The 54058-nt window shown below is 69.9% G+C and carries 55 protein-coding genes, 1 tRNA gene and 1 pseudogene (1 of these 57 cut by a window edge); 33 read left to right on the forward strand and 24 right to left on the reverse strand.

Features of this window, described 5'->3' with window-relative positions:
- From ACWD68_RS32400 to ACWD68_RS32420, 5 genes are all read left to right on the forward strand, one after another.
- The coding region (locus ACWD68_RS32400) for an acetyl-CoA carboxylase biotin carboxyl carrier protein subunit (protein WP_451810069.1) at window positions 1–160 on the forward strand (160 nt) is incomplete at its 5' end.
- Between the two features lie 66 nt (window positions 161–226).
- Complete coding sequence (locus tag ACWD68_RS32405) at window positions 227–1225, forward strand: DMT family transporter (protein ID WP_451810015.1); 999 nt, start codon at window positions 227–229, stop codon at window positions 1223–1225.
- Window positions 1195–1779 carry an NADPH-dependent FMN reductase gene (locus tag ACWD68_RS32410; RefSeq protein ID WP_451810016.1) on the forward strand — a complete coding sequence of 195 codons (585 nt, stop codon included), beginning with the start codon at window positions 1195–1197 and terminating at the stop codon, window positions 1777–1779. The genes ACWD68_RS32405 and ACWD68_RS32410 overlap by 31 nt, the downstream gene beginning before the upstream one ends.
- A gap of 41 nt (window positions 1780–1820) precedes the next feature.
- Entirely contained in the window at window positions 1821–2702 is an 882-nt protein-coding gene (locus tag ACWD68_RS32415; RefSeq protein WP_451810070.1) for an alpha/beta hydrolase, read from the forward strand.
- Window positions 2699–4063 carry an MFS transporter gene (locus ACWD68_RS32420; protein ID WP_451810017.1) on the forward strand — a complete coding sequence of 455 codons (1365 nt, stop codon included), beginning with the start codon at window positions 2699–2701 and terminating at the stop codon, window positions 4061–4063. The genes ACWD68_RS32415 and ACWD68_RS32420 overlap by 4 nt, the downstream gene beginning before the upstream one ends.
- 248 nt (window positions 4064–4311) lie before the next feature.
- Here the strand turns inward: ACWD68_RS32420 and ACWD68_RS32425 are convergent, their stop codons facing one another.
- Window positions 4312–4770: a nuclear transport factor 2 family protein gene (locus ACWD68_RS32425; RefSeq protein ID WP_451810018.1), complete on the reverse strand. Its 459-nt coding sequence runs from the start codon at window positions 4768–4770 to the stop codon at window positions 4312–4314.
- A gap of 248 nt (window positions 4771–5018) precedes the next feature.
- On the opposite strand from ACWD68_RS32425, the gene ACWD68_RS32430 reads away from it, so the two are divergent.
- From ACWD68_RS32430 to ACWD68_RS32440, 3 genes are all read left to right on the forward strand, one after another.
- Window positions 5019–5468, forward strand: a complete 450-nt coding sequence (locus ACWD68_RS32430) for a Clp protease N-terminal domain-containing protein (protein ID WP_451810019.1) — start codon at window positions 5019–5021, stop codon at window positions 5466–5468.
- 438 nt (window positions 5469–5906) lie between these two features.
- Window positions 5907–7520 carry an alpha/beta hydrolase gene (locus ACWD68_RS32435; RefSeq protein ID WP_451810020.1) on the forward strand — a complete coding sequence of 538 codons (1614 nt, stop codon included), beginning with the start codon at window positions 5907–5909 and terminating at the stop codon, window positions 7518–7520.
- Between the two features lie 460 nt (window positions 7521–7980).
- Window positions 7981–9903, forward strand: coding sequence for a glycoside hydrolase family 5 protein (locus ACWD68_RS32440; RefSeq protein ID WP_451810021.1), 1923 nt, complete (start codon window positions 7981–7983; stop codon window positions 9901–9903).
- 617 nt (window positions 9904–10520) lie between these two features.
- On the opposite strand, the gene ACWD68_RS32445 is transcribed toward ACWD68_RS32440, so the two are convergent.
- The 3 genes from ACWD68_RS32445 to ACWD68_RS32455 all read right to left on the reverse strand — a co-directional run bounded on the left by ACWD68_RS32445 (window position 10521) and on the right by ACWD68_RS32455 (window position 13618).
- The gene (locus ACWD68_RS32445; protein WP_451810022.1) at window positions 10521–11240 is read right to left on the reverse strand and encodes a DinB family protein; all 720 of its coding nucleotides are present in this window, start codon (window positions 11238–11240) and stop codon (window positions 10521–10523) included.
- Between the two features lie 438 nt (window positions 11241–11678).
- Window positions 11679–12359, reverse strand: coding sequence for an alpha/beta fold hydrolase (locus ACWD68_RS32450; protein ID WP_451810023.1), 681 nt, complete (start codon window positions 12357–12359; stop codon window positions 11679–11681).
- Between the two features lie 125 nt (window positions 12360–12484).
- Window positions 12485–13618: a hypothetical protein gene (locus tag ACWD68_RS32455; RefSeq protein WP_451810024.1), complete on the reverse strand. Its 1134-nt coding sequence runs from the start codon at window positions 13616–13618 to the stop codon at window positions 12485–12487.
- Between the two features lie 397 nt (window positions 13619–14015).
- Between ACWD68_RS32455 and ACWD68_RS32460 the strand changes: the two genes are divergently transcribed.
- Entirely contained in the window at window positions 14016–14708 is a 693-nt protein-coding gene (locus ACWD68_RS32460) for a hypothetical protein (protein ID WP_451810025.1), read from the forward strand.
- Window positions 14709–14977: 269 nt separating this feature from the next.
- Here ACWD68_RS32460 and ACWD68_RS32465 read toward each other — a convergent pair whose 3' ends face one another.
- Complete coding sequence (locus ACWD68_RS32465; RefSeq protein ID WP_451810026.1) at window positions 14978–15295, reverse strand: winged helix-turn-helix transcriptional regulator; 318 nt, start codon at window positions 15293–15295, stop codon at window positions 14978–14980.
- Window positions 15296–15393: 98 nt separating this feature from the next.
- Between ACWD68_RS32465 and ACWD68_RS32470 the strand changes: the two genes are divergently transcribed.
- From ACWD68_RS32470 to ACWD68_RS32485, 4 genes are all read left to right on the forward strand, one after another.
- Window positions 15394–16047: an NADPH-dependent F420 reductase gene (locus ACWD68_RS32470; protein ID WP_451810027.1), complete on the forward strand. Its 654-nt coding sequence runs from the start codon at window positions 15394–15396 to the stop codon at window positions 16045–16047.
- Window positions 16048–16097: 50 nt separating this feature from the next.
- Complete coding sequence (locus tag ACWD68_RS32475; protein ID WP_451810028.1) at window positions 16098–16856, forward strand: TetR/AcrR family transcriptional regulator; 759 nt, start codon at window positions 16098–16100, stop codon at window positions 16854–16856.
- Between the two features lie 125 nt (window positions 16857–16981).
- Window positions 16982–17236: a hypothetical protein gene (locus ACWD68_RS32480; protein WP_451810029.1), complete on the forward strand. Its 255-nt coding sequence runs from the start codon at window positions 16982–16984 to the stop codon at window positions 17234–17236.
- A gap of 37 nt (window positions 17237–17273) precedes the next feature.
- Window positions 17274–18254 carry a patatin-like phospholipase family protein gene (locus ACWD68_RS32485; RefSeq protein ID WP_451810030.1) on the forward strand — a complete coding sequence of 327 codons (981 nt, stop codon included), beginning with the start codon at window positions 17274–17276 and terminating at the stop codon, window positions 18252–18254.
- Between the two features lie 89 nt (window positions 18255–18343).
- Here the strand turns inward: ACWD68_RS32485 and ACWD68_RS32490 are convergent, their stop codons facing one another.
- Entirely contained in the window at window positions 18344–19012 is a 669-nt protein-coding gene (locus ACWD68_RS32490) for a DNA alkylation repair protein (RefSeq protein WP_451810031.1), read from the reverse strand.
- Window positions 19013–19197: 185 nt separating this feature from the next.
- On the opposite strand from ACWD68_RS32490, the gene ACWD68_RS32495 reads away from it, so the two are divergent.
- The gene (locus tag ACWD68_RS32495; protein WP_451810032.1) at window positions 19198–19650 is read left to right on the forward strand and encodes an FG-GAP-like repeat-containing protein; all 453 of its coding nucleotides are present in this window, start codon (window positions 19198–19200) and stop codon (window positions 19648–19650) included.
- Here the strand turns inward: ACWD68_RS32495 and ACWD68_RS32500 are convergent.
- Window positions 19631–20059, reverse strand: coding sequence for an organic hydroperoxide resistance protein (locus tag ACWD68_RS32500; protein ID WP_451810033.1), 429 nt, complete (start codon window positions 20057–20059; stop codon window positions 19631–19633). The two genes, ACWD68_RS32495 and ACWD68_RS32500, sit on opposite strands and share 20 nt — an antisense overlap.
- A 99-nt stretch (window positions 20060–20158) precedes the next feature.
- On the opposite strand from ACWD68_RS32500, the gene ACWD68_RS32505 reads away from it, so the two are divergent.
- From ACWD68_RS32505 to ACWD68_RS32520, 4 genes are all read left to right on the forward strand, one after another.
- The gene (locus ACWD68_RS32505; RefSeq protein WP_451810034.1) at window positions 20159–21118 is read left to right on the forward strand and encodes an LLM class flavin-dependent oxidoreductase; all 960 of its coding nucleotides are present in this window, start codon (window positions 20159–20161) and stop codon (window positions 21116–21118) included.
- Window positions 21115–21807 carry an alpha/beta fold hydrolase gene (locus ACWD68_RS32510; protein WP_451810035.1) on the forward strand — a complete coding sequence of 231 codons (693 nt, stop codon included), beginning with the start codon at window positions 21115–21117 and terminating at the stop codon, window positions 21805–21807. Before ACWD68_RS32505 ends, ACWD68_RS32510 begins: the two co-directional genes overlap by 4 nt.
- A 16-nt stretch (window positions 21808–21823) precedes the next feature.
- The gene (locus tag ACWD68_RS32515; protein WP_451810036.1) at window positions 21824–22510 is read left to right on the forward strand and encodes a winged helix-turn-helix transcriptional regulator; all 687 of its coding nucleotides are present in this window, start codon (window positions 21824–21826) and stop codon (window positions 22508–22510) included.
- 156 nt (window positions 22511–22666) lie between these two features.
- On the forward strand, window positions 22667–23374 hold the full coding sequence (locus tag ACWD68_RS32520) for a hypothetical protein (protein WP_451810037.1): 708 nt from the start codon (window positions 22667–22669) through the stop codon (window positions 23372–23374).
- Window positions 23375–23740: 366 nt separating this feature from the next.
- On the opposite strand, the gene ACWD68_RS32525 is transcribed toward ACWD68_RS32520, so the two are convergent.
- Complete coding sequence (locus tag ACWD68_RS32525) at window positions 23741–27058, reverse strand: NACHT domain-containing protein (protein WP_451810038.1); 3318 nt, start codon at window positions 27056–27058, stop codon at window positions 23741–23743.
- A gap of 414 nt (window positions 27059–27472) precedes the next feature.
- Between ACWD68_RS32525 and ACWD68_RS32530 the strand changes: the two genes are divergently transcribed.
- Window positions 27473–27548, forward strand: a tRNA-Trp gene (locus tag ACWD68_RS32530).
- Between the two features lie 132 nt (window positions 27549–27680).
- Here the strand turns inward: ACWD68_RS32530 and ACWD68_RS32535 are convergent.
- Both ACWD68_RS32535 and ACWD68_RS32540 read right to left on the reverse strand, forming a co-directional pair.
- The gene (locus tag ACWD68_RS32535; RefSeq protein WP_451810039.1) at window positions 27681–29558 is read right to left on the reverse strand and encodes a sensor histidine kinase; all 1878 of its coding nucleotides are present in this window, start codon (window positions 29556–29558) and stop codon (window positions 27681–27683) included.
- Window positions 29555–30226, reverse strand: a complete 672-nt coding sequence (locus tag ACWD68_RS32540) for a response regulator transcription factor (protein WP_451810040.1) — start codon at window positions 30224–30226, stop codon at window positions 29555–29557. Before ACWD68_RS32540 ends, ACWD68_RS32535 begins: the two co-directional genes overlap by 4 nt.
- A 176-nt stretch (window positions 30227–30402) precedes the next feature.
- Between ACWD68_RS32540 and ACWD68_RS32545 the strand changes: the two genes are divergently transcribed.
- Together ACWD68_RS32545 and ACWD68_RS32550 are read left to right on the forward strand one after the other, a co-directional pair.
- Window positions 30403–30804, forward strand: a complete 402-nt coding sequence (locus tag ACWD68_RS32545; RefSeq protein WP_451810041.1) for a hypothetical protein — start codon at window positions 30403–30405, stop codon at window positions 30802–30804.
- 128 nt (window positions 30805–30932) lie between these two features.
- Complete coding sequence (locus tag ACWD68_RS32550) at window positions 30933–32057, forward strand: DUF6777 domain-containing protein (RefSeq protein WP_451810042.1); 1125 nt, start codon at window positions 30933–30935, stop codon at window positions 32055–32057.
- Window positions 32058–32189: 132 nt separating this feature from the next.
- Here the strand turns inward: ACWD68_RS32550 and ACWD68_RS32555 are convergent, their stop codons facing one another.
- Window positions 32190–33473 carry a phosphatase PAP2 family protein gene (locus ACWD68_RS32555; RefSeq protein WP_451810071.1) on the reverse strand — a complete coding sequence of 428 codons (1284 nt, stop codon included), beginning with the start codon at window positions 33471–33473 and terminating at the stop codon, window positions 32190–32192.
- Window positions 33474–34059: 586 nt separating this feature from the next.
- Here ACWD68_RS32555 and ACWD68_RS32560 point away from each other — a divergent pair.
- A complete protein-coding gene (locus ACWD68_RS32560) occupies window positions 34060–34275 on the forward strand; it encodes a hypothetical protein (RefSeq protein WP_451810043.1) in 216 nt (71 codons plus the stop codon).
- A 296-nt stretch (window positions 34276–34571) separates the two neighbouring features.
- On the opposite strand, the gene ACWD68_RS32565 is transcribed toward ACWD68_RS32560, so the two are convergent.
- From ACWD68_RS32565 to ACWD68_RS32575, 3 genes are all read right to left on the reverse strand, one after another.
- Window positions 34572–35606 (reverse strand): alcohol dehydrogenase catalytic domain-containing protein, encoded by a 1035-nt coding sequence (locus tag ACWD68_RS32565; RefSeq protein WP_451810044.1) that lies wholly within the window; start codon window positions 35604–35606, stop codon window positions 34572–34574.
- A 95-nt stretch (window positions 35607–35701) separates the two neighbouring features.
- Window positions 35702–36073, reverse strand: a complete 372-nt coding sequence (locus ACWD68_RS32570) for a DUF2255 family protein (protein WP_451810045.1) — start codon at window positions 36071–36073, stop codon at window positions 35702–35704.
- Window positions 36074–36507: 434 nt separating this feature from the next.
- Complete coding sequence (locus ACWD68_RS32575) at window positions 36508–37266, reverse strand: DeoR/GlpR family DNA-binding transcription regulator (RefSeq protein ID WP_451810046.1); 759 nt, start codon at window positions 37264–37266, stop codon at window positions 36508–36510.
- A 73-nt stretch (window positions 37267–37339) separates the two neighbouring features.
- On the opposite strand from ACWD68_RS32575, the gene ACWD68_RS32580 reads away from it, so the two are divergent.
- A complete protein-coding gene (locus ACWD68_RS32580) occupies window positions 37340–38521 on the forward strand; it encodes an MFS transporter (protein ID WP_451810047.1) in 1182 nt (393 codons plus the stop codon).
- 39 nt (window positions 38522–38560) lie between these two features.
- Here ACWD68_RS32580 and ACWD68_RS32585 read toward each other — a convergent pair.
- The 6 genes and pseudogenes from ACWD68_RS32585 to ACWD68_RS32610 form a co-directional block, all read right to left on the reverse strand.
- Window positions 38561–38767, reverse strand: a pseudogene (locus ACWD68_RS32585) (alpha/beta hydrolase family protein); the annotation flags it as partial.
- A gap of 189 nt (window positions 38768–38956) precedes the next feature.
- A complete protein-coding gene (locus ACWD68_RS32590) occupies window positions 38957–39847 on the reverse strand; it encodes an STM4011 family radical SAM protein (RefSeq protein ID WP_451810048.1) in 891 nt (296 codons plus the stop codon).
- A 7-nt stretch (window positions 39848–39854) separates the two neighbouring features.
- Window positions 39855–41210, reverse strand: a complete 1356-nt coding sequence (locus ACWD68_RS32595) for an STM4012 family radical SAM protein (protein ID WP_451810049.1) — start codon at window positions 41208–41210, stop codon at window positions 39855–39857.
- Window positions 41207–42013 carry an STM4013/SEN3800 family hydrolase gene (locus tag ACWD68_RS32600; protein WP_451810072.1) on the reverse strand — a complete coding sequence of 269 codons (807 nt, stop codon included), beginning with the start codon at window positions 42011–42013 and terminating at the stop codon, window positions 41207–41209. The genes ACWD68_RS32595 and ACWD68_RS32600 overlap by 4 nt, the downstream gene beginning before the upstream one ends.
- A gap of 58 nt (window positions 42014–42071) precedes the next feature.
- Window positions 42072–43235 (reverse strand): STM4014 family protein, encoded by a 1164-nt coding sequence (locus ACWD68_RS32605; RefSeq protein WP_451810050.1) that lies wholly within the window; start codon window positions 43233–43235, stop codon window positions 42072–42074.
- 37 nt (window positions 43236–43272) lie between these two features.
- Window positions 43273–44241, reverse strand: a complete 969-nt coding sequence (locus tag ACWD68_RS32610; RefSeq protein ID WP_451810051.1) for an STM4015 family protein — start codon at window positions 44239–44241, stop codon at window positions 43273–43275.
- Window positions 44242–44565: 324 nt separating this feature from the next.
- On the opposite strand from ACWD68_RS32610, the gene ACWD68_RS32615 reads away from it, so the two are divergent.
- Window positions 44566–44892: a hypothetical protein gene (locus ACWD68_RS32615; protein ID WP_451810052.1), complete on the forward strand. Its 327-nt coding sequence runs from the start codon at window positions 44566–44568 to the stop codon at window positions 44890–44892.
- Between the two features lie 152 nt (window positions 44893–45044).
- Window positions 45045–46073 carry a DUF6745 domain-containing protein gene (locus tag ACWD68_RS32620; RefSeq protein ID WP_451810053.1) on the forward strand — a complete coding sequence of 343 codons (1029 nt, stop codon included), beginning with the start codon at window positions 45045–45047 and terminating at the stop codon, window positions 46071–46073.
- Between the two features lie 178 nt (window positions 46074–46251).
- Here ACWD68_RS32620 and ACWD68_RS32625 read toward each other — a convergent pair whose 3' ends face one another.
- The 4 genes from ACWD68_RS32625 to ACWD68_RS32640 all read right to left on the reverse strand — a co-directional run bounded on the left by ACWD68_RS32625 (window position 46252) and on the right by ACWD68_RS32640 (window position 49429).
- Entirely contained in the window at window positions 46252–46605 is a 354-nt protein-coding gene (locus ACWD68_RS32625) for a VOC family protein (protein ID WP_451810054.1), read from the reverse strand.
- 83 nt (window positions 46606–46688) lie between these two features.
- Window positions 46689–47489 carry a class I SAM-dependent methyltransferase gene (locus ACWD68_RS32630; RefSeq protein WP_451810055.1) on the reverse strand — a complete coding sequence of 267 codons (801 nt, stop codon included), beginning with the start codon at window positions 47487–47489 and terminating at the stop codon, window positions 46689–46691.
- A gap of 694 nt (window positions 47490–48183) precedes the next feature.
- Window positions 48184–48747 (reverse strand): dihydrofolate reductase family protein, encoded by a 564-nt coding sequence (locus ACWD68_RS32635; RefSeq protein ID WP_451810056.1) that lies wholly within the window; start codon window positions 48745–48747, stop codon window positions 48184–48186.
- 112 nt (window positions 48748–48859) lie between these two features.
- Window positions 48860–49429: a winged helix-turn-helix domain-containing protein gene (locus ACWD68_RS32640; protein WP_451810057.1), complete on the reverse strand. Its 570-nt coding sequence runs from the start codon at window positions 49427–49429 to the stop codon at window positions 48860–48862.
- A gap of 184 nt (window positions 49430–49613) precedes the next feature.
- Here ACWD68_RS32640 and ACWD68_RS32645 point away from each other — a divergent pair, with 184 nt between their 5' ends.
- The 8 genes from ACWD68_RS32645 to ACWD68_RS32680 all read left to right on the forward strand — a co-directional run.
- Window positions 49614–49934, forward strand: coding sequence for a gas vesicle protein GvpO (locus ACWD68_RS32645; protein WP_451810058.1), 321 nt, complete (start codon window positions 49614–49616; stop codon window positions 49932–49934).
- A gap of 36 nt (window positions 49935–49970) precedes the next feature.
- Entirely contained in the window at window positions 49971–50438 is a 468-nt protein-coding gene (gvpJ, locus tag ACWD68_RS32650; protein ID WP_451810059.1) for a gas vesicle protein GvpJ, read from the forward strand.
- A 3-nt stretch (window positions 50439–50441) separates the two neighbouring features.
- Window positions 50442–51191, forward strand: a complete 750-nt coding sequence (locus ACWD68_RS32655) for a GvpL/GvpF family gas vesicle protein (RefSeq protein ID WP_451810060.1) — start codon at window positions 50442–50444, stop codon at window positions 51189–51191.
- A gap of 1 nt (window position 51192) precedes the next feature.
- Window positions 51193–51447 carry a gas vesicle protein GvpG gene (locus ACWD68_RS32660; RefSeq protein ID WP_451810061.1) on the forward strand — a complete coding sequence of 85 codons (255 nt, stop codon included), beginning with the start codon at window positions 51193–51195 and terminating at the stop codon, window positions 51445–51447.
- Window positions 51448–51454: 7 nt separating this feature from the next.
- The gene (locus ACWD68_RS32665) at window positions 51455–52384 is read left to right on the forward strand and encodes a histone protein (RefSeq protein WP_451810062.1); all 930 of its coding nucleotides are present in this window, start codon (window positions 51455–51457) and stop codon (window positions 52382–52384) included.
- A 6-nt stretch (window positions 52385–52390) separates the two neighbouring features.
- On the forward strand, window positions 52391–53512 hold the full coding sequence (locus tag ACWD68_RS32670) for an SRPBCC family protein (protein WP_451810063.1): 1122 nt from the start codon (window positions 52391–52393) through the stop codon (window positions 53510–53512).
- Window positions 53505–53828, forward strand: a complete 324-nt coding sequence (locus ACWD68_RS32675; RefSeq protein ID WP_451810064.1) for a gas vesicle protein — start codon at window positions 53505–53507, stop codon at window positions 53826–53828. The genes ACWD68_RS32670 and ACWD68_RS32675 overlap by 8 nt, the downstream gene beginning before the upstream one ends.
- A gap of 62 nt (window positions 53829–53890) precedes the next feature.
- Window positions 53891–54058, forward strand: the beginning of a protein-coding gene (locus tag ACWD68_RS32680) for a GvpL/GvpF family gas vesicle protein (protein ID WP_451810065.1). The gene runs 645 nt beyond the window's last position; 168 of the gene's 813 nt are visible here — the first part of the coding sequence; it begins with the start codon at window positions 53891–53893; the stop codon falls past the right edge of the window.

Here is a 54058-nt window from a genome sequence, read left to right on the forward strand (position 1 = left end):
GGGCCAGGAGGTCAAGGAGGGCGACCTCGTCGTCGTCCTCGAGGCCATGAAGATGGAACAGCCCCTCAACGCCCACCGCTCCGGCACCATCAAGGATCTGGTCGCCGAGGTCGGCGCCTCGTTCACCTCGGGCGCCCCGATCTGCGAGATCAAGGACTGAACGGATGAGGACGGTCCACAGCGGGGTTCGCGGCACGGCGCCGGACGCGGTGCGGAGGCGCGGGCGATGAGTGCCTTGGCGTTGTCGGTGCTGCTGTGTCTGGTGTCGGCGCTCTGTTATGCCGTGGGGGCGTTGCTCCAGGAGCGGGTCGCCGTCGCGGCGCGCCGGCCGGCCGTGCACGCGACTCTCTGCTCCGGCCTCTGGTGGGCCGCGCTCACGCTCAACGGCGGGGGTGGACTCCTCCACGTGCTCGCCCTGCGCTGGGGGCCCCTGACCCTCGTACAGCCGCTGGGCGCGCTCACCATCGTGTTCGCCCTGCCCCTGGCAGCGCTGGGCCACGGCGAAGGGGCAGGCCGGGCAGGGGCGGGGCGGGCCGCGTGGGCAGGAGTGGGACTCGTCGCCGGCGGTCTGGCGGTGCTGACCGCGATGGTCGACACGGGGCCGGGCGGCGTGCTGTCCGTCCGGGACCAGTCGGTGATCGCGGGACTGGGCATCGCCGGTGTGGTCCTGCTGGCCGTCACCGCGGCCGGGATGCGGTGGGCCGCGGGGCGGAGCGCGGTGCTTGCCGCGGCCGCGGGTGTGGCGTTCGGTGTGGCGTCGGTCCACGTCAAGGCGGTCGTGGACGGCTGGGGCGTCCTCGGCGCGGGCGCCGAGGCGGCAGGCCTGTGCCTCACGGCGTTGATGGCCGTGGCGGGGCTGGCCGCGTCCCAGGCCTCGTACCGCGGTGCCGGCCTCACGGTGCCGCTCGTGACGACGACGCTGGTCAATCCGGTCGTCGCGTCCCTGATCGGTGTCGCCGTCATGGACGACGGATTCCGCTACGGCGCCGCCGGACTTCCGCTGGTGGTGACGGCCGCCGGCACGGCGGCCGTCGGACTGCTGGCGCTGGTCCGCGACCGGGCGGTCCGCGAAGGCACCGGGCGCCCCGAGGGATCGGTCCCGGTGGCCTCCGGCGTGCCGCGCGCGTCCCCCGGGGAGCGTGTGCCCTGCCTGTCAGCCCATGGAAGAAGTCCCGATGTCATGAGAGGCCAGTCATGCACGAAGAGCCCCTACGTCTCGCAGTGATCACCAGCAGTCCCCCGGAGAGCAGTTCGGGTCCCGTCGTCGCCCGATGGCTGACGCGGCAGGCCGAGCAGTTCGGCGTGTTCAGCGTCGACGTGATCGACGCCGTGGAGGCCGATCTGCCGGTGGTGGTCTCCCCGGCCCGTGCCGCGGAGGCGCGGGACCGACTCGACGAGGTGGCGACACGGATCGAGGCGGCCGACGCCTATGTGGTCGTCACCGCCGAGTACAACCACGGCTGCCCCGCCGTCCTGAAGAGCGTCATCGACTGGCATCCCACGCAGTGGCGCGGCAAGCCGGTCTCCTTCGTCTCGTACGGAGGCCGCTCCCGGGGGCTGCGAGCGGTGGAGCAGCTGCGGCAGACCTTCGCCGAACTCCACGTGGCGACCCTGCGCGACGGCGTCAGCCTGGCGGACGCGCGAAGCCACTTCGACGAGGACGGCAATCCGAGGGACGCCCCGGGTCTCGACGCGGCGGTGAAGACCATGCTCGGCCAGCTGATGTGGTGGGCCGCCGCGCTCCAACAGGCGCGCGAGCGACGCCCGTTCGCGGCGTGAACACGAAGGAGACGACGGTGGCAAGGCTGGAGACCCCGGGCATGCAGCGGACGTACGCGACCAGGACGTCCGGGGTCACGGACGTCACCCTCGACGCGGGCGGCATCACCCTGTCGGGACTGCACATCGAGCCGCCGGGCCCGTCACCCCGGGCGGTCGTGGTCGCCGTGCACGGCGGCGGAATGACGGCCGGGTACTTCGACGGGCAGGCGCATCCGAGCGTGTCGCTGCTGGGGCTGGGGGCACGCCTCGGCTTCTCGGTACTGAGCCTGGACCGGCCCGGCTACGGCCGCTCCGCCCGCGACATCCCGCACGGACAGAGCCTCACCGAGCAGTCGGCCACCCTGCACGCGGCGCTCGACGACTACGCGCGCCGGTTCCCGACGGGTGCGGGATTCCTGTTGGTCGCTCACTCCTTCGGCGGCAAGGTGGCGCTGACGGCTGCCGCCGACGACGTGCGGGGCCGGCTCATCGGCCTCGACATCTCCGGCTGCGGCCACCGCTACGCCACCGAGTCCAGGGAGCCGCCCGGTGTCCTCGCCCGCGACTCCTGGAAGTGGCACTGGGGGCCCCTGCGGCTGTACCCGCCCAACAGTTTCCGCTACAGCCGCCCCCTGCTGGCGCCCATGCCCCCGGTGGAGGAGCAGGAGCTGCAGCAGTGGTCGCGGTCCTTTCCGGGCGTCGCCGCACGGGTCCGGGTGCCGGTCCGGTTCACCTTCGCGGAGTACGAGAACTGGTGGCTGCACGACGCCGACGCGCTCGCGGACATGACCAGCCATCTGCGGGAGACCACCGTCACCATGGACAGGCAGCCGGACGCGGGCCACAACATCAGCCTCGGGTGGGCCGCGCGCTCCTACCACCTGCGCGTCCTGGCCTTCCTGGAGGAACTGCTCGCGCGGCGCGGGCAGGCCGGCGCGTGAGACAGGAGACGCCCCGGCGATCCGCGCGCACGACTGGGCCCGTCCCTCGGGTCAAGGCCATCGGCCGGTCCCTGTCGGTACGCAACTTCAGGCTGTTCTTCACCGGCCAGCTCATCTCGGTCATGGGCACCTGGATGATGATCGTCACGCAGGACTGGCTGGTGCTGTCCCTGTCCGACGACTCGGCCACCGTCCTCGGCATCGTCACAGCCCTCCAGTTCGCCCCCATGCTGTTCCTCTCGCTGTACGGAGGCCGGCTCGCCGACCGCCACGACAAGCGCACGATTCTCGTCGCGGCCAACCTCGTCTCGGGTGCCGTGTCGATGACCCTGGCTCCCTTGGTGATCACGGGAGCCGTGCGCGTATGGCACGTGTGCGCGCTGGCCTTCTGCCTCGGCGTGGTCAACGCGATCGAGACGCCGACCCGGATGTCCTTCGTGCACGAGATGGTCGGCGCCGAACTCCTGCCCAACGCCTCGGCTTTGAGCGCCGCCTACTTCAATCTGGCACGCATCTTCGGGCCCGCGATCGGCGGCCTCTTGATCACCTGGCTCGGCATCGGAGCCGTGTCGGTGCTCAACGCGGTCAGCTACCTGGCCACCGTGGCGGCGCTGCTGATGATGCGCCCCGCGGAACTGCTGCGGGGGAGGAGCACCGCGCGGGACGGACGCTCCGTCGACGCGCTGCGGTATGTCGCATCGCGCCCCGACCTGCTCCTGCCCCTCCTCACGGTCGCCCTCGTCGCCCTATTCGGCCTGAACTTCCAGCTCACCCTGCCGCTGCTCGCCAAGACGGTCTTCCACGCCGACGCCGGGTCCTTCGGGCTGTTCACCTCCGCCGTCGCCGCGGGATCGCTCATCGGCGCCCTGATCGGCACGGGACGCAAGGGGCGCCCGTCGGCGGTGCTGGTGGCCGGAGCGGCCGTCGCCTTCGGTACGGCCGAGGCACTGACCGGGCTCGCTCCGGGGCAGGGCACCGCCCTGGTCCTGCTGGCCGTCACGGGCTTCACCGCCCTCTTCTTCACCCAGGCCGTCAACCACCGCGTGCAACTCGGCTCGGCCCCCGGCTTCCGCGGTCGGATCCTGGCGCTCTACACCCTGCTGCTGCAAGGATCGACGCCCTTCGGCGCTCTCCTGACGGGCTGGATCGCCGCCCGCCACGGCGCTCGCGCGGCCCTCGTCGCCGGCGGCGTGATCTCCTTGGTCACCGGTCTCGCCGCCCTGGCCTTCCTCGCGCTCCGCGCTTCCCGGCAGGGAGGGGCCGATGCCCCCGCGCGTGCCCCGGTGGCGTCAGGGATGTCCGGTCCCGGCGCTGGGCAGGACCGGACGGAAACACCCGCGGCGAAGAGGAGGACCCGCTGACGGGCACGACGCGCGCTCGACGCGGCCGTGGAATACGCCTCGGACGCCGGGTGCTGAAAGAGTGCCCGCCCTCGGCGGAACGGGCATCCCCGGAGGGAGTCTGCGCGTTGGAACCCGAACCGAGCCCGGCGACGACGACCAGGGACGGTCCCGTGCGCTCCGGGCCACGCCTTCGTCCTGCCGGATCAGATCGATCGATCGGGGGGAGCGGATCCCGACGTCCCGCGGGGACGTCGGGATCCGCTGGATCACTCGGCCGCCGCGGGGAGTTGCGGCGCCGTGCCGGACATCCATATCGGCCGGACAGAGGTCCGGGAGAAGCGCCACCCGTCGGCCGTGCGACGCAGGTCCACATCCCACACGCCGCCGACGGTGAACAGGGGGTCGAGACCCTCCCCGAGCTTCTTGAGCGTGGACTCGTGGTGGATATGGGTCATCAGGGAGTTCCACGACGCCGTGGCGCCGTCGCCGTCGCCCTCGATGAGGATGTCCGTGTTCATGTACTGGATGACGGCCCAGTCCTCCACGGCCTGCTGCGACTGGCGCACGGCCTCCGCGCCCACCGCGGTCCCGTGCGGGCTCTCCGCCCTGACGTCATCGGTGAAGTATTCCTTGCCCCAATCCCCTTCGAAGCGCCGCTCATTGAGAGCACGGAAAAACCGGCTGATGAGTACAGTGATTGCGATGTCGTCCTCTTGAGTGGTCATGTCGTAAACAATCCGCTTCAGCCCGATGCACCGTCAAGTAGGTATTTGGTCAGCCGACCGTCGAGAAATGGTTGGATGGGTAGTAGGGTCGGCAAAGCGGTCTATGATTGCGACACGCATCGAAGGCCGACGGCGCGTCACATGCGGTCTGACGCAAGGCGTTTGACCTGCTCAACAGCGTGCGCAAATGGTGCGGAGCGGCGGCCGCTCGGCCGCCGGAATTAGAGACGAAGTGAAGGGAATTCCCCATGCCGGTGCAGTACACCGATCGCCTGGCGACTGGAGAGCGAGCGGCGAGCGAGCTTGCCGCCGCGCAGCGCAGTCCCGAATTATTCACCATTCATCTGCTGACCGTTCTCAGTGCGCAGGATGATTCCACTTTCTCGGCCCTGCTCGTTGCCAACGGCGTGGATCTGGCGGCTTTCCATGAATTCTCCGCCAATCGCAGCCGCCAGATGATTCCGCCGGTGTCCCGGACGTCCGCGGACGACATCCGGCCGAGCCAGGAGCACGCGGCTCTGCTGGAGGGTGCGGTCGCCGAGATGGGGGAGATCGGCGACAGCCGGCTCGGCACCGAGCATCTGCTGCTGGCGGCGCTCAAGTACCGTCCCGGCAAGGGCGCCTGGGCCGTCTTCGGTCTCTCCTACGCTCCGGTCCGCAAGAGCTTGGACGCACTGAGGAAGAACACGACGGTGTGACCACGGGGAGGTCATCCGGCCGGCGTGTCACACACCGCTGTCCGGATGACCGCCGCGTCGCCGATCTGTTCGTGGCTCCGCCGCGGGTGATGGCCGGGCGGCCGGTCCTGGGTGTTGGAGTGCGAATGCGAACTCGGCCACGCGCACCGGTGAGTTCAGCGGTCGGTCCACGCTGATGTCTGCCGTCTGCCGTCTGCCGTCTGCCGTCCGCGGTCCGCCGGTCAGTCGGTCCGCCGGTCCGTTGGTTCGACGCGGGTTGCGGTCCCTGCCACCTCGATCGCACGCTCGCGCCGCGCGCGATGCCATGACGCGTGCCGCGACTGGGCCATTCGGCTTCCCCTGCCTCGCGCCCGTTGCCGGACTTCGGTGTCGTAGTCCCCGAAGCGCGCCGGCATCCGCACGGGCGGCATCGGGCGCTCGGCCGTGAAAGGACCAGGCATGCACAGATCGGTATCCAGAGGGAGCCGTCGCAGGGGCGCGGCGGCGGTCGCCGCGGCGGTGGCGTTCTCGACGGCACTGGCCGGGCAGCACTTTGCCGCCGCCGACACCGGAGCATCTTCCGCGCCGGCCCTGAAGCTGCACTGGAGAGCGTGCGTCCAGGGCAGCCCGTTCGACTGCGCGACCGCGCGGGTGCCGCTGGACTACCGCGACCCCCGCGGGCGGACCATCGAACTGGCGGTCGTGAAGCGGAAGGCGACCGGACCCGGTCGGCGTATCGGCACCCTGTTCTTCAACCCCGGCGGACCCGGCGGGCCGGGAACGGTCCAGATGCCGCCGGAGTACGGCTTCTTCCCCGAGAAGGTGCGGGAGCGGTTCGACATCGTCAGCTGGGACCCCCGCGGGATCGGTAACAGCACCGCGGTGAACTGTTTTGAAAGCCCCGAGGAAGCCGCGGCCTGGAACGCGAGCAAACCGGCCGGCTTCCCGGTCGGCCGGCAGGAACAGAAGCAGTGGGTCGCCGCATACAGGGAACTGGGTCGCCTCTGTGAAGAGCGTGACCCCGAGTTGCTGCGGCATGTGTCGACCGAGGACACCGCTCGCGACCTCGATCAGCTCCGCGGGGCGGTCAGCGACCCGAAGCTCACCTACCTCGGGATCTCCTACGGCACGATCCTCGGCGCCACCTACGCCAACCTCTTCCCCTCCCGAGTCCGTGCCATGACTCTCGACAGCAACATCTCCCCGACGGCCTGGACGAACAACGCCTCCGACGACGCCCGGCTGCCGACGTTCCTGCTCATGGGCTCGGACGGCAGCGCCGCAGCCACCCTGGACCAGTTCCTGAAGCACTGCGGATCCGACTCGGCCCGGTGTGCCTTCTCCGCCGGCAGCCCGCAAGCCACCCGGAAGAAGTTCGACGAGCTGATGAACCGCCTCCGGCAGCGTCCGGTGGGCCCATGGACGTACGCCAGAACGGTGAGCGACGCGATCAGCAGCCTCTACATCGTCAACCCCGGATGGACGGAACTGGCCGTCCGGCTCCAGGACCTGTGGCAGGGCCGTGTGCCGCAGCCCGCCGCGACCCCCTCCGCCCCTTCGCTCCCGGTCGCGGTCCCGTATCTGGGTGAGGAGCAGGCGGCTGCCGTGCTCTGCGGAGACAGCCCCAATCCACGTGATCCGCGCGTCTATCCCCGGCTCGAGCAGGCCAGTGCGGCCCGGACGGGCGACGCCGGACGGCATTGGACGTGGGCCGCCGAGCCGTGTGCCACCTGGCCGGCGGTGGCCGCGAACCGCTACACCGGCCCGTGGAACAAGCCGACCGCGAAGCCCATCCTGGTCGTCGGGACGGCCTACGACCCCTCCACGCCCTACAGCAACGCGCAGGCCATGGCCAGGGAACTGGCCGACGCCCGCCTGCTCACCAACACCGGGTACGGGCACACGGCACTGCTCAATCCCAGCAGCTGCATCAACGCGCACGAGAGCCGCTACTTCATCGACGGCACCCTCCCTCGGCCCGGAACGAAGTGCGAACAGGACACCCCGCCCTTCTCCGCAGCCGTGTCGCGCACAGGCGCCGTCACCGGCAAGGGCGGACCGGACCCGCGCTGACAGGCGTCGGCGGGATCGTTCGGGCGAGTCGGGCTGGTTCAAGGGCGGCGCTCTCGATGCGGGCGTGAACGCCCTGGGTTTCGCGCTAGATCATGCTGAACCATCGCCCGAGGTTCGGTCGTCCCGCTAGGCTCCGGTACCTTCCTGTGGTCAGTGGGAAGGATGAAGTCGCCGTGGCGTAGCCGACGTTGCGGTCATGAGCGTCCCTCCAAGATCGTGTCATCGCGACCCGACCTGAGGTGACACCCGGCTCTCCCCGAACCGGTGGCCACCGCCCGCACCAGCCGCACCAGAGCCGCACGCGCACGTTCGCCCAAGAGACGTGCCCAAGAGTCGCATCCGCCCGTCAGGCACGAACTCACCGACGACCCAGCACACTTGGGCAGGGCGCTTGGGCACTTGGGCGCCGGTCGGCCAAGACTCCCATGTCCGCGCACCAACACCCACTCACAGAGGTCTGATGCCCACTCTCAGATTTGGCAAGTACCTGACATTGGCGGCCGCGGCCCTCCTGCTGCTGGCCACGGCCCCAGGAGCGGTCGCCGCCACCGCTGACCCGGTGGGCACCGCGCCGACGGCTTCCGCCGGAGCACAGGCGACCGAGACGTGGCAACCCCCCTTGTCCACGCGCGGACGGTACGTCGTCGACGCCGATGGCAACCGTTTCCGGCTGAAGTCGGCCAACTGGGACGGTGCGCAGGGCTCCTGGACGGGCAGCGGGAGCACCACCGACCCGGCCAACCATCACGCCGGACAGAACTCCTACGGCATCCCCCTCGGCCTGGACCGTGTCCCCCTGCCCCAACTGCTCGCCGACTTCCACCGGCTCGGCATCAACAGCATCCGGCTGCCCTTCTCCAACGAGATGATCCGTACGACGACGCCGGTTCCGGACGTCGCCCTCACGGCCAACCCGGGGCTGCGCGGCAGAACACCCTTGCAGGTCTACGACGCCGTGGTCGCCGCCCTCACCCAGGACGGGTTCGCGGTCATCCTCAACAACCACACCAACACCTCGCGATGGTGCTGCGGCATCGACGGCAACGAACGGTGGAACAGCGGGCAGTCGACCCAGCAGTGGGCGGACGACTGGGTCTTCATGGCCCGCCGCTACGCCGGTGACCCGCGCGTGGTGGGCGCCGACCTCTACAACGAGGTACGCCGCGACGTACTGGACGACCCCAACTGGGGCCTGGGTGACGCCCACGACTGGTACGCGGCCGCCCAGCTCGCCGCCGACCGCATCCTCGCCGAGGCCAACCCCGACCTCCTCATCGTCATCGAGGGGATCAACTGGACCGGTCTGCCGGTCGACGGGTTCCCGCACGGCCGCCCCACCCTCACCCCCGCGCGCACGCTCTCGCACACCCTCGTCGCCACGCACAAGCTCGTGTACTCCGCCCACTTCTACGGATACACCGGCCCCAACCACAGCGGCGCGACCGGGATCGGCGAAACCCACGACGCGCGCTACCAGGACCTCACACGCGACCAGCTCCGCCAAGTCCTCGACGACCAGGCCTTCTTCGTCTCCTCGGAGGGAAAGCAGCACTTCACCGCGCCGGTGTGGGTCAGCGAGTTCGGCATCGGAGCGGGTGAGACCGGCACCGCCGCCCGTACCTGGTTCGGCAACATCACCGACTACTTCGCCGACCGCGACGCCGACTTCGCCTACTGGCCGCTCGTAGGGTGGGAGGGCCACGACGACTGGTCCCTGCTGCGCTACGACACCTCGGGCAACCGGTACGGCATCCTCGACCAGACCGACTGGCGCGCGACCGCGTGGAACCGGCTCATGACCGCGCCGACGCGCACCGGGTCCGTCGCCGCGGTCCCCAGCTGGCGCATGCTCGCCACCGATCACGGCGACTACGTCCAGTCGCTCCGGGTGCGGGCGAACGGAGACTGGAACTCGGGTGCTTCCAAGGCCACTTGCCCCGACGGCCAGCGGCTGATCGGGCTCGGCCACAGCGGCGTTCGCGGGCTGTGCACCGACGTCTCCACCGGCGACCTTCGCGCCGCGGGCAACACGCAGACGGTCGTCACCGACGAACGCCATGTTCCCGCGGGCGGCGACTGGGCATCCGGCTACACCAAGTTGCAGTGTCCCGCGGGGAACTTCCTCATCGGCTACAGCCGGCGCGGTGGCCGGACGTCGGCGGCCCTCTGCGTTCCCGCCGGGCACGCGCTGGCGGGCGCCGGGCGAACCGTGTGGTTCGACCGGTCCGACAACCGCCCCGCCGACGCCGCCGGTGGCGACTTCGCCAACGGCGACTACAAGGGCCAGTGCGGCGACGACGAGTACGCCGCCGGGATCGCCTTCACCACGCGCCTGGGCGCCAACCCGGGCCCAGCCGCACTGCTCTGCCGCAAACTGACCTGATCACCACTCCGCCGCTGTCAAGGCCGCGCGTCATCCCTGGTGGCCGCGGCCGACGGGACCGGTGTGGGGCGCCACTTCCGCGGCGCCCCACACCCGGCATCAGGGGAGATCGCGGATGATCAACCGCTCCCACGGTCAAGGAAGAGGTGCTCGCGCGGCTTCGCTGTGGCAGAGGGGGACTCGGATGGCGGAGGACGACGACCCACCAGCGGACTGGGGTGCGGGAGAGCGCCGCATGTGGGAGGCGTATCGCCGCGGCGACTGGTGCGAAGACGTGAGGGGGGTTCCGCACTGGATCATGCTGAAGGACCGGCGAATCGGCACTGTCGTACCCCCGCTCCGCGAGGGCCGGCGGTTTCCGCGGCACGTCCCTTCGAAGCCGCGCGGCGGAACGTATCCCCCGGGGCGGAATCTCGTTGAAGAGGTCATCGCGCAAACGCCCCCGACGGTTGCGCGGCACGTGAGGGCCCGAATCCCTGCCCGGTCTCGGGCCCTCACACCCGTCCGCCGTGAACTGAGCCGGCCAGGCGATGTCAGTGCCTGCCCGTACGGTCTTCTCATGGGTGATCAATGGGCAGGTGTACGGGAACGCAGGTGCACGGGAACCCCTCACCGGCCTAGCCGGAAGTGGTGGAGCGGGTCCGCCACAGGTCGCGGAGCAACGCGATCTCGGCCATGTGGTGGATGAATTCGAGGTTGGCCCCCGCCAGCACGGCGATGAAGGGGTCGTCGGGGTCGGAGCCGTACGGGTACTGCGAGAAGCCGACCGTGTCGAGCTGCTCGTCGGTGACGGCGCCGACGCTGTCGCGCCAGCGGTCGATCAGCGCCCAGAACCGCTCGAGTGCCAGGGGCGCCGAGGGAGTGAAGTCGGTCAGCAGCTTCGGTTCGTGCCGCCGCTCACCGAAGGTCCACTCCCAGCCGCCGGCGAAGTGGAAGTGCAGGTGCCCCAGCCGCCACGCGATGGTCGTGACCGGCGTTTCGTCGGGTTCCGGCGCGCCGGTGTGGGCCAGGATCTGCTCCACCCGCTCGACACTCACGCTCCAGTCATCGGCGATCTTGGCCACGCTCATACCGCCGGCGGCCTGCCAGGCCACCTCGGCGTACTCGTTCGCCGGGATGTCCGCTGCGCCGAGGTCGAGCACCCACTCGCCCGGACCGAACGCCCTGGGTGTCGTCGCCTGGTCCCGGCGTCTGATCGACCAGCTTCCGGGCACCGGCTCCCACAGGTACTCCTCGTCGCCGAGCCCCGCCAGCCGCACCTGGGCCATCTCCCTGGCGTGGTCGAACTGGTCGAGCAGCAAGCCCAGTCGGTCGGTCCGCGCGCCCTCGATCTGCATGCCCGGTTCCTCTCGCGTTCGCGTCTCGCATCTCACTGCGCTCAGGCGGAAGTTAGCGGCTCGCTCCCCGGGGCGCGACCGATTTCCTCGTCCACCGGCCGGTGCCGCACCACGCACAGCGCCGTGTTCCGGGAGGTTCAGGTTCTGCGGAGGACGCGGCCCGAACCGGCCGCGACGGTGGTCGCCAGCAGCCGGCCGGTACCGACGAAGATGATCGCCACCCACTGCATGGCCCCGCTCGGGCCGTACGCCCGCTCCTGGCCGAGGTCGACGAGCGGGAGCAGTAGATCGAGGGTGTAGACGACCGACGGGTAGTGGGGATAGTTACCGTCGCCGACGGGTGTGGGCGGCCACGTCCCGAAGAGCGTGGGACCGATGGTCAGAGGGCACGCCAGGAGTCATCCGGCCCGCATCGGGCCCCGGTCGTTCACGGCCGGGTCAAGTCGACGGCAGATATCCGATGAGTCGGTCGACGAGGGGGACCGGGTGCGACAGCGCGGCCAGGTGCCCACCGGGAATCGTCTCGGCCTCGACCCCGAGGCGGTCGTGGGCGACTCGGCGCTGGAACTCCAGGGGGAAGAACCGGTCCTCGGCTGCGGCAAGTACGTGTGTGGTCACGTCGGGCCATTTCTCGATGTCGCAGGGCTGGCTGAAGGTGATGTCGGCCTCGGGTTGCTGGTGATCCGCTCCGGCGGCGGCGACTTCGGCCGGGACGTCATGCAGGAAGTAGGTGTCCAGGTCGAATTCCGCGGTGTATCCGCCCGCTTCGGCCGCGGCGACGCGGGCCGGCTCTGAACCGGTGTTGCCCCACCACTGCCCGGGCGTCTCGCCCGGCAGCGGAATCATCGCGTTGACGAGCACCAGCCGTTCCACGGGGGTGCGGGCGCAGGCCATCGGCGCGGTGAAGCCGCCCATCGACTGGGCCACCAGTACGACGCCGCGGCGATCACCGATAGCCGCAACGACCGCCTCGGCGTACTCGGGCAGCCCCGAGGACTCGTCGGCGCCGGGCAGATCGACGGAGACCACCTCGTGCCCCCGGCTCCGCAACCCGGACACCACACGATGCCAGTACCAGGCCGAACCCCCGGCCCCGGGAACCAGGACGAACATGCGCATCCTCACTTCCATCGGCTTCACCCTCAGGACATATAGACCGCAGGGAGCGACGAAAATCATCGGTCGCCGCCCCGTGTGTTCGTATGTGGCCTACTGCGACGTCACGAGGGATGGAACTCGTACCGTCACCGGGGGATCTCGGAGGTGTCAGGGCCCCCGGTCAGCCGCAGTGTCACGAGGGCCGCCATCCCCGCAGCGGTGCCGAAGGTGAGAGCGGCCGGGACACCGACGCCGAGCTTCGAGAAGAGGTGGACCGGGCCCCACACGGTGCCCGTGTCGTCGATCGCCATGTGCAACGCTTGGCTCGCCAACAGCCCCAGCACGGTTGCGCAGACCGCGCCGATCGCCATCGCCGGAACCGTGGTCCGTGTGAGCAGGCCGGGCAGGAGTCGCAGGGCCCACCACACGACGGCCAGCACCAGCACGTCGGCGGCCCGGTAGAGCAGCCAGTCGCCGAGAGGTGTGGTCGCCGGGCCCGTCCAGCCGCCGAGCAACAGCCACTGACGCAGCAGGTCACCGGGTTCGGACAGCAGCCCTCCGCCGCCGAACGAGGTCTGGATCCGTGCCGCCACCGCATCGTACGAGAGGATCACCAGCGACAGCGCGACCACCGCGGTCCCGGCGCTCGCGGCCAGGCGGGCGGCGCACGGTGGCACACCCCGCCGGGGCAGCGGGTCCTCACCCTTGGCCGTGACACGCGCCACGAGCACCGTGAGCAGGGCGGTCAACAGGGCCGTGAGCACCACGACCGGCCCGCTCGACGCAATGACGCTCGCCAGTTGCGGCAGGACCCGGTAGCTGCCGTGCTCCCGGGACGCGAGCAGCCACGGAGCGGAGACGGTCACGGCCAGCGTCCCGGCCACCGGCCCCCAGGCCCAGAGCGCGAGCAGCGTGGCCGGCGTACGGCCCTGCGTCGGCGGAATCCTGCGGATCAGGAGCAGCGCGCCGGCCAGGAAGAACACGAAGACCGCCACGAATCTGATCTGCATCGCGGTGCCGTACAGCCCGGCGTACTGGGTGCTTCCGCTCAGGGTCGTGTCTCCGCCGGCGGCCCCGGGCCCGTCGGACCACAGGTCCGCCGGGGGGTTGTACGACCAGGGTGCGAGCCATCGCGTGAGTTCGCTCGCGGACTGGGCGTCGAACACGCTTGTGGTGCCGCGCAGTTGCAGTGCCTGTGTGCTTGCTCCCGCCCACCACAGCAACATGGTGATCACCAGGCCTCCGACCAGTGCCGGTATCACCGCGCGCCGATATGTCATGTGCCTTCCCCCGCCTCGGGCCTGCACCCGTGAGTGTTTCGATCAAGGGAAGAGTAGGGGTTGATGATCGCTGACGACACACGTCCGGCCGGGCGGCCGACTGCTCCCGCCCCAGCCGCCGTTGCCCCGAGCTCCTCGCGCCTCCGGGATCAAGAGTTCCGGTCCGGCGCTCTACGTTCTCGACCGTTCGTAGCCGTCAAGGGGGCCGCAACCAAGGCCAGTTGTACGGCGTGTGATCTGGTGGGGCAGCTGTCGTCCGTCCCGATCCGAACCCGAAAGCGAAGGGGTGCCGATGACAGAGGATCCTGCCGGGGATGTGACGTCGCAGGCCGGACCTGGCCTCAGGCGGACCGGGACAGTGAGGGCGCGCGTAGTCCGTGTGGTGTTCCGCCTTGTCATGGCTGCTCTGATCGTGCTTCTCGCCGTACGCACCTACGAGGAGACGGCCGTGGCACTCGCGCGGTCGAACGGTTCGCTGCGCACGGTCGGGGCCACCGTCACCGGGCTGACCGGCCACACAGAGTCCGGGAGGGAGGGCGGAGGCCAGGACGGCGGCAGCGGTATCTGGTTTGTCCACACCGAGTACACGATCGAACTGCGTGTCGGTGACGAGCTGAAGACGGTGGACGGCGTCCCGGATGATTCGGCGCACGCCCTTCAGGAGGGACAGCGGGTCGAGGCGGGGTTGTGGCACGGGCGGGTCGTGGAGATCGACGGGCGCGACGTGTGGCCCGGCTGGCACCCCGGCGGGTGGGACATCGCACTGTTCGTGCTGTACCCACTGATCATGGGCTATCTGATGGCCCTCGCCGTGGCGGCCTTCGCGTATGTGATCTGCCGCCGTGGCCCGGTGCGGCTGGAGCGGCGCGAGCGGTCCGGGCCCTGGCTGCTCGGGTTCTTCGTCGGGGTTGCGGCGATCTTCGTACTCATCGTGTGTGCGGCCTTCGGGATCCGCCCCGTGTTCTGGCCGCTCGTTCCCGTCGGTGCCGGGACCGTGGCCGCGCTGGTGAGAGTGCCCGTGGTGATACGACGGATCCGGGCAGCCCGCACCATGGACGTACCCGGCGGGAGCCGATCGGCCGCGGTGTGAGGGCGTACTGCGGAGCCCGAGGACGGCGACGCGGTGGAGTGACCGACCGGTCGGCCCGGAGCGCGGTCATGGAATCGCTGCCGACTTGTGTTCCGGGCCGTTCCGTCGACCTGGGACAGGAACCGTCGAATACCTGATGATCCGTCATGGAGTAGTCCCGTCAGGCCTGTCGATCAGGACCGAGTTCGTACCCGTACCGTCCGCCCGCGCCCCGACCTGCGCCAGTGTCCTGCTTCGTTCCGCGGACCGGACATCCGGCCAGCGGACCGTTACGGCTCCTTCGCGGTCGCCTGGCTGTCCGATCGCGTTCGGGCCGCGCTCTCCTGGGCCTCGAGAAGCGCGTCGCCGTGCTCGACCGCCCAGCGCCCGAGCTCCCTCATCGGGCCCTCGACCAGACTCTGTCCCAGGGTGGTAAGGCTGTACTCGACACGAGGCGGTGCCTCGGCGTGCGCCTGACGGTCGATCAGACCGTCGGAGAGCAGGCGACGCAAGGTGTCGGTCAGGACCTTGTCGCTGATGCCGCCGATCGTCGCGCGCAGTCGGCAGTCGGCGACCAACTCGTAGCAGTGGGCTTCGTGTTCAGTCATCGCACCGCCATCATCGCGCGCCGGTCACGCACTGATCGGTGCGTAACGCCCTCCCTACCGTAACCACTCGACCGACAACTGTTGGAGAGGGAGCGGCGATGCGCATCGGGATTCTGGGGACGGGGACACTGGCGGCGGCACTGGGGGAGGGCTGGGCACGTGCGGGGCACGACGTGGCGATCGGCGGACGCTCGCCGTCCGTGGCGGAGAACCTGGCCGAGCGGCTGGGACACGGGGTGCTCGCCGTCTCGCGGCGCGAGGTGGCCACGGGGCGCGACGCGGTGCTGCTCGCCGTGACCTGGGACGGCGTCGAGGACATGCTGGGACTGGCGGGTGCGTCCGACGGCGTGCTCGAGGGGACACCGCTGATCGATCCCACGAACGCCGTGGCGCACAGTGTCGGTGCGCTGCTCACGGGACACGGCGAGTCGATGGCGGGGCGGATCGCCGAGCTCGCTCCAGGAGCCCATGTCGTCAAAGCGTTTCATCTCTTTCCCGCCGACCAGTGGACGAGCTCACCAGCCAGTGGCCGATCCCGTGTGACCGTGGCGATGTGCGGAGACGATGCGGCCGCACTGCGCGTGGTCGGCGAGCTGGTCCGCGATGTCGGCGGGGCACCCGCGACTCTCGGAGCGCTGGATCGCGTCCGTCAACTGGAGGAGGTGGCGGGGTTTGTCATCGGGCTGGCGTTCGCAGGCTTCGACCCCAACTCCGCGATCCCGCGTGTCCCTTCACCGGCTGCGACGAAGTGATCCGGTGTCCACGCCGGTCCGGGAGCTTCGGGCCGACACCCGTGCGTCCGGTGGGCACACCCCGCCGCATCCGTCGCCGCCGTACCCAGCTGTCGGCCCGCCTCGCCGGCCGACGGCCGGTCGACGACAGTGCAGGTAAAGTGGGGTGCGGCGTTGACCACCACGGACCCATGAAGGCAAGACCTGTGCGGGAGCAAGCGAGCGTGCTCAGCGATCGAGAGTCGGACGCTCCGGTGGTCGGCCGATCGGCCCAGGCCGCGGCGACCCGTCAGCAGATCGTCGAGACGGCGCAGCGCCTCTTCTCCGACCGCGGCTACCAGGCGACCTCGTTGCAGGCCATCGCGAACGAAATGGGTCTCACCAAGGCCGCTGTCTACTACCACTTCCGAACCAAGGCACAGATCCTCCAGGCCTCGCTCGATCCGGCGGTGGAGGAAATGACGGTGCTTTTGGACGAGTTGGCGGGCATGACATCGCGTCGGGAGAAGCTGGACGCGTATGCCGTCGGCTGGGTCGACTTCCTGGTGCGCAACCGTGAACTGGGAACCATGCTCCTGCACGATCCCGAGATCCGGGCCGCCAGTATCTACGCCGAGAACGACGGGCGAAGGCGTCGCGTCCTGCGGGTTCTGTTCGGCAACTCACCCACGCCGGCGGAGCGCATGGCCTACGTGATGTGCGTGTGGATGCTGGAAGGGCTCGGCGAACTGTCCGACCTATCGGACGATGATCTGAGGGTCACCCTTCTCCTGACCGCCCGGGGTCTCCTCGCCGTTCCCGGCGGCGAAGCGAGATCCGGCGAGGCGTGAGCCGACGTCCGTGAACGACGTGACCGATTTCGCTAGCCAATGGCTAGTGAGTGGCTACTCGCTGGTAAAGTTGAGTGCGGGTTCGTGACGTCGAGGAGCGAAGGGCGATGGTGAAGGTGGCGGGCATGCTATTGCGGAGTCGTGGGTCGGGCCGGCTGCCCGGCCTGCGAGAGTTCTCCCGTGCCGCCGCCGCGGAGACCAACAGCGCCGATGCCGCGGCTCGGATCGTCGAGAGCCACCTGGGCCGGAAGGGCCGCCGCGCCCTGTTGAGCTCGGTCAAGACCGCCGTCACCGACAGAAGCGACGCAGCCGCCCCCTGGCAACCGAGCGGCGACCCGGCCTGGCGCTCGCGCCGCGCCGCTCCGACCCCGCGCGCATGACACCGCACCCGAGCAGTCCCTTGGAGCTCTGACCGAGATGACGACGACCGCCTCCACCCCCGCCGCGACGCCCGGGTCCGAGCAGCCGCACCCGGTCTGGCGCGTGCTCACGGAACGCGCGCGGGTCGGCAGCCGACCCGGTGCACGTGCCGATGGGCACCGCGTCGCGCTGGCCATCGAGGGCGGCGGCATGCGGGGAATCATCGCCGGCGGCATGGCCCTGGCCCTGCACGAACTCGGGCTGACCAACAGTTTCGACGCCGTCTACGGTGCCTCGGCCGGAGCCGCCTCCGGGGCGTGGCTGCTGAGCAGCAGCCCGGAATCACTGCGCTTCTGGGCGGTGCCCAAGTACGCCAGGACGCTGATCCGGCGCTCCAACCCGCTGCGCGGGCGCCCGCTCGTGGACCTGCACGCCTTCTACGAGGTGCTCTACCGCTACGGCGACCAGGACTGCGCGCCCATGGACTTCGCCTCGATCCTGGCCAACCACATCGAGTACCACCCGCTGGCCACCGACGCCGCCACCGGGGATTCCACCGACCTGCGGCCCTTCATCGGCGACGACGCGGAGTTGCGCCTGGCGCTGCGGGCCAGCGCCGCCCTGCCCCTGCTGGCGGGCGACCCCGTGATGATGCGCGGGCGCCGGTTCTATGACGCGGGCGTCTCGGAATCCGTGCCGTACCGGACCGCGCTGGTTCAGGGCGCGACCCATGTCATGGTGCTGCGATCCCGGCGTGCGATCGACGTCGCGCGGCCGTCGCGCTCCGCACCGATCATCGCCAGGACTCTGCTGCGCCGTGAGCCCGTGGCCTTGCGCCAGGTGTTCCTCGACCGCGAAGTGCGTCTGGCCGAAGACGATGCCCGCCTGGCCCACCACTCGGCCGTCGTCTCGATCCGCCCCGCCCCGGACTCGCCGCCGGTCGGCCGCCTGGCGCGGGAGGGTGATCTCCTCGAAACCGCGTTGGACGCGGGGCGCGCCGCCGTCCACGCGGCCTACAGCGACCTGAGCGACGCCTGAACGCCCAGCGGCGACTGACCGATCCGCGAACCCTCGCCGCTTCGATCACTTCATGCCCAAGTCTGGCCCTCCGTTGTCCGGCCCCCTCCTCAAGCGTCCTGTCGGCGCACCATCTCGGTGATCCAGATCGGTGCGAACGGGGACGTACAGCCCGGGGACGTCGGGTAGTCCTTGAGCACTTCCAAGCGCTCACCGATGTCGATGGCACGGGCGCGATGCTCGGCGTGCTCGATCCCGATCTGAGCCAGGCAGTGGTTCATCGCCCACTGCAGGCGATCCGGGGCGCCTTTCATCTCCGCCTCGATGACGTCGAGCAGTCCGGGGAGGTCGAGTCCCTCGGGCTTCTTCGCCACGCGTTCGGTGGTCAGCGCCCAGCCGGCACCGGCGACCGCGGGATCCGGATCGGCGGACCAGGCCAGGCGCAGTTCTTCCGAGTGCGGGTTCTTCTTCACCACGTAGTTCACGAGCCAGTCGTGCACCTTGGGTGTGCGCGCCTCGCGCACCATGGCGTCCAAATCGTCCCGCCCGAACGCCCTCGGGCGGCAGATCAGGATCGCCAGCAGTCTCGCCGCGGTGTCCTCCGTCTCCCAGAGCCGGCACGCGAGATCCGGCTGCGTCTTCAGCCGCTTCGCGAGCGCGCGCAGCTTGCTGAGGTTCACCCCGTGATCGTCACCGTGTCTCTCGTTCACCGCGCGTGCCTTGGGGTCCTCGAGCCCGGCCAGCTCGGCCAACACCTCGGCCACCGTCGTCTCGGCCACCCTCGGCCTCCCGTCCACTACCTGCAGGATTCTGCCGACGAGGCACGTCGGCCTCCTGGATCGTACGAGAACTGCTCGGTGTGGCCCTCGCTTGAGCTGCACACCGCACGACGTCCCCGGATGTTCACCACCGGGGCTGCTCACGGCCGGACCTCCCGTCCGGCCTGCCCTCTGCCCGGGCGGTCGTGGAGGCAGCTGCCACCCGGGCTGAGATCCCGCAGCCAGCCTCCAAGGCGGGGCCCGAACAGACGCAGCTGCTCCGCGCCGATCTGGACCACGACGGCTACACCGACCTGGTCCAGGCCCCGGAGCGACACAGTCCGGCCGTGCTCTGGGGCGGGCCGCGCGGTGTGGGCGACCCGCAGCCGCTCACAGGGGCGCCCAGGAGTCCCGCGGCCATCGGGGACTTCGACGGGGACGGCGACGCCGACCTGTTCATCCCGGGCGGCACCACGGGTCCGGAGGGCACGGTCGGGTACGGCCCCATCAAGCGCGGCGGCGTACCCGACCACGTCCAAAAGGTGACCAACGGGCGCTGGCCGGACTCACTTCCGGCCCGCTTCCTCGCCGGCGACTTCGACGGCGACAAGGCCACCGATCTGGCGCGCGGGGCCGGTGTCACAGGTGGGTGCCGTTGACCACCAGCGCGACGTCGATGTTGTCGCGCGTGGCGTGGGAGTACGGGCAGATCCGATGGGCCGTCTCGACCAGTTGGACCGCTTGCTCGTCGGTGATCGAGGGCAGCGAGATCCGCAGTTCGACGCCGAGCTGAAAGCGGCCGCCGTCGACCGGCGCCAGTGAGACCGACGAGTCGATCTCCGCGTCGTCCGCCTTGAGTTCGCCGAGCTGCCCGACCAGGGCGAGTGTCGTACCGAAGCAGGCGGCGTATCCGATCGCGAAGAGCTGCTCGGGGTTCGCCCCCTCACCGTCGCCGCCCAACTCCTTGGGCTGCCGCAGATCCAGGTCCAGCCGCCCGTCGTTCGTGCGTCCGTGGCCGTTCCTGCCGCCGGCGACGTGCGCATGGGCCGTGTAGAGCGCCTTGGTCATCCTGACTCCCTTCAGTGCTACCGAAATATGAATCTGACACTTCAAAAACAAGAAGTCAACGGCCTATGATCGGAACCCTCACGGCACTCGGGAGGGGAAATGGCGGGACTCAAGATCGGCTACCTGTTACCGACGCGCGACCAGTCCGTTCGGGGCGAACACGAGCCGGGCCGGCTCATCGCCCAGGCACGACGAGCGGAGCGACTGGGGCTGGACTCGGTCTGGGCCGGGGACAGCCCCGTGACCAGACCGCGCGCGGATCCGCTGATGCTGTTGGCCGCCGCGGCCCAGGCCACCGAGCGGGTGACGCTCGGTACGGCGGTGCTGCTGCCGGCGCTGCGCCATCCGATCCTGCTGGCGCATCAACTCGCCACCCTCGACCGACTGTCGGAAGGACGGCTGATCGCCGGCATGGGCGGCGGGTTCCCGAACCCGCACACCCAGGCCCAGTTCGCCGCGGTCGGTATCGGATTCGCCCGCCGCATGAGCCGCATGGAGGAGTCCATCGACGCCATGCGGCGGCTCTGGTCGGGGGAGGCGGTGACGTACAAGGGCGAGCACTTCGCCTTCGACGACGTGCGGATCGAGCCTCCGCCGTCCCGTCCGGGAGGCCCGCCGATCTGGCTTGCGGCAAGCAGCGGACCTGCGTTGCGGCGCGTGGCGCGCCTCGCCGACGGCTGGCTCCCCTATCCGATCGACGCGACGACGTACGCCGAGGAGCGCGAGACCCTCCAGGAGTCCATCGAGCAGGCGGCGACGCCCCGTTCGGTCACCCCCGCCCTGTACGCGACGCTCTGCCTGGACGACGACCCGGAGAACGCGCGCCGGCGCCTGCGGACGAGCGTCGAGCGGTACTACAACGCACCGCTCGAGTTCATCGCCTCCGTCCAGGCCATGTTCGCCGGTCCCGCCCGCCAGGCCGCCGACTGGTTGAGCGGCTACATCGCGGCCGGCGCCCGCCACCTCGTGATCCGACTCGCGACCGACGACCACGACTCCGGACTGGAAGAGTTCGCCGACCGGGTTCTGCCCCTGCTCCGTGAGGAGGATCCCCGATGACCACGTTCGTACTCGTCCACGGTGCCTGGCACGGCCCATGGGCCTGGGACCGGATCGTCCCCCTGCTGCACGCCGCCGGAGCGCGAACGCTCACCCCGGACCTCAGCACCGTCGTGGACCAGGGCCTCCACGACCACGCCGGTGCGGTCGTAGCCGCCCTCGACACCGTTCAGGAGGACGGCGACCTTGTGCTGGTCGGGCACAGTTACGCGGGCCTGGTCGTCCGGGAGGCCGCCGACGCACGGCCCGATGGCATCGGCCACATCGTCCTCGTGGACGGATGGGCGGGGCCGGACGGCGCCAGCATGGTGAGCCTGGCCCCCGACGGCTTCGCGGACGCGGTCCGTACGGCGGCCGAGACGCTGGGGGACGGTTGGCGGATCCCCGCCCCGCCCCCGGCGGTGTTCGGCGTCGTCGACACCGACGAAGCGGCCTGGCTGGCCGCACGTATGCTCCCCCAACCACTGCGCACGTTCACCGAACCCACTCGCTTGGGCGGGGCCGTCGACCGGATTCCCGGAACCGCCGTCTGCTGCAGACCGCAGACCTACCCGTTCGACCGTCTCGGCGAGGCAGTCGGCTACCGGACCCACGCACTGGACGGTCCGCACGACGTGATGCTGACCGATCCGGAGCCGCTCGCCCGGATCCTCCTCGGTGCCGGCTTCCTTCAAGAAGAGGAAGCGTGAAGTCTAGAATGATGCAGTGGAACAGCGAACGTACAACCAGTACTGCGCGACCGCGCGCACCCTCGACCTCGTCGGCGAGCGCTGGACGCTGCTGCTGATCCGTGAGCTTCTGACCGGCCCCAAGCGGTTCGGTGACCTGCAGGCCAGCCTCCGCGGCCTCGGCACCGGACTGCTGGCCGCCCGCCTCAAGCATCTGGAGCGCGAGGGACTGGCGCACAAGATCACGCTCCCGCCGCCTGCCCGGACCCCCGCGTACGCCCTCACCGAAGCCGGAGAGGAACTCGGCCCGGCGATCCTGGAGTTGGCCCGCTGGGGCTTGAAGTGGGCGATGGGTGAACGGCGCGCCACCGAGACGTTCCATCCGGGCTGGGCCGTGCTCGGTCTGCGGGCCTGCTTCGACACCGAGGCCGCGGCGGGACTCCACGCGGTGTATGAGTTCCGCATCGACGACGAGCTGTTCCACGCCCGGATCGACGACGGGGCGATCGAGGCGCTGCACGGACCGGCTCAGCGCCCGGACGCGACCATCACGATCAGCCAGGAGGCGTTCCTCCGTCTCACCGGCCAAGGCTTCACGTTCGCCGAGGCGATCGAGACGGGTGCCGCGTCTGTATCCGGCGACGAGCAGGCTCTGCGCAGACTGGGAGGCTTGTTCCGTCTGCCGCCCCCGCATGCCCGTAACCCGGACCAGACGTCGTCCTGATCACGCCCCGGATCCCGCCACTTGGCGATGGCGGATCCCGCCACCTGGCGAGGGCGGATGTCGTGGTTGCGGTCGCTGCTGTGCCGCACTCCGGCGCCCAGGCACCGCCAAAAACGGGGATCGCCTTTGCGTACGGGCCAAGGCAAGATGTGCGCCATGGCGGAAGCAGCGGGTCCGAACACGTACGGCCCCGGAGAGTGGGCTGAGCGTCTGGGCTGGACATACGGCTTGATAGCACCCGACCACGTCGAGCGGGGTGCGGCGCTCGTCCGGCTGGACGAGGCCCGCGCGGCAGCCCACAAGGCTCACGCCCGGTACAACGAGTACTGGATCCAGGCGAGCAGGTCGGATGCGGAGACCTTGTTCCGAGCCCCGGAGGTCGTGGCGGCGCGGGAACTCGCTGACGATGTCGAGAGCCGTTGTCTGCCGGAGGCACTGTGGTTGACGAGTCCTGCCGACGACATCAGGACGTGGCCGCAATTGTCCTTCGCGCTGCTCTTTCTGGAGTGGGAGGCGCGCTATCCGGAGGAGTGGACGGAGCACGCCAAGGCATGGGGCACGAAGCGATCCCTCATCCGGAGCGTGGCGGTGAGCGGCCACAGTGAGTTCGTCACGGAGAAGCTGATCGACCTCGTCGAACTCGTCGTGCAGCGGGCCTACCGCTGCAAGGACCGTGAGTACGTGCGGGTGGCCCGAGCCGTCGACGGGGATGAGCTGCGTACGAGGCTCAACTGGGCACGTCACTCGCACAACCCGTGGTCCCAACTCCACGCGGGGTACGTGCTCTGGCTCCTCGACCGTCCGGAGATCCCCAACACCCTGCACGTCTGGCGGACTTGGCTCGCGGACACCCGAACCTGCTGACTCGAACGAGGGGTGCGGCTGAGGGTGGTGGCGATGAACGGGTTTCGGAAGAACGAGTAGGTGAATCGGGTGCCACTCCGACGCACTGGTGATGGCTGAGCGAGCTCGCATGGGGCGCAGTTGAGGGGTCCTCCGGCCCGCGCGGGGCAGGCGTCGTTCGGAGCGGGGAAACAAGGCCGGCGCATTCGTCTGATAGTATTGATCTTGAGCTGGTCGGCGGATGTCGAGCCGGTTCGTGTGCGTCGGTGGTCCAAGGAAAGACGTCCCGCTTCCTGCGGGGAGATGCAGGTGCAAGGCCTGCCCGGCGCTCCGTGAAGACCCCGTCCCGAGGTTTCGGGACGGGGTCTTTTTTTCTGTCGGTCCCGTTCAGTCGCCACCTTGGCGCCCGATGGGCCGGACGGTGCCGTCCCGCAGGACCCGCACGCGGGCACGGCGGCTCGCTTCGTAGGCGTGGTGGTGAGCCTGGGGGAAGTGCATGCTGCTGAGGTCGCCGCCGGGCAGGAAGCGGACCAGCCAGGCGATCGATTCGGCGCCTTCGGCGGCGGCAGCGGCGACGGTCAGAAGTTTCTCGTAGTCACTGCGCAGGGAGCCGAAGCCCGCGCTCGGGGTGCTCTGGAAGTACTGGAAGACCGTCTTGGTCCGGGACGGCGGAACGTGATCCGGGATCTCGTACCGCCCCAAGTGCTCCCCGTTGCTGAGCCGGTACAGGCAGTCGTCCACCTCGTCCTCGGGGGAGAAGGCGTACAGCCAGTCGCGCGCCTTCACCCCGTCGCGATCCGGCAGCGCGGCCCTGGCGCGCAGGACCGCCACGATGCCCGTGACACCGTACGGTACGAGTACGGAGACCAGGCGATGCGGAGTCGAGACGGCTTCGTCCTCCTCTTCCTCGATGTTCCAGCGGTCCAGGAGCAGCACGCTGCCGTCCACGATGGCGGTACGGATGACGTCGAGGCCCACCGGCGTCCCCCACGCCGCCAACGTCGCGGCGGCGGCCACCCGTACGCTCGTGTCGGGGTGGGTGACGAAGCTGTTGAGTTCGTCGGGGTCGCCGGGGCTCTCGTCCAGACATTCGAGCGCGAGGCAGCGGGCCTGGGTCGTCACCGTTCGGTCCCGGGCGAGGGCGAGGAGTGCGTCGCGCGGGGCGCGGCCGTGGTTCTCGGCGATGTGGTCCCGGACCGCCGTCAGCAGCGCACCGGCACTCCCCATGGACTGGAACCGGTCCAGTAGCGTCCGTACTCCGGTCTCGCCCGCCGCGTCGAGGTACGCCCCGGCCACATGCTCGTTGTCGCGGGACCGAACGAGGAGGATGTCGAACAGTCTTTCTGCCGTGCCGGGCTCCCGGGTGTTCTTGAGCGCGTCCCGCGCAGCCGCCGCGATCGTCGAGAACCATGGGGAGCCCATGCGGCTTTCAAGTGCGTGCAGGATGACCTCGGCAGGGGCGCCCGCCTGACCCAGTGCACGCATGATCATGGCGATGTCCTTGGCCACCGACCAGTTGTCGCGCGCGGGTGCGCCGGCCAGGGAGGTCAGCCTCTGCTCCAGCTCCGCCCGCAGCGCCGGGACGGCGGCCTCCACGCGCAGTGTGCCGAGCGTGGTGATCAACGCCTCCCGCAGGTAGAAGGAGTTGACCCCGCCCAGCCCGAAGACGCCCAGCAACCGCTCGCCCACCCGCCGCCCGCCGTGCGCCTCCAGAGCTTGGATCAGCGCGAGCCGGGCCTCGCTGTCCCTCTGCGAGTCGCAGATGTACGCGACGATCTCGTCCAGTTGCGCGTCGGATCGGGCCACCCCGACCAGGGCCTCGGCCGCCCGGCGCTTCTCGTCCGGGTACCCGGAGCCGTCCAGCAGGTGCCAGACGGAGGCGACGATCTCCCGGCGCAGGGCCACATCAGCCACCCGCGGGCTGCCCGTCAGGCAGCGTGCCGCGAGCAACAGGTCCGTGTGGAAGAGGTCGTCGTCGGGCAGGTCGAGAAGGCCGGAGGAGTCCGTGCGCGGCCGGTCCGGTTCCAGTTGCAGAAGGCCCGACAACAGCGGTGAAGCGTCCGGCAGGGACCCCGCCAGCAGCAGGATCACCTCTTCCCACCATGGGTCGTAGCGTGACCGCACCGCCTGCTGGATGCCATCGGCACCCCGTTCCAGCAGGGCAGCGGCGGTGAAGTGCTCCTGGAGGGTGAGGTGCAGAAAGCCGTACCAGCCGTGCGCCTGCGGTTTGAGCAGGCCGTACTGGGCCGCGATCTCGTCGAGGATGGCCCGGCTGTCCTCGGGGGCCAGATCGATGGTGGGCAGAAAACGGGCGATCTGGTCGAGGAGGTCGTCCTCGGGGAAGTAGCGCAGGCCTCGCTGGTGGTAGTGGCGGGCGATCTCTTTGAGCAGGTCCTGTTTGCGGTCGGTGGTGAAGCGGCTGTACCGGGAGATCTTGCGGTGGGCGTCCCACTCGCGCAGCAGCACCTCCACGCACCGCTGGTACAACGCCGCCCGGCGTTCCGGGAGTTCGAGGTCACGCTCGTAGACGATCGCGATCAGGCTGAGCAACAGCGGGTTGGCGGCGAGGGTCTGGAGGCGCCCGTTCGCCGAGAGAGCGCGGACCAGACCGGCACGTCGACGGTCCCCGGCGCCGAACCAGTTGGCGACGAACGTCTCGATCTGCGGCCACTCGAAGTCCAGTGCTTCCAGCACCTGGAACTGCGACAGTCCGCCCCGCCAGCCCTGCCGGCGGCAGGTCGTGGCGATCGGAGCACGGGGGAACCGCGTTGCCAGACGGGTGAGTTCGGCGGTGACCCGGTGGTAGGCGCTCTCCGCCTCCCGCGCGCTCTCACCGCCCAGCACTTCGTCCAACCCGTCGAGCAGCAGGGCCGCGCTGCCGTCGGTGAGCTTCTCCACGATGTAGTCACGGGCGTCCTCGAAGCCGTAGTGGTCGGCCCAGTGCTCCGCGAGGTGGTCGAGCAACGACTCGTGACCGCTCTCGACAAACCTGAACAACTCGACGTACGCCGGGAGCACGGGCAGCGACTCGTGCTCCGACTGGGTGGCCATCCGCAGCGCCAGATGCCGCAGCATCGTCGTCTTTCCGGCGCCCGGGTCGCCCACCACCACGATGCGCCGGTAGCGCTGGAGGGCGTCGACCGGTGCGTAGGTGTGTACGGCGGCATGGCTCTCGGCCGCGGCCCTCGCCTCCGCGCGTTCCGCCTCCGTACGCCAGGTCCTGCGCTCGCCGTCCGTACGGCGGGCCTGTCGTTCCACCTCGTCGGCGGACAGGAACCGCAACGGCTGCTGCTCCTGCACCCCCACCTGGACGTACAACCGCTCCAGTCGCAACGGCCGCGACATGTCCAGGATCCGCAGCGTCGACAGCTCCTGGACCAGGCGTCCGCAGTACGCCGCTGCCCCCGCCTCCAGGGTGCTGCGGTGGGCGGCCACCCGCTCGGCGGCCCGTTCGCGCTCCTGCTCCGCCTCTCGGGCGGCCCGGCGGCGCTCACGCGCCGTCACTTGCCTTTCGTGCTGCCACTCCTGCTCCTTCAGCCGCATCTGGGCGGCCGTTTCGAGCTGGATCTTCTCCCGCTCCAGGCTCTGGACGCGCTTGACCTGCCACAGCGCCACCGTCGCCGCGATCATCGCGACCAGCAGTCCACCGAGCGCCGTGACGACGGACGCGCTGTCCAGCGCGAGGTACTTGCCCGACAGCGACACAGACCCCCCTGCCCCTCTGTGCGACTCCTGTCGATTCTGGCAGCGCGCAGGGCCGGATAAACCCCTTCGGCCCCAACATGCGTTGCCGCGCGGAAACCTGATAGGGCGTGCGAGGGCCGAATCCGGTCTCAGGCAGCCGAGACAGAGCGATGAGTACGGTGTCCGCGCGAGCACAGCCGACGCACTGGCCGAGGCCGCGATATGGACCCTTGCGGACACTCGCGCACAACGTCCGGGGCCGCCCGCCTCCGCGCAGGCCTGTCCCCGGACGACCTCGGTCGGCGCGCGCAGGTGAGCAAGTGTGCCCTGGCGGGACTGGAGAAGGCCGTGCCTCTTCTGCGCGAGCGAAAATCCCCGCGAGCGAAAACCCCTTGGAGACCGCCCTGTTGGCCATGCCATGATGAGACCCATCGAAGGGGCGTAGCTCAGAGGCCAGAGCGCCGGTCTCCAAAACCGGATGCCGCAGGTTCGACTCCTGCCGCCCCTGCCATCGGTCACGCCTCCCCACCAGGGTCGCGCCGCGTTGTCAGCGGCGGCGTGCACAGGGAATGGTCGTGCGTGTGAGGCAACGTGGAATGTGACCCTGACAGGCATGGCACGTTGTGGAGCGGCACCGTACCCGCTAAGCAGGGATGGCGAGCGGCAGTTCGGCAGTGATGGTGGCGCCCTGGGGGGTGGTACGGATGGTGAGGGTGCCGCCGATCTCATCGACGCGTTCGTTCATGGACTGGATGCCCACGCCGGGCGCCCACGGCCCGGTGCAGTGGCCGTTGTCGGTGACGGTCACACGCAGGAGAGCGGGATCCGCGAGCTCCAGAGTGAGAGCCGCGGTGGTGGCGTCGGAGTGCCGGGCGATATTGGTCACGGCCTCCACCGCAACGCGGTACGCCGCCACCTCGACCGCCGCGGGAAGCGGCGGCAGCCGTCGCGGAGCGTCGATGGTGACGGTCAGGGGCCGGCCGTCCGCGGCGCAGAGTGGGGCGATGCGCTGGCGTACGGCGTCGACGAGGCCGAGCTCGTCGAGGGCACGAGGCCGCAGGCCGTAGACGATCCGTCGGATCTCGGTGATCGCGTCGCCTATGTCGGCACGCAGCCCGCGCAGCGTCTCCACGGCCCGCTCAGGGTCGGTGGCGATGAGGTTGGCGGCCGCGTCGGTGGTGTAGGCGATGCCGGTCAGGGCCGGCCCGAGACCGTCGTGCAGATCCCGGCGCATCCGGCGGCGCTCCTCCTCCAGCGCGGTCACCACGCGGCCGCGGGAGACGCGTAGTTGCTCGCTGAGCCGCGCGGCGTGCAGGGCCTGGGCGAGCGGCACCGCCACCAGCTCGAGCACCGCCGTGGCGGCCCGGGGCAGCCGCAGGTGCCCGGGCGGGAGGCATACGACGAGGTCGCCCACGTGATCGGCACCCGCGCTCAGGGAGGTGCGCGTGGTGTGGCCGTCGTCCATCGTGCCCGCCGTGGCAACGTCAGTTCCGTCCTGGCGCAGGGCGATGCCGGGCACACCCAGGGTGGTTCGCAGGGTCCGCAGCCACAGCGGGGGAGGGGCGCCCGCGGTGAGGTCCGTGCCGAGCCGGGTCAGCGTCTCGACCGGGTCGGCCGACCTGCCGAACAGCATCTCGTCCATGCTCGCCTCGACCCGCTGTCTCACCGGCTGGTACCCGGCGGCGATCACGGCTGCCAGCAGGGCCGGTGTCCCCTTGCCGGGCCGGGCTCCCACCACCAACTCCCAGACCGCCGCGACCCCTTCGTACACAGCCGCGCTCAGCGCGAGCATCACGATCAGCACGGTGGCCCCGCGGATCACGACCCGTACCTCGGCCCGACGCGGGGCGACCAGCGCGACGGTGACGGCGAGGGGGAGCAGCAGCGACAGCGCGCTCGTGATGACGGCGGAGGGCACCGGTCCCACGGTCAGGGAGTTCTCGGCGGCGAACTGCAGCATGCCGCCCAGCGTCGTCGCGGCCGCACCCAGCACCAGCCACAGCACGCGGCGCCGGTCGTCCCCCGAGGTGAACTCGAAGAGCACCCACGTGCCCGCGAGCATCACGGTCCCGGAAGCGATCGCCGCGCCCACCTGAGCGGCCCCCACACCGGCCGCCGCCGCGACCGCGCACGCGGCGCCCGTGACGACCACGGCGGCGTCCGCGCAGACCAGCAGCCGGGACGGCGGCCGTTCCGGCACGACACGCAGGGCCGCCAGGGGCAGGCTCACCGTCGCGGCCAGGACGGCCAGGACCACGGAGAGCACATGGGCACCGGCGGCGAGCGCCACCGGGGCGGCCAGCAGGCCACCCGCGGACGCGCCGAGGAACGGAACCGCCGTCGAACCGGGGACGCGGGCGATGACGGTCGCGGAGCACACCGCGAGGAACGTCCCGACGATCACCGCCCAGATCACCCACTGCTCGGAGGCGGAGGGGGGCGGGGCAATGCCGAGGGAAGCGATGGCCGCGACCGCGAGAGCCGCGAGAAGGGCGCACGTACTCAGAGCCCGTACCGTCACGGCCCCGCCTCCGGCACGCCGCCCAGTCCGTGCTCTCGTGCCATGATCACCGCCTCGGTCCGCCCGCTGACCCCCAGCTTCAGGAAGATCGCGGACAGCCGGTTCGCCACGGTCTTCTCGGCCAGCGACAGGTCGGCGGCGACCCGGGCGTTCGGGTATCCCCGGGCCACGCGGTCGAGCACCTCCCGCTCCCGGGCGGTCAGTTCGGGGAAGGGAGTGGCCGGCGCCGCCGCCGGGGCGAGACGGCCGAGGAGACGTGCGGCGACTCCGGGCGCGATCACGTACTGCCCGGCCGCGACCGACCGCAGAGTGGTCAGGATCTCCTCCTGCTGGGCCCCCTTGAGGAGATAGCCACGGGCACCGGCGCGCATCGCGGACACGACCGTCTCGTCGTCCTCGAACATCGTGACCACGAGCACCGCCACTTCCGGCAGCAGCGCGGTGAGCCGCCGGGTCGCCTCCACGCCGTCCAGCACGGGCATCTGGATGTCCATGACGACGACATCGGGCCGGCTCAACTGGGCCTCTCGAAGCGCCTCTTCACCGTTCGCGGCCTCCGCCACCACCTCCACGCCGTCCAGCGAGGCCAGCAGGGCGCTCATGCCACGTCGTACGACGGGATGGTCGTCGGCGATGAGCACCCGGATCGGGCCGGCGGGGGAGGTCATGTCCCGATGATGGCCGAAGGGTCTCCCGGTCGGGAGAGCGCGCACTTCCTTCCGTCCGGGAAATCCTCCCGGACGGCCGGGAGCTTCGGACGATGCGCGCGGAGGGATCCTGCCGCGATGCTCGGTTCACCGGGTCGCCGCGTCGGCGGCCCCAACACCCGGACGGGGGAACCGACATGAGCCGGACGCAAGCGGTGCGGCCCACGCTCAGCCGCAAGAACAAGGTGGGCCTCGGGCTCGCCGCCGCACTCGGGTTGCTCGACATGACCAACGCATTCGACTTCCTGGTGCCGGACAGCGACGAACCCGGGCCGCCGGCAGGCGTCCTGGTCGCTGATGCCGTACTCGGACTGATCACGGTCGTCGCCGTCGTCTACACCTGGCGCACCGCCAACCGCACCGGCTCCCGTATCGTCGCCGGGTCCCGGATCCTGTCGGCGATCACCGCGCTCCCGGCGCTCTTCGTCACCGGCGTCCCGGCGTGGGTCGTGGCCTTCGTCGCGGTCTTCATCGTGATCACCGTCGTCATGATCGCCCTGGTCCTGTCACGCCCCGTCCCGGAATCGGCCACCGCGTGACGTGATGTCACGGGGGTCGTCGGACACGTCCGGCACCACGAGGGGAGTGCCGGACGCGCCCTGCTCCCGGCCCGGCCGTGCCAGGCCGGGAGATCGTCCGCAAACCACCTTTCGAATGAAGGAGATCCATGAGTGTCAAACGGGGGACAGCGCGGGTCGCGGTCCTGCTCGCTTTACTCCTGACCGTCGTCGGACCGGCCGTCACCGCGTGTACGCCCGCGACCAAGGTCGCCGTCAAGGCAATCGCCCGCGGAGCTCCTGCCGCGGCGCCGTTCTTCGCGGAGGCTCTCGGGCTCGCCGCCGACCACCGCATCAGCGGGGGACTCGCCCTCGGGGGAGGCATACAGAAGGGCGACAGGCCCGGCCTCTACGGAGGCACACGGCAGGGAAAGAGCTGCGACAAGGCGAAACTCGTGGAATTCCTCACGAACCCCGCCAACAGGAAGAAGGCGCTGGAGTGGGCAAAGGCGCAGGGCATCGGTGTCCACGAGATCGGGGGATTCATCGGGAAGCTGACACCCGTGCTGCTGCGCAACGACACGCTGGTCAAGAACCACGACTACAAGAAGGGCAGGGCCGTCGCTTTCGAAGCCCTTCTGGAGGCGGGTATCGCGGTCCTGGTCGATCTTTACGGCAGGCCCGTTGTGCAGTGCAGTTGCGGCAACCCGCTGGGGGCGTTCGAGTACGACGTCGACCAGGCCGACGTCCAGTTCAAGGGTACGAACAAGCGGTGGACGTCGTACGGCCGGGACAAGGTCGTCAAGGTCGAGCCCACGGACGACGGGGACGAGGTCGGCAAGTACCGGCTGGTCGATGTGCAGGAGACGGACGCGGGCCTGGAACGGCCGGTGGGCTCGGACGGCACGCAGGACACCGCCCTGCCCGAGGACCCGGGCGCAACCGGGGCTCAGGACGGATACGTCGAGGTGCCCGAGGTGACGCGGACCTCGGTCGAGGAGGCCACAGAGACCTTGGAGGAACAGGGCCTGACCGTCGAGACGACGGAGGAGCTCTCCGAGACGGCCGAACCAGGCACCGTCCTCAGCCAGAGCCCCGCCGCGGGCGGGAAGGTCCCGGCCTCCAGCACGGTGTCACTCACGGTGGCCGCTGCACCGGTCGCGACCGATCCCGAAGCGACACCCACGCCCGACGACTTCGCGACCCCGACGCCGACGGACGGTGTCACACCGGTGGAGACGACTCCGGTGCCGGAATCCTCGCCCACGGACGGCTTCTTCGGCGGCACTTCCTGAAGCCGCTGCCGCTGCCGATACAGGACCGCCCCTGCCTGCGCGGTGATCGCGGCGGCAGGGGCGGTCCTGTGTCCCGGGAGTGACACGGAGGGACCCATCGCGGGGCGCAACCGTGATCCGATGGAACACGGCTCAAACCAGTTCGGGTTGCGGTTCCGATCGCGGGTTGGGCAGTCGTGCCGGTACGGCCGTCGGGTCCCACAGCCTGGTGGTCCGTACGTAGCCGTGGATCACTGAGGCCATCGCCAGCATGACAAGGGGGCCGAACATCCACGGGTGTTTGGCCATCTCCATCGGCAGATAGCGATAGGCCAGCAAGAGCGCGGTGAAGACCGTCGCGCCGTGAGCGACCAGCTGGGTTCCTGACCGGTCCCAGCCGCGTTCCTGCGAGCGCAGACCCGCCTCGATGGTGAGCGTGAACACGACACCAGCGACGATATCCGCGCCGTAGTGATAGCCGAAGCCCAGCGTCGCGCCGAGCGTGGCGATCAGCCAGAAGGTGCCGGCGAATCGCAGAATGCGCGGACCCTTGCGGGAATGGATGAAGATCGCGGTGGCCCACGCGGTGTGCAGGCTGGGCATGCAGTTGCGCGGGGTGATCTCGTCGAATGACATGTGGAGCGGGGCGTGGATCGGCGGGGGAGTGTTCGGCCAGAGGTCGGCTGCCGCCCACTGCCCGCCGTCGGCGCCGTAGGCGAAGATCGGTCCGACCACCGGGAAGAGCATGTAGATGCCCGGCCCGAGGAGGCCTATGACGAGAAACGTGCGCACCAGGTGATGCCGCGGGAATCGACGCTCGACGCCTACATGACGCAGCTGATACAGCGTGACGATGACCGCGAACACCGCAAGCTGTATGTAGACGTAGTCGAGAACATGGGCGCCGATCGGGCCGGTCGCCTTGACCATCCGACCCACCAGCCAGGACGGGTTGCCCAGTGCGTGATCGGCGGTCGCCACGTACTGGTCGAGCACCGCCGGGCGCGTCTTCGATGTGATGAGCAGCCAGGCGTCGCCGGTCTTCCGTCCGGCCACCAGCAGCAGGGCCAGCCCGACGCCCTTCAGGAGCAGGACGCGTTCCTGGCCGGTGCGTCGCGTGACGGCGACGACCCCACAGCCCAAAATGACCCACAACGCGCCGTTGCCGAACATCATTTTGGCGTCGACCGCCCACCGCACCAGGAAGAACACGAGGTCGATACCGACCGCGGCACCAGCCGCGATGAACCGTTGCCGCTTGGTGAGCACCACCATCATCAACGCCATGCTGGCGTAGAGAAGCGGTCCCGACTTAGGGGCGAATATCACCTCTTTCACCTGGTTGGTCATCGGACCCGGTAGGCCGTAGTGCCGCGCGGCGATCTCCAGCGTGATGAGGAATCCGAGAGCCGTCACACCCACCGCGGCCCACAGAATCACCCGTGGCTGACGCCACGCGGCGAACGGTATTCGGCTATTTATTCGCGAAAACACCCGCGATGCTATAGGTATCAAGTGTTTGGCCGATTTGTTAGTTATTGGCTAATAGGTCACTCTTCGTGCCGGATAGCACTAATTTCCGGTGAACGACGGGCGATCTGAGGGCATCGCCGTGAGGTCGATCATGTTAGCGGAGCGCTGCGGGCGGGTTTCGCTGGTCACCGGAGGTGTCAGTTCCGTCGATCCCGCGTCGGCCGGTTTTCGTCTCGGCGACGGCCGAGAACTCTCCGTGTCAGGCGGGCGTCGAGGGCGTCCCGAGGTTTCCGGTGGCCCTGACAGGTGTGCGCAATGCCGTGAACCGGGCGCCGCCGATCAAGGAATGCGGCTCGAAGAACCTTTCGCGGGAACCGGGCGTCGAGGTCCTGGCGCGACGCGCGTCCTCGGCCGTCTCTTGAGGCAACCCCTGGGTGCCGCGGGCCGCAGCGCTGCCGAACGCCGGGCGGGATGAGACCCGACAGACCGGTCTGTTCGCTGTGCGGCCGCTCCGCGTGCGCACGGCCGGTGCGGCCCGCACGCTGAAGGCATGGCCACTGATCAGCCCGTCGTCGTCTACCCGCCGGCCGCGGACGGCGGACGCAGGGTCCGCGTCGCCGCCAGGTTCGTCGGCATGGCCTACACCCTCGTCGACATCGCCGAGTTCCTCGGCGGGGCAGGCATGGACGAGGTCGACGCATCCGACGTCAGGGCCGCGGAGTGGATCGAATGGCGCGGTGGCGGCCCCGGCGTATGGGACCACTGACAGCGCCGCTTCCGGTAGGGACTCATCGTGTCCGAATCGCCCGCGGCGCCGGCCCGCTCATCGCTGCTTCACGCCATCCTTCACTCACCATGGGCTGCCGTCGGGCTGCGCGCCCGGCAGGAGCGACCGCCCCGGACGACGGATTGCCGTGAGTGCGGTCCCGGTCCCGTAGGTCGTCCTGCGGTGGGCGGTCATTCTCCTCGCGGGAAGTCCGTGGAAGCCGCCAACTCGCGCTGCGATGCGAAGTCGTCGATGCGCCGGCGCACAGCTGCTGCGAGCGGCTGAGGGGAGTCGGGTCAGAGCCGGATGAGGACCTTCAGGGCCTCGCGGTCGTTCATCGCCCGGTAGCCGTCGGCGACGTCGTCCAGGGAGACGGCGCGGTCGATAACGCGGCCGGGTCGGATCGAGCCGTCGAGGATGTACGGCATCAGTTCCTCGATGTAGGCGCGGGCCGGGGCGACACCGCCGGTGAGGGTGACGTTGCGCATGAAGTCACCGAAGCCGAAAGGCACGTCGGTGAACTGCGGAGCCCCGACACGGCTGATCGTTCCGCCGTTGCGCACCACGGCGAAGCTCTGCACGAGCGCGTCCTCGAGGCCCACGCATTCCAGGACCCTGCGGGTGCCCTCGCCGCCGGTCAGCTCGCGGACCTTGGCGATGCCCTCTTCACCCCGCTCGGCGACCACGTCGGTGGCGCCGAATTCGCGGCCCAGGTCGGTGCGCACCTGGTGGCGGCCCATGAGGATGATCTGTTCGGCGCCACGCAGCTTGGCGGAGATCACGGCTGCCAGGCCCACGGCGCCGTCTCCGACGACGGTGACGGTGTCGCCCCGCCGGACTCCGGCGGTGCGGGCGGCGTGGTAGCCGGTGCACAGGACGTCGGACAGGGTCAGCAGGTCCGGCAGCAACTCCGAGTCCTCTCCGACCGGCAGCTTCACCAGGGTGCCGTCCGCGTAGGGGACACGCGCGGCCTGCCCCTGGCCGCCGTCGACACCGTTCACGCCCCACGGTCCGCCGTTGACGCATGAGGTTTGCAGGCCCTCGCGGCAGTACTCGCAGGTGTTGTCGGCGTAGACGAAGGGGGCCACGACCATGTCACCGGGCTTGAGGCCGGAGACCTCGGAGCCGGTCTCCTCCACGACACCGAGGAACTCGTGGCCCATGTGGCGGGGGGTGTCGGTGGGCGGCAGCGACTTGTAGGGCCACAGATCGCTGCCGCAGACGCAGGACAGCACGATCCGCACGACCGCGTCGGTGGGGTTCTGGATCGTGGGGTCGACAACGTCCTCGACGCGTACGTCGTCGGCCGCGTACAGCAGGGTCGCGCGCATGAGCGCAGCTCCTCGAATGTGGGGGCGATGGAGAAGGCGGGGGCGAAGGGGTGAGGGGACCACCCGGCGGCGTCGCGGATGCCCGGGCAGGGGTGTCAGCGCGGCTCCAGGCAGAGGGTGGAGGTGCGGGCCTGGTCGGTCAGGACGTGCTCGACGATGCTCGTGAAGTGCCCGTACTTGTCGCGGTAGGCCGCGTCCACGGTCGCGTATTCGCCGGGATCCGCCGTACGGAAGGTGACGTCCTGCCGTACGCCGCCGGCGTCGACGCGGCCCTGGAGACGGGACCGCGTTCCGCGGTACCAGGGGCCATCGGTGCCTTTGACCGATCGGACGTAGACATGGTCGTCGGCGCGGACCACCCACATCGTCACCGGATCGCGCAGCGTGCCGTCGGTCCGCTCGGACCGGAGGTCCAGTTCCTCGGCCGTACCGATCGTCTCCAGATCCTTGTCGTTCCACCGCGTCATCGTCGTCTCCTTTCAAGCCGTGCGGGCTGGTCACCGGACGTGCAGGTGTTCCAGCCGCGGGGGCGGCGTCCCCCGGTCCACCGTCACCCGAGTCCGCGAGCGCCGCCAACAGGAGCAACGGCGTGATCGGGGAGGGGCGCGGTGCGCGGCGGGGGTGCCAGTGGGGCCCGACCGGCTGGTGCGGGTGTCCACCGCCCGCGGCGCTCACACGCCGATGACAGGAGGTCACCGCACCCTGCCGCGTCCGGGCGACACAACCCAGTCTGCGTCCTCAGGCCCGAGTCAGGCAGGCCGAGATCTGCCGGGGAACAGCCTGCGGGGGAGTGACAGGACCCCCCTCCCCGGCGCGTACGCGTGGCGCCGGAGCGGCACCGGTCGGCGCAGCCTGAGGAGGTGCTGCAGGCTCCGCGGAGCAGGGCGGGAGAGAGGAGGAGTCAAACCTGTCGTACGGCCACGCCTGCCGCCGCAAGGGCCTCTAGTTGGTCCTGTGGGGCTTGCTCGTCGGTGACGACGGAGTGCAGGGCGGAGGCGGGCGTGACGAAGGCCAAGGCGCTGTGGGAGAACTTCGAGCCCTCGGTGACGGCGATGACGCGACGGGCGGAGGCGATCGCGGCGCGCTTGACGGCGGCGTCGTCCAGGTCGTAGGCGGTCAGGCCGTTCACCGCGTCGAGGCCGCAGCAGCCGATGAGAGCGGTGTCGAAGCGGAGCGCGGCCAGCGATGCCAGCGTCAAAGGGCCGGTCAACGCCAGCTCCCCTTGCCGCGGGCGGCCGCCCGGCACCAGCAGTGTCAGCTGCGGCGCATCGGCGAGCGCGTTGACCGAGTGCAACGACAGCGGCATCACCGTCAGCCGGCGGTCCTTCAGAGCGCGGGCCACCTCGAGGCAGGTTGTGCCGCTGTCGATGACGACGGACTCGCCGTCCGCGATGAGCCGCGCGGCCTCGGCGGCGATGCGCCGCTTGGTCTCCAGGCCGTCATGGACGCGCATCGCGAACGGCGGCTCGTCGCCGCGCAGCAGTAGACTCCGTGCGCCGCCGCGGTAGCGCTCGAGCACGCCTTGTGCGGCCAGAGCCTCCAGGTCGCGGCGGATGGTCATCTCCGACGCCCCGGTCAGCTCGGCCAGTTCCGCGACGCCCATGCGGCCTGCCTGCCGCACGGCCTCGGTGATCTGCCTCAGTCGGTCCGTGCCAGCCATGTCACACATTGAACATGGAGACTGTTCGAAAGGCAATCTTTCGAAAGTAAGATTTGTTCGTTACGTTTGAAGCGTGGAAAGACACCTGCGGGCCGCTCGGCTGGCCACCTTCGCCTACTTCATCCTGAACGGCTTCCTCATGGGGATGTGGATCGTCCACATCCCCAGCCTCGAGCAGCGCGTCGGGATCGGCCACGCAACCCTCGGCTGGCTCCTGCTGCTGCTCGGCGCGGGTGCCTTCGCGGGCATGCAGGCCGTCGGGCCGCTGACCGACCGCTTCGGGGCCCGCACGGTCGTGCCGCTCAGCGCGGCGCTGTGCAGCGCCACGGTCGCCCTGCCCGGCATGGCCGGGAACGTCTGGACCCTCGGCGCGGCACTGCTGGCCCTGGGCGTAGGCAACGGTTGCCTGGACGTGAGCATGAACGCCCACGCCGTCCAGGTGGAGCGCGCCTACGCACGCCCCGTCATGTCCGCCTTCCACGCGACCTTCTCCATAGGCGGCGTCCTTGCCGCTCTGGTCGGCGCCCGCACGCTCAGCTGGGGGTGGAGCCCCGCGTCCACCCTGCTCGCCGTCGCGGCCCTGGGCCTCGCCGCTTCCGTCCTCGCGGCCCCGGCGCTGCTCAGGCCCGACGGCGCGCACGCTCCGGAGCCCGGTGCCGGTGCCCCGAAGGTCAGGCGCAGGACGCCCCGGCACATCTGGACGCTGGCCGTGCTGGCACTGATGATCATGCTGTGCGAGGGCGTGGCCAACGACTGGAGCACACTCCACCTGCGCCGGGTCCTTGACGCGCCGCCGGCGACCGCCGCCCTCGCCTACGGGGCCTTCGCCACCGCCATGACCGTCGGCCGGCTGCTCGCCGACCGGCTCGCCGAGCGCTTCGGCCCCATCGCCATCCTGCGGTACGGGGCGTCCACCGCGGCTGTCGGCCTCGCCGTCGCCGCACTGTCCGGCTGGGTCCCGCTGGCGCTGACCGGCTGGGCTGTGTTCGGAGCCGGGCTCTCCGGCTGCGTCCCGCAGCTCTTCAGCGCCGCCGGACACGCGGACCAGGACGCCGCGGGCGCGAACGTCTCCCGGGTCGCGGGCCTCGGCTATCTCGGCATGCTCGCCGGCCCCGCCGTCATCGGGCCGCTGACTCAGTTCGTCCCCCTCAACATCACCTTCCTCCTCCCCGTGGCCTTCTGTGTGGTCGCAGCCTGCGCGGCCGGAATCCTGCGGCCTCAGCCCTCCGGGCGCGTGGAGGTGCAGACGGTGTGAGGCGCCCTGGCCCTGGCGTCGGCGTCGCAAGAGTGGTGGTCATCGGCCGGTGAGCTGGTGGGCCCAGGCCAGCGAGGTGGAGAACACCTCCTCCACCTGGTCTTCGGCCAGGCCGTGCCACACATGGTCGGCCCCTGGCACCAGTCGCAGTTCGACCGGCGCGCCCACCTCCGAGAGCCGCTCGGCCAGGCGTCTGGAGTGCTCAGGGCTGACCATGGCGTCGTCCTCTCCGTGCACCAGGAGGGGCGTTCCTCGAACAGCCCTGGGGGCAGCCGCCGACCGGTCGGCCCGCGCAGACCTGACCGCCGGCCGTCGGGACCCGCGGCCGGCCGCACCCTGATGACGGGCGGCACCTGCCGCCCGGTTCGAACAGCGACAGTCGGAGCGGGTGTTTGGCCGCTCACCGGGATCCGGCGAGCGGTGCCGATCCGGCGGTCAGACGGAGTGAGTGGCCGGGATGACCGGGAGGAGCGCCCGGTCCGGCAGGGCCCGCGGAACGCGTTCCAGGACACCGCCCGCGAAGACGTCGTACAGCGGCAGGGTCTCCAGATGGACGTAACCGATGTGGCAGTCGCACACGGTCAGGGGGCAGGGGCGAGGGGCCAGCGCGGCCCGGTAGGAACCGTCGTACAGCCGGCCCAGTTCGCTGCGTACGAAGTGACAGCGGCGCACCGTTCCGTCGCCGTCCACCGAGATGACGGACTCGCCGGTACGGCAGGGCAGGCCCGCAGATCGGTGTGGGTGGCGGCTGTAGGGGAAGAGGGGGTCGAGCGCGGCCCACTCCGAGGCCTGCTCCTCCGTATAGCTGTGTCCTTCGGCGGCGTTCACCCACAAGTACACGTGCTCCGGGAGTTCCGCGCGCAATGCGCGTGCGGGTTCCCTGTGTTCGGGCAGGCCCACCACGCCGACACTGAAGCGGACGCCCAGGGAGGCGAGTTGCCGGGTCTTGGCGACGAACCGCTCGTGCGGTGTCTGCCCGGGGTGATACGTGCACCACAGCGCCACCGTGTCCCGGTCGGCTTCCTCCAGCCAGTCGGTACGGCAGCTCAGATTCGTCTGGATGGCGACGCGCCGGATGTGCGGCTGGTGCGACAGCTCCACGAGGGCGCGGCGGTACCAGGAGCGGACCAGCCCCTCGCCCCACGGGGTGAAGAGCACCGAGAGCCGGTCCTCGCGCTGCTCGCCCGCCCACACCGTGAACCGTTCCAGCGCCGCCCGGTCGGCCCGTAGTTGTGCGGTGGTGTCGCGGCGCTTGGCGAACGGGCAGTACGGACAGTCGTAGTCGCAGGACGCGAGCGGCCCGCGGTAGAGGATCGTCAGGTCCATGGACGCCTCACTTCATCTCGTAGGCGGCCATGGCGTCCCGCACGGCCGGGGAGAAGAACTCGGGGCCGATCGCGTCCGAGTGGGCGAGCCCTTCGGCGGAGAGGCGGAGCCGCTCGTCCCCGGTGTGCGCGAGCCATCCCCGTGCGGCGAGCGTGTCCAGCTCGGACGGGAAGTCCTCGTGCGGATCGGAGCCGAAGCGCAGGCGGTAGTCCGCGACGGGCAGGCCCTCGGACTGGAGGAGGGACTGAAGCAGATGCCGGCGCCGTGCCTCGTCCTCGTCGACACGGCGGCCGTGCAGTGCGCGCGAGAAGTCCTCGGTGGCGGTGTAGTCGTCGATGATGCCGCGGATCTCGCGCATCGACACGGCGTAGTCGAAGGAGTAGTGCAGCGTCGAGGTGTACGACCGGGCGCCGCAGCCGAGGCCGATCATGCCGTCGGTCTGGCAGGCGTAGTCGTCCGGCCCCTGGGGCGGGGCGTCCGCGCGCCGGAACATGCGCATCGACACCTGCTCGTAGCCGTGCGCCAGCAGGTGGTCGCGGCCCTCCCGGTATCGCCGCAGGCGCTGCTCGTCCCATTCCCGGTCGGCCGTCTGCGGGTCCGTGTGCCGGCCGAGGCCGGTGAGGGGGCGAATGTAGAGCGGGTAGAGGTAGATCTCCTCGGGCCGCCACGCCAGGGCCGCGTCAAGCGAGTGACGCCAACTGGCCGCGGTCTGACCGTCGATGCCGTAGATCAGGTCGATGTTGAGGACGGGGACGGCCGCCTCGCGGATCCGCCCGAGCGCCGCCTCGACGTCGGAGCGCCGCTGCGGCCGGACGGCGGCACGGGACTCCTCCTCAACGAAGCTCTGCACTCCGAGGCTGAGACGGGTGGTGCCGCGCGCGACCAGCACGGCCAGCCGGTCGGCCGTGGCCGTGGAGGGCGACGCCTCGACGGACAGCGGGATCGCGCGGAGGTCGGCTCCCATCTCCTGCTCGGCGATGTCACACAGCCGCTCCAGCTCGGCGGCCTCCAGGAACGTCGGTGTGCCACCCCCGAACGCGGCGTTGGCGAAACGCGGGGTCTCCTCGTCGCCGAGGGCCTCGCGCACCGCGGCGGCCTGGCGCCGCACCGCGTCCAGATAGCGTGCCGTCAGATCTCCGGGCGCGCCGATCCGGGTGAACAGGTTGCAGAAGCCGCAGCGGACCTCGCAGAACGGGATGTGCACGTACAGCGAGAGCGAGCGTCGGGACTCGCCCGCCCACAGATCTTCGAGCGCGGGGCGCGGGGCGAGGGGCCGGTAGGCGGTCTTGTGGGGATAGGCGTAGGTGTAGCTCTGGTACGGGCGTGGCAGACCGGTCGGGGCAGCCGCGGGGGCGAGGATCATGCGGTCGGCTCCAGGAAGAAGTGGCTGTAGGGAACGGTCCACACGGAGTCGTGACCGAGGCGGTGGCCGGTGTAGCCGTCGTCTCCATAGGCCGTGCCGTGGTCGGAGCAGACGATGGCGAAGCAGCGGCGCCGCGAGCTCATCGCACGGAACAGCCGGCCGACATGACGGTCGATGTACTCAAGGGCCGCCGCATGGGTGACCCGGCTGTCGCCCGCCTCCCGGGTGGCGCCGGGCAGGTGGAACCAGTTCGGCTGGTGCAGCGCGGAGGCGTTCAGGAAGAGGAACAACCGCTGGTCCCCGGGAAGTTCGGCCACGGTCTCCTCGGCCCGCGCGACCTGGGCCTCGAACGAGGTCGGGGAAGCCACCGAGAACTCCGGCTCCCAGTGGCTCTCCTGGAAATACCCGGGCAGTACGTCGCCGAGCGCGCCCTGCTTGTTGAAGAAGCCGACGCCGCCGACGCACACGGTGCGGTAGCCGTGGGCGGCGAGAGCGGACACCAGGTCCGGGGTGTCGAAGACGAAGGTGCGGTCGGCCGTCGTCTCGCTGCCGGCGAACCGTGCCGCGAACAACCGCGGATGCGGGCCCGGTGCCGCCGGGGTGGGGAGGAAGCCCGCGAACATCGCCTGGTGGGAGGCGTAGGTGAAGCTCCCCGGCGCGTGCCGCCGCTCCCAGGTGCCGCCCGGCAGATGCGCGGTCAGGTTCGGGAGGCGGCCGGCGGCGGCGAGTTCGACGGCCACGTCGTAGCGCAGGGTGTCGAGGGTGAGCAGGAGCAGGTCGTCCCGCCCCACCACGTCGTTCATGTCCGGTGTCCCGGCCGGGCCGGGGGCGGTGGATGTCACGTCGGACTTGCGGTCGGGTTCAGGCTGGAGCATGTGCTGTCCTCGGCGAGGTGTCGAGCGGGGGTGCCGTGTGTACGGGGAAACGGTCGGGGGAGAGGGACCGGAACGCCGCGATCTGCGCCGCGTACGTGTCCAGACCCTCCGCGCCGCTGCCCGGCAGGCCGGTGAGGCGGGGAAGCAGATCACCGAAGGCGTTGACCTCCCCGACGGCGAACCGGCGCCAGCCGACCGCGGGCAGCAGATCGACGCCCACGCACAGGGTGCCGGGGAAGCAGGCGGCGGCCCGCTCGCCGATGGCGAGGGCCTCTGCCCACCGGTCCCCGGCCAGCGCGCGCACGGCCGCGAGTTCACCGCGTGCCCCGCCCAGGTGCAGATTGGTCAGGGGAGAGCGGCTCGTACGGACCACGGCGTGGGTCGCGCGCCCGGCCACGACCACGACACGCAGGTCCGCCGACCTGTTGCCGAGCGAGGCCTTCGGCAGCCAGCGCTCGATGTGCAGCCCGTCAGGGGCGAGCGTGTCCACGATCGCGGCGATCTCCGCCTCGTCCGTATAGCGGCGGATCCGCAGGGAGTTGTGGAGACTGCCGTCCCCCGTGCGTTCCACCGAGGTGGTGGCCCGGATCCGGCCCGACGCGGTCGTCTCGACGGCCAGCACACCCGACGCGGACGAACCGTGCGCGAGCTTCACGAACACCCGCCGCATCCCGGTATCCCGCATGAGGTCCCGGACGCCGCTCCAGTCGTCCACGGCACGCAGAGCACCCGAGGTGGGGGACTGGGGCACGGGCACGCCCGCGGCGTCGAGGCGGGCGTGGCACAGCCGCTTGTCGAAGAGCACGGCCAGATCCGCCGGATCGTCGAGCCGCCTGCCCCCGCGCAGCGAACCCACGCAATTCAGGAGACCCTCGTACCAGCGCGCGGACCCCTCCACCCGGGTCGGCGCCTCGGCGCCGCGCAGCAGACGGTCCACCTCGGCGTTCTCGCCGGGCGAGTCCAGCCGGACCACCTCGTCGTCGGCGAAGTCGTGCCCGCCGTCCCGCAGTACGTCCCGCCACTCGACGACACGGGGTGTGCCGCAGCCCGCCTCCTCGGCCGCCGTCGTGAACAGACCCACCCGGCGGTTCTCCCCGTTGGCGACGACCACCCACTTGACCGGCGCGCCCCGCGGCCGCGTCCCGCCCATCCCGCTCCCTCGTCTCCTGTTCCGGTGCCGGTCTGTGCTACTCACCCACCGCGACGAAACGCCAGACCGTTCCGTCCTCCTCCTCGTCGGACTCCGCGTCGTCCTGGTCGACGTCGACCAGCACACCGGCCGGCTCCAGCGTCTCCAGCAGGCGCGTCCGCAGTGCCGTGCTCAGGTAGTTGTGGTGCAGGTCGAGCTTCTTGAGGTGCGTCAGCGGCTGCCCCGACAGCAGGGCCGTCGCGCCGTCGTCGGTGAGCACGCCCATGGAGAGGTCGAGGTCCTCGAGGCGCGCCACGACCGGGGCCGAAGCCAGCGCCGTGCAGATGTCGTCCTGGATCTCGCTGTTGCGCAGGCCCAGACATATCAGGCTGGGCAGTCGGGTGCCCGCGAAGAACGGCTCCAGGTCGGCGACATCGGCGTCGCCCCCGTACTCGGAGGTGCCCAGCCACAGGTCGAGCGCCACCAGGGCGGGCAGGTCGCTGCCGGCGATGCCGCGCACCGCCGCGACGGGCATACCACCGGTCTCGACGGTCAGACGGCGCAGCCGCTCGTGCCGGACCGACGGGAAGAGCAGCTGACTGCCACCCCGGACGCCGAACTCCTCCAGGGCGGGGAAGGCCTCCAGAAGAGGCGACACATCACCCTGGACGATCCAGGAGATCTCGCACTCCTCCATCACGATGTCGCCGAGGAACAGTCCGCGCAGCGCGGGCAGCCGGTCCCGCGCGGCCACCAAGGCGCTGATCACCGCGTCCGGAGTGCTGTCGTACACCTCGCTCCACGCACCGACGATCAACGCCCGCACCCGCTCGGTGTCCACGGCCGCCAGGAAGCGCGCGAAGGCGTCCTCCCACTGCTCCTGACTGTCGTAGGCGTCCACGGCGATGCGCCAGGCCACCGTCTCGGGCGCGGGAAGCGACGCAGCCCGGGGCGACTTGTCGTCGGCTTCGGGGAAGTTGAAGGCCGGCAGGCCGTGGAACTCCTCGAGGTGGCTGTTGATCGTCATGCGCGCCCGCTCCTTCGTACCGGTACCGGTGGATCGACGTTCGTGGTGGCGAGTCCGGAGCGCGCGGACCGCACCCGGGTAGACGAGTTCTACCAAGCCCCACTGACACCACGGCGAACAGGGGTCGGCATCTGGGGACGGGAAGAGGGGGAGGCGCCATCGGGTGAACGCCCCGAGCGCCACCGGCCGGGGGATGACGCATGGTGGTGGGAGTAGGAGGCCCGGTCGCCGGGGGTACGCCGCCGGGACCCGAGCCTGATTGTCAGTGGTCGCCCCTACGGTTTTCGCCATGGCACATTCCGTGCCGTGCCGGGAGGGAGACCCATGTTCCGCCAAGGAGACGTGCTGATCGTGCCGTTGGACGAGCAGGCGGTGCCGGACCACGCCCGCGACGCGGCGTCCGAACCGCGTGACGGACGCGGACGACTCGTGCTGGCCCTCGGTGAAGTCACCGGGCACGCCCATGCCGTGGTCGGTCCGGGACGGCTGATCAGGGAGGCCGGGGTGTTCGGCCCGATGCTGCTGCACGTTCCCGACGGCGCTCGGGTCGTGCACGAGGAGCACGGGGCGATCCCGCTGCACAAGGGCTGGTACCGGGTGATCCGCCAGCGGGAGTACGTGCCGGGCTCGGTGCGGATCGTCGCCGACTGACACATCCGTGCCGACCGACGTGTCCGTCGGTCGTTCCCCGCTCCGGATGCGGAGCGGGTCGCGGAAGCGCGTGGACAGCACGCCCGCAGGCAGGACCGGGTGGCATCGCAGCCTGGCGCCGCCCGGCGCAGGAGATCTCGGAGAGGAACGGTGTGATGGAACAAGGCAGTTGGCGTGTCACGGCAACGCGGACCGGAGCGAGCGACCGGGCGGCGGCCGAGGAGGGCGTCCGGCTCGCCTACCGGCAGGCCGGGCTGGACGCGCCCGCGCGCATCGTCTGGGCGCGCTCGCCCCACGAGGCCGTGCGCATGCTCCTGGGCACAAAACCCGCGGACGGCGCGAGACTTGGGGACATCGGCCCGAGCGTCCGGAGCGCCGTCGTCGGCAGGCCCTGGGCGGCGGAACGCGATCGCGCGCACGAACGGCTGGGGCCGGACGGATGGAGCGGGCACTGGCGTGCCACGGGAGCGGCCCTGTGGGAGTCGACCCGCACGCTGGCCGACCGGGTGCGGTCGGGGGTTGTCGAGGCGCTCGCCACCGACCGGCACGAGGAGCGCCGGGTCCGGCTGCTGCTCCTGGACGCGACCCTGGGCCAGTACGACGCGGCGTGGCTGTGCGCGTTCGACCCCGATGAGGAGAGTCCTCTGGCCGGAATCGCCGCGGTCGCGCGCAACGCGGGCTGGTGGTGGCCCTACGAGAAGGTCGCGGTCATCAGTGAACGGCCGCTGAGCCTGCACCGCGACGAGGCCGGACGCCTGGACCGGGGAGACGGCCCGGCACTGCGCTACGCGGACGGCTTCGAGCTCTACGCGTGGCGCGGGATGCCGGTCCCGCGCACCTTCCTCGGCGAACTCACCGCGCTGACTCCCGAGCGGATCCGCGGCGAGGAGAACGCCGAACTGCGCCGCGTCATGCTGGAGTTCTACGGCTACGACCGGTACCTGGAGGAGTCGGGGGCGGTCCCCGTTCACCGCGACGAGACGGGGGTGCTGTGGCGGGTCGAACTGATCGGCGACGAGGATGTGGTGATGGTGGAGGTCGTCAACTCCACGCCGGAGCCCGACGGCACGAGCCGCACGTACTGGCTGCGCGTCCCGCCGACGACCCGTACGGCCCGAGAGGGAGTGGCGTGGACGTTCGGCCTCGCCGCCGAGACGTATGAGCCGTCTCGGCAGACGTGATCACGGCCGACGGCATCCGCGGACGGCTGCCGCGGAAGGGGTTGTGCGAATCCCCGGGAGGCCGTCCGGGGGCCCGGACCGGTGCGTTCGTGGACGGGACACGCCGCCGGTACGCGCGGCTCAAGTGGGCCAGGGCGACCGGCAGTCCGGTCGGTGGACATCCACTCGTACGACACGGTCAGGCGGGCTGCCACAGCTCGACCCGATTGCCCTCGGGATCGGTGACCCAGCCGAATCGACCGACGCCCTCCATGTCCTGCGTCTCTTCAGCCACGTCCGCACCCTTGGCGCGCAACTGCGCGAGCATCGCGTCCAGGTCGCGGACCCGGAAGTTGAGCATGGCCTGCTGGGCGCGGGACCCGAAGTAGTCCGTCTCGGACTCGAACGTCGCGAACACCGTCGGCCCGGTTTCCTGACGCCACAGTCCGTTCTCATCGGCGTCCAGGCCCAGGCAATCGCGATACCAGGCGCTCAGGGTCGCCGGGTCGGCGGCCCGCATGAAGTATCCACCGATTCCAAGCACACGTTCCATGCCGTCATCCTGCCAGGACGGCGACCGGGCGTGGCGGCACCACACCATCGCCCGCTTTCGTAACGCTGGTCAGCGTCCACGGCTCAGAGCCGCTGCCCCCAGGTCATCACCATGCCGGGTCCGAGTTCGGCGAGCTGCGGTGAGGCCAGATAGGCGAGTGCGTCGTCGATGACGGCGGAGTCCACTCGCCCGGTCTCCTCCAGCGCGGGCCGCATCCGGTTCCACGTCTCGGACCAGAAACGGGCCAGCGGGCCGCCTGCGACCAGCGGCGGACAGAAGAGCTCCCCGGCGACGTTCTGGAGACCCTCCTCGCGCAGGAAGTGGGGATAGGCGGGGACGGAAGACGTGTCGGTGCCGATCGTCGACCTCAGTGCCTGCCACATGGCATCCATGGTCCGCCGGTAGGCTGACGAGGTGTCCAGGACATTCGGCACGTCCACGGCGTCACCCAGCACCAGCCAGCCGCCCGGGTTCAGCCATCGCGCGAGGCGCGAGACGAGCCGACGGCGTTCGGGCAGGTGCATGAGAACGAACCTGGCATGGATGAGGTCGAAGCTGCCCAGGTCCAGGCTCTCCTCGCTGAGATCGGCCGTGACCACGCGCACCCGCGGACCCGTGAGGGCGTCCAGGCCGCTGGTGTCCCGGTCCAGCGCGACCACCTCCGCGGCGCCCGCCTCCTCCAGCAGCCAGCGAACGACAGTCCCGGTCCCGGCCCCCACCTCCAGACAGCGGCTGCTCGGCCCCGCGCCCAGAGCACGCAGACGCCGTGTGGTGACCGGATCGTAGACGAGGGCCGCGGCGTCGATGCGCCCGGCTTCCTGGGGGTGCTCCGGCTCGAACAGGTCCTGTCCGTAGTGGCCACCGGACGCCGGAGAGCCGGTCATGAGCGGCTCTCCAGCCTCGGTCCCCCTGTACCTCTCCTGCCTGCCCGTGCCATGGAGACTCCCTAAGCGTTGATCACCGGCTGCAGCCAGGGTGACAGCTTCCGGGCCCGATCGCGCCCTGACGGGCGCTCCGTTCCACGTCGTTGCTGCCGAGAGGCGAGAGGCGAGAGGCGAGAGGCGAGAGGCGAGAGGCGAGAGGCGAGAGGCGGCTCGATGGAGGCATGTGCCGCACGACAAGCGGGCGGGTGGGCGGAAAGAGTCGGCCCACCCGCCCGCTCGTGAGGTGGCGAAATGCTTCATTGCTCTCCACAGAAAAACCGCGGAGTCGTACAAGCGTCATCTAGTTTCGATGACGTTCCTCCTGGACGTCGAGTGCCCTGCATGCGTGATGCCACACGCGCGCACTGAAGGGGACGCGCTGCTGTCCCGTCCGCGGGGCCGGCGTGCGGGTGATCATCAGGTCCTGTCCGAGGCCGAGCAGGCGCGCGAGGGAACACCCCTCCGGCTGCGACTCAGGCCGGCTCCCGCACTGCGCCGTCACGGGCGACCGCGTACAGCGTGACCCGCAGCGGCGTCCGCACCCCCTCCGATACCCGCAGCGGCTGTTCGACCGCGCACTGCTCGCCGACTGTCCCTGGACGTGACCCGATCCGTCGCTGGTCGTCGTCGATGTCCCACCGCTCGACCAGCGCGTTCAGCGCCTCGTCTCGTACCTGGTCAGGACCACGCCGCCGGGAAACGTCCGTGTCTCCACCAGCTTCAGGTTCACCCAGCTGTCCAGCGCGGTGAAGAACGGTGTGCCGCTACCCACCAGGACCGGATGGGTGACGATCGCGTACTCGTCGATCAGCCCGGCCCGCATCGCCGCCCCGGCGAGCGCTGCGCCACCGACCCTCATCGGCCCACCGTCCTCGGCCTTGAGCCGAGTGATCTCCGCGACCGCGTCGCCGGTCACCAGGCGAGTGTTCCAGTCGACCTTGTCGACCGTCGAGGAGAACACCACCTTCGGCGTGTCCCGCCAGTTCCGCGCGAACTCGATCTGCGCTGGGGTGGCGTCCGGCTGCTGGTCGCCGGTCGGCCAGTAGGCGCTCATGGTCTCCCACAGCTTGCGCCCATACAGCAACAGGCTGATCGCCCGCTCCTGGTCGAGCCACCACTGGAACAGCTCGTCGCTCGGCCCGCCCCAGCTGAGGTCGTCGCCGGGCGCGGCGACATAGCCGTCCAGGGACAGGTTCATGCCGTAGAGCAGTCTCCGCATAGCGCAGGCCTTCCGTCAGTCGGTCTCGGAAGTCTAGACGGGCCTTGACCCCGAATCCTGGACACGGGTTATGCGGCTGGTGTGAGCGTAGTTGGTCAGAAACGGCTGGGGTTCACTCGTCGATGACGTAGCCGACGTGCCGACCGCAGAAGTATCCGCGCACGATGTGAGGTTGGTGTTGTCGGCGGTGAAGGAACCGGCGGGTTTCGGAGGCGAGTTCGGTCTGGTTCCTGGCCCGGTGGGTGTGGGGCAGGCTGCGCTTGAGGTCGGTGAGGAAGCGGCACATGACCTTCGCGTCGAACGACTCGGTGAGGACCATGAAGTGCATCCGCCCCGTGGTGCTGATCGCGGACATCGCGTTCACCGAGAACCGGTTCCCGGTGCGGTGCACGACCGGCGTCGTACCCCTGGCTCCCCAGGTGCGGCCGGTGACCTGGTCCGACCGGATGCCGACCTGGTCGGCGAACAGCACTATCCCGTTCTCGGCCTTCGCCCGGGCCCGGATCGCCGGCCACGTCTCCTCGCGCCAGATCCGGACCACCTCCGGATCCTGCTCGACCGCCCGCTTGTCCGGCCGCTGGAATGTCAGCCCCCACCGCTTGAGGTACTTGCCCACCCCCGGCTCGGTGAAGCGGACCCTGTTCAGTTTGCAGATCAGCTCGCCTACAGCCTCCGCGTCCACAGCTGACCGGAAAGACCCAGGTCGGAGGGAGTGTGGTCGAGGACGGCCTGCCGAACAGCGGCCTGCTCGGCCTCGGACAGGACCTGATGATCACCCCGCGTCCACAGCAGGTAGCCCCCCGATACAGGCGCTCGACTGGCCCACTCGAGGTGCGGCGAGCCGGAGACGTACCAGACTTGTATTCATGGCAGAAGAGCGTCGTCCGCGTACCAGGAAATCCTCGACGACAACCGCTCGCCGCACGCCGTCCGTGCGTGGAGCGGAACAAGCTGCGCGTGCTGCCTGCCGGAGTCTGGAGGGCTTGATCGGCCATCCCACCGAGGGTGTATCAGCGGTGGGGCGTGAGGACGACGGTTGGTGTGTCGTCGTGGACGTCCTCGAGCTGCCGCGGATTCCCGACACGACGAGCCTTCTCGCGTCGTACGAGGTGCGGATCGACCAGGACGGCGAACTCATGGAGTACCGCAGGGTTCGCCGCTATCGGCGGGGGTCCGCCGATGAGTGACCACTCGGGTTTGCCCGACAACCGGAAGGACGCCCCATGCCTGCGACCACCTACTCCGACGAGGTAGTGGCGTGCCCACCGCGCGCCGGCACGTTGTACGACGTGCTCGAACTCATTCTCGACCGGGGCATGGTGATCGACGTGTTCGTCCGGGTGTCCCTGGTCGGCATCGAGATCCTCAAGATAGATGCGCGCATCGTGGTAGCGAGTGTCGACACATACCTGCGATTCGCTGAGGCGTGCAACCGGCTTGACCTGGAGCGTGACTCCAGCAGCACCACCATCCCTGAGCTGCTCAGCGGTGGCGCCGCCAAGTCCATCGGCAAACGCAAGGTCCGCAAGGCCGCGGAGACGGTGGGGGACACCGTTCGCAAGGCGGTCGGGGGGCGTGACGACGACTCCGACGAGTCCGATGAGGAAGAGGAAGAGCAGCAGGAGCGGCCGAGGAAGCGGCGCGCTCCAGCCCGGAGCGGCAGCAGCCGACGACGAACCGCGGAGGCGTGAGTTGTGACAGCCGATGGTGTGTACGTCTACGCGATCATCCGGTCAGGGAGGCCGCTGCCGGTAGACGCAACGGGTGTGGGCAGCCCGGCTGCCTCGCTGCGGGCGATCCGGCAGGGGCGGGTCGCCGCTGTCGTCAGTGTGGCTCCTCCCAAGCTCCGCGCCAGACGACGTGATCTCCTCGCTCACCAGGATCTACTGCTGCGCCTGTCGGAACAGGGGCCAGTGCTGCCGATGCGGTTCGGAATGGTCGCGCGAGACGAGGACACGGTGCGCGGCCAGTTGACGGCTCGCGAGTCGGACCACATCGCAGCACTGGAACACCTCTCCGACGGGGTCGAGGTCAACGTCAAGGCGCTCCCGGCACAGGACGCGCTGGCAAGCCTTGTGGCGGAGGACAAGAACGTCCGTGGCCTGCGGGACGAGGTGCGTCGACGGCCCGGATACGAAGCCAGCATGCGACTGGGCGAGGCCATCGCGGCTGCTCTGGAGAGCAGGGCCGCCGAAGCCGGTCGGCGAGTTCTGCGCGAGCTCACACCCAAGGCCCGTGCGGTGGCCTCGGGGCCCGCAGTCCAGGGATGCGTGCTCAACGCGTCGTTTCTCGTCAACCGTGGTGACAGCGACGCCTTCCGAAGGGCCGCCGAGCATTTCGCCCGCACGAACCGTGACCGGGTGGAGCTGCGGCTTTCGGGTCCGTTGCCCTGCTACAGCTTCGTCTCGGCCGAGGGCACTCCCGCCCGAACCGTTGGAGTCTGAGATGGGACTGATCACCGGTTTGCTCACCCTGCCCATCGCACCGGTCCGTGGCGTCGTCTGGGTGGCGGAGAAGCTCAATGACGCAGCCGAGCGCGAGTTGCACGACCCAGGGGTGCTCCGTGCCCAGCTGGCTGTGCTGAACAGGGAACTTGAAGAGGGCGACATCAGCCTGGAGGAGTTCGAACGAGAAGAGGAACGGCTGCTCGATCGGCTGCATGCCGCACAAGCCTGTTCCGGGCCGAACGATGGAAGGTGACGCAATCATGGATGACAAGGAAAAGGTGGCCCTCGCCGCTGCTGTAGTGGGCGGCTATGTGCTGGGACGCACCAAGAAGGGCCGGTTGGCCCTGTCCATTGCGACCTACCTGGCCGGCCGGCGATTCGGTCTCGAACCTCGCCAGCTTGCCGCCGAAGGAATGCGCAGGTTGGGGGAGATTCCGCAGGTCGCCGAATTGCAGGAGCAGTTGCGCGGGGAAGTGCTGGAGGCGGGCCGCAAGGCCATGACCGCCGCCGCCGACCGGGGCATGAGCACGCTTGCCGACACCCTCAGCGACCGTACGTCCCGACTCCTGGAGAAGGCGGATGAGGGGGAGGAGGGCGAGGAGGAGTACGCGCCGGAAGACGAGGACGCGGAGTACGAGGAAGAGGAAGAGCCGGAGGAAGAAGAGCCGGAGGAAGAAGAGCCTGAGGCGGAGTACGAAGACGACCAGGCCGAGGGTGAGGAGGAGGAAGAGGAAGAGCCGGAAGGCGAATACGAGGAAGAAGAGGAAGAGGAAGAGGAAGAAGAGGAAGAAGAACCGGAAGCGAAGCCGCGGAGGCGCCGCAGTTCGCGCTCGGATAGGTCCCGCCAGGCACCCGCGTCAGGGGCACGCGAAAAGGCTGCTCCCGCCGGCGGAGGGAAGCCTCGGGCGGCCAAGAAGGCTGCGCCGGCGAAGAAGACCGCTTCCAGCAAGACGGCGGCGAAGAAGACCGCGCCCAGCAGGAAGACGGCGGCCGGCAAGACGCCGGCGAAGAAGTCTGCGGCGAAGAAGACGGCCTCGAAGAAGGCCGCTCCGGCCAAGAAGACCGCTGCGAAAAAGACGGCGGCGAAGAAGACCGCTGCAAAGAAGACCGCTCCGGCCAAGAAGTCCGCGGCCAGGAAGACGACGTCATCGAAGCGGGCGGCATCCAAGCGCGCCGATCGCCGGAGGTAGGCATCCATGACCGAGACGGAAAAGGACGAAAAGACAGAGGGAACGTCGGGTGTGGACCGGGTTCGTGAAGAGCTGTCCAAGTTCCTGTCTGCGCAGGTGGAGAATCTTGCCGAGAAGGCTGGCGACAAACTGAAGGACGTCACCGGGCAGCTCAGCGATTCGGCCGAGAGTGGCTCGCTTCCTGCGATCGGTTCCCGCATCCTCCAAGGCGACTCACCGGTGAAGGCGTTCGTTTCGGAGAAGGCCAAGGGTGTCAAGGACAACGTCGTGGACAAGGCCAAGAGCGCTTTCGGTGGGGGGAAAGGAAAACGGAAGGCCAGTGGCGGCAAGGTCATGAACATCATCGAGGTTCTCGATGTTGGAGTGCCTTTGCGAGACACGTACGACTACTGGACGCAGTACGACAAGTTCAGCAGCTTCGCGAAGGGCGTCCGCGACGTTTCGAAGAGCGACGAGGTCGGGAGCGACTGGAAGGTCAAGGTCGGCCCTTCATCGCGCAGCTTCAAGGCGACTGTCCAGGAGCAGATCCCTGACGACCGCATCGTGTGGACCTCCGAGGGCGCCAAGGGCACCACCCGCGGCGCGGTCAGCTTCCATGAGCTGGCGCCCACCCTGACTCGGATCGTCCTGGTGGTCGAGTACTACCCGTCGGGGTTCTTCGAGAAGACGGGCAACATCTGGCGGGCGCAAGGGCGCCGTATGCGACTGGACTTCAAGAACTTCCAGCGATACGTCACCCTCACGAATGAAGAACCCGAGGGATGGCGGGGCGAAATCCGTGACGGAGAAGTCGTCGTGTCCCACGAGGACGCCGTAGAAGAGGAAGAGGCTGAGCAGGAGGAATCCGAGGGCGAAGAGCCCGAGGGACAGGGCGAAGGCGATGCGGAGGAAGGCGCCGACTCCGCATACGAGGACGAGGACGAGGACGAAGAGGGCGCGGAGGCCGAGTACGAGGACGGGGAGGGAGCGGAGGACGAGGAGGGGGCGGAGGACGCATACGAGGACGAGGACCAGGACGAGGACGAAGAGGGAGCGCAGGACGAGGAGACCGCGGACGACGAGACCGCGGACGAGGACGAGGAGGACGCTCCCAGGAAGAGGAGAGGACAGAGGCGACGCCGTGACTGACGTCGACTTCCGGCAGGGGTCCTATCCCGTCTCCGGTCCTCAGACCACCAACCTCGCCGATATTCTCGAACGCGTTCTGGACAAAGGCATCGTGATCGCCGGGGACATCAAGATCGATCTCCTCGATATCGAACTGCTCACCATTCGGCTCCGCTTGTTCGTGGCGTCGGTGGATACCGCGAAGAAGGCCGGAATCGACTGGTGGGAAAATGATCCGGCACTCAGCTCGCGTGCTTCTCGCGACGCCTTGCAGGACGAGAATCGCGAATTGCGCGAGCGGTTGAAAGAACTCGAATCCGAGACAACGGACAAATAGCGGCACCAACGGCCCCACAGCAATGCCCCGAGCCCAGCAAGGAACAAGGAGAACCGAGGTACATGACGGAGCGCGGCCCTGTGCCTTCGGGTGCCAACGCCATCTACGTGTTCGCTGTCTGCTGGAATCCGGACCTTTCGGTCGTCGTCGGGCTGCCAGGTGTCACGGACGAGGCGCCTGTGAGCTCACTGTCGCTGGGGGCACTGACGGCGATCGTTCAGACCGTCCGG

The organism is Streptomyces sp. NPDC005141 (assembly GCF_053599975.1).

What these genes read in the sequence shown, in the direction of transcription:
- ACWD68_RS32665 (WP_451810062.1), top strand. Translation starts at nt 51,455, where the DNA reads ATGGATGACAAGGAAAAGGTGGCCCTCGCCGCTGCTGTAGTGGGCGGC.
- ACWD68_RS32630 (WP_451810055.1), bottom strand. Translation starts at nt 47,489, where the DNA reads ATGACCGGCTCTCCGGCGTCCGGTGGCCACTACGGACAGGACCTGTTC.
- gvpJ (WP_451810059.1), top strand. Translation starts at nt 49,971, where the DNA reads ATGCCTGCGACCACCTACTCCGACGAGGTAGTGGCGTGCCCACCGCGC.
- ACWD68_RS32415 (WP_451810070.1), top strand. Translation starts at nt 1,821, where the DNA reads ATGCAGCGGACGTACGCGACCAGGACGTCCGGGGTCACGGACGTCACC.
- ACWD68_RS32510 (WP_451810035.1), top strand. Translation starts at nt 21,115, where the DNA reads ATGACCACGTTCGTACTCGTCCACGGTGCCTGGCACGGCCCATGGGCC.
- ACWD68_RS32435 (WP_451810020.1), top strand. Translation starts at nt 5,907, where the DNA reads ATGCACAGATCGGTATCCAGAGGGAGCCGTCGCAGGGGCGCGGCGGCG.
- ACWD68_RS32660 (WP_451810061.1), top strand. Translation starts at nt 51,193, where the DNA reads ATGGGACTGATCACCGGTTTGCTCACCCTGCCCATCGCACCGGTCCGT.
- ACWD68_RS32505 (WP_451810034.1), top strand. Translation starts at nt 20,159, where the DNA reads ATGGCGGGACTCAAGATCGGCTACCTGTTACCGACGCGCGACCAGTCC.
- ACWD68_RS32430 (WP_451810019.1), top strand. Translation starts at nt 5,019, where the DNA reads ATGCCGGTGCAGTACACCGATCGCCTGGCGACTGGAGAGCGAGCGGCG.
- ACWD68_RS32545 (WP_451810041.1), top strand. Translation starts at nt 30,403, where the DNA reads ATGAGCCGGACGCAAGCGGTGCGGCCCACGCTCAGCCGCAAGAACAAG.
- ACWD68_RS32455 (WP_451810024.1), bottom strand. Translation starts at nt 13,618, where the DNA reads ATGACATATCGGCGCGCGGTGATACCGGCACTGGTCGGAGGCCTGGTG.
- ACWD68_RS32485 (WP_451810030.1), top strand. Translation starts at nt 17,274, where the DNA reads ATGACGACGACCGCCTCCACCCCCGCCGCGACGCCCGGGTCCGAGCAG.
- ACWD68_RS32450 (WP_451810023.1), bottom strand. Translation starts at nt 12,359, where the DNA reads ATGCGCATGTTCGTCCTGGTTCCCGGGGCCGGGGGTTCGGCCTGGTAC.
- ACWD68_RS32615 (WP_451810052.1), top strand. Translation starts at nt 44,566, where the DNA reads ATGTTCCGCCAAGGAGACGTGCTGATCGTGCCGTTGGACGAGCAGGCG.
- ACWD68_RS32605 (WP_451810050.1), bottom strand. Translation starts at nt 43,235, where the DNA reads ATGGGCGGGACGCGGCCGCGGGGCGCGCCGGTCAAGTGGGTGGTCGTC.
- ACWD68_RS32410 (WP_451810016.1), top strand. Translation starts at nt 1,195, where the DNA reads ATGCACGAAGAGCCCCTACGTCTCGCAGTGATCACCAGCAGTCCCCCG.
- ACWD68_RS32590 (WP_451810048.1), bottom strand. Translation starts at nt 39,847, where the DNA reads ATGGACCTGACGATCCTCTACCGCGGGCCGCTCGCGTCCTGCGACTAC.
- ACWD68_RS32600 (WP_451810072.1), bottom strand. Translation starts at nt 42,013, where the DNA reads ATGAACGACGTGGTGGGGCGGGACGACCTGCTCCTGCTCACCCTCGAC.
- ACWD68_RS32460 (WP_451810025.1), top strand. Translation starts at nt 14,016, where the DNA reads ATGGCTGCTCTGATCGTGCTTCTCGCCGTACGCACCTACGAGGAGACG.
- ACWD68_RS32465 (WP_451810026.1), bottom strand. Translation starts at nt 15,295, where the DNA reads ATGACTGAACACGAAGCCCACTGCTACGAGTTGGTCGCCGACTGCCGA.
- ACWD68_RS32560 (WP_451810043.1), top strand. Translation starts at nt 34,060, where the DNA reads ATGGCCACTGATCAGCCCGTCGTCGTCTACCCGCCGGCCGCGGACGGC.
- ACWD68_RS32445 (WP_451810022.1), bottom strand. Translation starts at nt 11,240, where the DNA reads ATGCAGATCGAGGGCGCGCGGACCGACCGACTGGGCTTGCTGCTCGAC.
- ACWD68_RS32440 (WP_451810021.1), top strand. Translation starts at nt 7,981, where the DNA reads ATGCCCACTCTCAGATTTGGCAAGTACCTGACATTGGCGGCCGCGGCC.
- ACWD68_RS32670 (WP_451810063.1), top strand. Translation starts at nt 52,391, where the DNA reads ATGACCGAGACGGAAAAGGACGAAAAGACAGAGGGAACGTCGGGTGTG.
- ACWD68_RS32565 (WP_451810044.1), bottom strand. Translation starts at nt 35,606, where the DNA reads ATGCGCGCGACCCTGCTGTACGCGGCCGACGACGTACGCGTCGAGGAC.
- ACWD68_RS32500 (WP_451810033.1), bottom strand. Translation starts at nt 20,059, where the DNA reads ATGACCAAGGCGCTCTACACGGCCCATGCGCACGTCGCCGGCGGCAGG.
- ACWD68_RS32625 (WP_451810054.1), bottom strand. Translation starts at nt 46,605, where the DNA reads ATGGAACGTGTGCTTGGAATCGGTGGATACTTCATGCGGGCCGCCGAC.
- ACWD68_RS32470 (WP_451810027.1), top strand. Translation starts at nt 15,394, where the DNA reads ATGCGCATCGGGATTCTGGGGACGGGGACACTGGCGGCGGCACTGGGG.
- ACWD68_RS32570 (WP_451810045.1), bottom strand. Translation starts at nt 36,073, where the DNA reads ATGACGCGGTGGAACGACAAGGATCTGGAGACGATCGGTACGGCCGAG.
- ACWD68_RS32405 (WP_451810015.1), top strand. Translation starts at nt 227, where the DNA reads ATGAGTGCCTTGGCGTTGTCGGTGCTGCTGTGTCTGGTGTCGGCGCTC.
- ACWD68_RS32635 (WP_451810056.1), bottom strand. Translation starts at nt 48,747, where the DNA reads ATGCGGAGACTGCTCTACGGCATGAACCTGTCCCTGGACGGCTATGTC.
- ACWD68_RS32550 (WP_451810042.1), top strand. Translation starts at nt 30,933, where the DNA reads ATGAGTGTCAAACGGGGGACAGCGCGGGTCGCGGTCCTGCTCGCTTTA.
- ACWD68_RS32425 (WP_451810018.1), bottom strand. Translation starts at nt 4,770, where the DNA reads ATGACCACTCAAGAGGACGACATCGCAATCACTGTACTCATCAGCCGG.
- ACWD68_RS32645 (WP_451810058.1), top strand. Translation starts at nt 49,614, where the DNA reads ATGGCAGAAGAGCGTCGTCCGCGTACCAGGAAATCCTCGACGACAACC.
- ACWD68_RS32540 (WP_451810040.1), bottom strand. Translation starts at nt 30,226, where the DNA reads ATGACCTCCCCCGCCGGCCCGATCCGGGTGCTCATCGCCGACGACCAT.
- ACWD68_RS32610 (WP_451810051.1), bottom strand. Translation starts at nt 44,241, where the DNA reads ATGACGATCAACAGCCACCTCGAGGAGTTCCACGGCCTGCCGGCCTTC.
- ACWD68_RS32520 (WP_451810037.1), top strand. Translation starts at nt 22,667, where the DNA reads ATGGCGGAAGCAGCGGGTCCGAACACGTACGGCCCCGGAGAGTGGGCT.
- ACWD68_RS32575 (WP_451810046.1), bottom strand. Translation starts at nt 37,266, where the DNA reads ATGGCTGGCACGGACCGACTGAGGCAGATCACCGAGGCCGTGCGGCAG.
- ACWD68_RS32480 (WP_451810029.1), top strand. Translation starts at nt 16,982, where the DNA reads ATGCTATTGCGGAGTCGTGGGTCGGGCCGGCTGCCCGGCCTGCGAGAG.
- ACWD68_RS32595 (WP_451810049.1), bottom strand. Translation starts at nt 41,210, where the DNA reads ATGATCCTCGCCCCCGCGGCTGCCCCGACCGGTCTGCCACGCCCGTAC.